We start from the raw sequence: 57671 nt of genomic DNA on the forward strand, positions 1-57671 counted from the left end.
AATCGGTTACTGACCATTTTCGTGTGATTACGTAATTAGCACTACAGTTGTCGTTTTGACCGGCAAATGTTTCAGTGTAAACCACTTGTACATTTTGGTCACAGTTATCAGTCGCAGTAATCACAGCCGGAGCCGGAACACTGCTACATTGAACCGTTACATCGGCAGGCAACTGACCGTTGAAGGTTGGCGCTGTTGTATCCTGAACGGTAACGATTTGTGTGTGAGTTGTGTTATTGCCTGCACAATCGGTTACTGACCATTTGCGTGTGATTACGTAATTAGCACTACAGTTGTCGTTTTGACCGGCAAATGTTTCAGTGTAAACCACTTGTACATTTTGGTCACAGTTATCAGTCGCAGTTATCACAGCCGGAGCCGGAACACTGCTACATTGAACCGTTACATCGGCAGGCAACTGACCGTTGAAGGTTGGCGCTGTTGTATCCTGAACGGTAACGATTTGTGTGTGAGTTGTGTTATTGCCTGCACAATCGGTTACTGACCATTTGCGTGTGATTACGTAATTAGCACTACAGTTGTCGTTTTGACCGGCAAATGTTTCAGTGTAAACCACTTGTACATTTTGGTCACAGTTATCAGTCGCAGTTATCACAGCCGGAGCCGGAACACTGCTACATTGAACCGTTACATCGGCAGGCAACTGACCGTTGAAGGTTGGCGCTGTTGTATCCTGAACGGTAACGATTTGAGTGTGGGTTCTATTGTTACCTGCACAATCGGTTACTGACCATTTTCGTGTGATTACGTAATTAGCACTACAGTTGTCGTTTTGACCGGAAAATGTTTCAGTGTAAACCACTTGTACATTTTGGTCACAGTTATCAGTCGCAGTAATCACAGCCGGAGCCGGAACACTGCTACATTGAACCGTTACATCGGCAGGCAACTGACCGTTGAAGGTTGGCGCTGTTGTATCGCGTACAGTTATTGTTTGTGATTTTGTAGAAGTATTTCCACAAGCATCTTTGGCAGTCCATGTTCTGATAAGGGTATAACTACTTAAACAATTGCCATTATTTCTGGTCTCAGCAAAAGTCACAACCGGATTTGGATCGCAAGTATCTGTTGCAGTCAGCACGGCTGCTGTCGGGATTGTACTACATTCAACTGTAATGTCTTGTGGAGCATTGCTGAGTACTGGTGCAGTAACATCCTGTACATTTATAACTTGAGTTGCGGTTGAAGTGTTATTACAAGCATCTTTAGCAGTCCAAGTCCGTGTAATTGAATAGGACCCAACGCAATTGCCTTCAGTTCTAACATCATTGTATGTCAAAGTGAATGAACTTCCACAAGCATCTGAAGCAGTGGCTTGTGCAAAAGATGGAGTAGCTGGACAGTTAATGGTTGATGGGCCAGGTAAAGGATTGATTACCGGAGCAGTGATATCCTGAACATTAATGACCTGAGTTGCAGTTGATGTATTGTTACAGGCGTCTTTAGCAGTCCAAGTCCGTGTTATCGAATAGGAACCGGCACAATTTCCGTTAGTTCTTACATCATTGAATGTTAAGGTAAAAGCACTGCCACAGGCATCAGTCGCCGTTGCTTGCGCAAAAACAGGTGTTGCCGGACAATTAATGGTTGATGGTCCTGGTAAGGGATCAATCACCGGTGCTGTTACATCCTGAACATTGATGGTTTGCGAAGCAGTTGCTGTAAAACAGGCATTGCTGGCAGTCCAAGTACGGGTTACTGAATAAGAACCTGCACAATTGCCATTAGTTCTTACATCATTGAATGTTAAACTTGATCCCACACAGCCATTAATAACTGTTGGTGTCGTAAAATTAGGTGTTGCCGGACAATTTATAGTTGACGGTCCCGGTAAGGTAGACAATACCGGAGCACAAGGCACACAGTAGATTGGAGTTGATGGGTCTTGTGATGAGTTTGTACATTGTGAATTTCTATAATCCAATCTGGATGTACTGACTGTCTGATTACCGCATATGTTCGCTTTAGGCGTGACTTGATATTTTAAAGTTATTGTTTCAACATTTAAGAAATCGACATTCCAGTTAATGACCTGACCAGCTTGAGTAAAAGTACCTTTTGAGACACTTATTGAACCTCCAACGATATTAAAATCATTACTGACAGTTTCTTTTTCGAATGGGGTACCGGTTATTTGTGCAGCTACCCAAGATAATTGGGTAAAAATTTGTGTATAAATTCCGGATAAATTAGCACCGCTTTCGGTAAAGTAAGCTCCTCCTGATTGAATGTTGTTTAAACAATATTCTGAATTGCTTTGATCAGTTCCAGAAATACCTCCGAAAAGCCCCACTGAAAATATTTGTGTATTGTAAACTACACTTGAAACTGTGTGGGTTTTAGCATTTGTTGCAGCAGTGATTGCACTTTGGATACAGGTTCCACCAGTTCCACTCGTACATGAAGATCCTCCAGTACCGGTTCTGTTTGCAACACCATCTGTTAGAAGTACAATGCTTCTTGCTGTCGTACAATTGTAAGTACCATTTGCAATTAATTCATTATCAGCTTTAACAATACCATCCTGAATGTTAGTGTTTCCGTTAGCATTTAAACCATCGATAATGGTTAGTAATCCTGCTTTTCCCGATGAAAGGGTTAATCCTTGTCTTAAAGTACCGGTAGTTGCATAGGTTACAATTGCTAACCGGTTAAGGTTAGTAGGGTTATTAGCGGGAAGGAAGAAAGTGTTTACAAAATCGGTAGCAGCATCTTTGGCATAATCCATAGGTGTATTGGTATCTCCACTGATGGTATTACCCATACTTCCGGATACGTCAATTACCAAGACTACTTCCAAAGGCCGTGATACAGGGTTTGCTCCCTGAATTTTCAATTCAACATCAATAATGCTACAAGAATTTGGGTTTTTGATAACCGTTTTTGTAGGCGTTATTGTTTGACCCATTACAAGACAGGGTAACAAAATCAATGCAAAAAGCAAATATGATTTAATTCTGTTTTGTAAATGTATATTGAGAAATAGTAAATATTTTTTCATAGTTCTGTATTTAGAAGATTAAGATCGTTATGAAGTTTACTCTTCAGAAGAATTGATGACCAGTGTATGCAGAACAGTATTTACCTTATAATTAATGCAATTGTTTGATTTAGCGGTAAGCTGTGTGCAAGCCCATTTATTTATTGCCGTACCCTGAGGAACAGTTATATGTGCCAAAAATTTAACAGTTTGCCCTTTTTTTACATCAATTTTACTAATCGGATTTTTGTTTACATCCATGAATTGAGTGGTGACTGTTACATTAGAATTAGTACTTGTGCCATCGACATTTGAGCAATTCGAATTGTAATTTTCGGCAGTGAGAATAAATGAGGTGTCTGTTTTTCCTTTGTTGTTTAAAGTCAGTGTGTAGTAAGTGCCATCTAATGGTGCACTTCTGACGTTTCGGCCTTTAAGAACATCAAATTCTGCTTGACAGAAATTTTGTCCTGATACGCTCCAAGAATTCAGAGCAAGGAGTAAAACCGTAATTAATGTAAACAGCATTTTAACATTAATCAATTCTAACGAATCGTTCAATCTGTAATTAACTGTCATACCTGAATTAACAGTTCTTCCACATGGTTTGTGTTTTGTTTCCATACGCATTTTTTTAGAAGATATCATGCAGTTTGGATTTCACATATAAGAACAGGTATTTAATGTCATGACCATAAGGCAGACATTTTCTCTTGTGAGTTCAATTGCAATGATTTAATTAGTGAGAAATAAGATGATAAGTTTTTGCTGTGGTGTTTAAACTTACCATTATGGAAATTGTTAAATGATTTTAACATTACTAAATTACAATTTAAAATTTACTGCCGATATTTTGTAAGGCATTTATCGATAAAATCATTAATATATTCTATGAATTGACCTATTTATTGTAATTTTAAGAAGATAATTGAAAATAAAAAATAAAAATAATCAGAAGATGAGAGTACTAATCTTGGTCAGACATGCAAAATCAAGTTGGGAATTTGGTTTTGAAGATAAGAAACGGCCTTTGGCTGAAAGAGGAATTTCCGATATTAAAAAAATTGGAAAACAAGTTAAAAAACACCTTCCGGAGCAGTTGACTATTTGGTCAAGTATGGCGGTAAGAGCATCACATACAGCCCGTCTTTTTTGTGAAAACGCCGGTTTGGAAGTTCAAAATATAGTATTCAGGGAGAACTTATATACTTTTAGTGAATCCGAATTGGAGAAAGAGATAAAGAAATGCGAAAATACAGTTCAAAACCTAATTCTTTTTGGACATAATGAGGCTATTACAAATTTTGTCAATAAATTTGGTGATGAATACATTGAGAATGTTCCTACGGCCGGTTTTGTATACCTGCAATTTGAAGAAGATTCCTGGGAAAATATTAACAGAGGAAGAATTATTAAAGCCGTTTTTCCGAAAGACATATAAGTTAAATGCAAGCCATTGAGAATAGATACATTGACCGCGAGAAGAGCTGGTTAGCTTTCAATTTTAGAGTATTACAGGAAGCTGCCGATGAAAGAGTACCGTTATTGGACCGGTTACGTTTCTTAGGTATTTTTTCAAATAATCTGGATGAATTTTTCAGGGTGCGTTATGCGGCGATCCGTAGATTAAGTATTTCAGGTGAAAAAAGCGATAAGATTATTGGTGATATTACACCACAGGATTTAATCAAAGAAATTACCGAGACTGTTATTGAACAGCAATCGGAGAGTTTGCGTATTCTGAGTGTCATTGAGAAGGAGTTGGAAAAAGAAGGGATTTTTATCATCAATGAAACTGAATTAAATAAGGAGCAGAAAAATTTTATCCGTGATTTTTTCATTCAGAAAGTCAGCCCCGAATTAGTTACGATTATCTTAAATGATCTTGAAGAATTTCCATTATTGAAAGATACATCAGGATATCTGGCAATTAAATTGGTTATGAAACCAAAAGAATCATCTTCGATTCTGGAGAAAATTAAATTGAAAAAAGATGTCCGTTATGCGGTTATCGAAATTCCGAAAACCATTAACCGTTTTGTGGTTCTACCCTCTAATTCAGATAAACAGCACATCATATTATTAGATGATGTGATCCGTTATAATTTACATTCGATTTTTAATATTTTCGAATACGAAAGCATCTCGGCACATATGATTAAAATTACACGTGATGCCCAGTTGGAATTGGATAGTGAATTGCACAAAAGTTTTATTGAAAAGATTTCCTCGAGTGTGAAAGACAGACGTTTGGGTGAACCGGTTCGTTTCGTTTATGATCAGTCGATTGATAAAGACACTCTTAAATTTTTCCTCCGGAATATGGGGATTGATTCTAAAGACAGTATCATTCCCGGAGGCCGTTACCACAACCGCCGTGACTATATGGATTTTCCAAATCTTGGACGTTATGATTTATTGTACAAGGTCAATACACCTTTACCGGTTGTAGGTTTAGGAATGGAAGGGAGTATTTTAAAAATGATTGATAAGAAAGATTTTTTAATCAATACGCCGTATCAATCCTATGCTTATATTATTAAATTTTTGCGTGAAGCCGCATTGGATCCACATGTAACAGCTATTAAAATTACGCTTTACCGATTATCTAAAAATTCACAGATCATCAGTTCACTGATTAATGCTGCTAAAAACGGAAAAAAAGTAACCGTTCAAATAGAATTACAGGCACGTTTTGACGAAGCCAGTAATATTTCTTATGCTGAAATGATGCAGACAGAAGGCATTGAATTGATTTTTGGGGTGAAAGGATTGAAAGTACATTGTAAATTGTGTTACATTGACCGGATTGACGATCACGGAAAATTAAAACGTTACGGATTTATTTCAACAGGGAATTTTAATGAAGCTACTGCAAAAGTGTATACCGATGTAACTTTACTGACATCACATCAGCAGATTTTAAAGGATGCTGCCAAAGTTTTTGAATTCTTTCAAATCAATTACAGAGTACACCGATACAAACATTTGATTGTTTCCCCACATTATACCCGTTCCAAATTCATAAAACTGATTGACAGGGAAATTTTGAATGCTTCTTTAGGCAGGCAAGCTTTTATAAAATTGAAAATGAATAGTTTGTCGGATACGAAAATGATCGATAAATTATATGATGCGAGTAGAGCCGGTGTGAAAATACAATTGGTGGTAAGAGGGATTTGTTCTTTAATTCCCGGAGTAAAGGGAATGAGTGAGAATATTGAAGCCATTTCAATTGTGGATGCATATCTTGAACATTCAAGAGTTTATATATTCGGAAATGACGGGAATCCGGAGGTGTTTATATCTTCGGCAGATTTTATGACCCGAAACCTGGATGCAAGGGTAGAAGTTACCTGTCCGATTTATGATGAAAATATTCGGAAGGAAATGATTCAGACTTTTGAAATTGGATGGAAAGGAAACGTAAAAGCAAGATTCCATTCCGAAAAACTGGATAATAAATACAGAATGAGAGGAGATAACCCTATTTTCAGGGCTCAGATGGAAACCTACAATTACTACAGGGATAAAATTGAGGTGGTGACCGAAAACGTATAATCATGGCTATGCCATACAATGTTGCCTTTTAAGGATGATTACGATTAAAAAATATGCCGCAATCGATATTGGTTCCAATGCCATGCGGTTGCTTGTGATGAATATTGTTGAACAGGAAGGAAAAGAACCGCAGTTTAATAAGAGTGCTTTGTTCCGTGTGCCAATCCGTTTAGGACAGGATGCTTTTACGGTTGGTGAAATTTCAGAAGAAAATATCAGTCGCATGGTGGATGCCATGAAAGCTTATAAATTATTGATGGGAGTATATAAAGTTGAACGCTATATGGCGTGCGCAACTTCTGCAATGCGAGAAGCTTACAACGGGAAAGAAGTTGTTGATATCATCAAAAAGAAAGCCGATATCAAGATTGATATTATTGACGGAAAAAAAGAAGCAGCCATTATTGCTGCATCCGATTTACACCATTTTATACGGACCGATGCTACTTATTTATACGTTGATGTAGGTGGCGGCAGTACTGAATTTTCGTTATTCTCTGAAGGAAAAATGATTGCCTCCAAATCGTTTAAAAACGGTACAGTCCGTTTGTTGAATGATATGGTAAACGATGTGGTTTGGGTTGAAATTGAAAAATGGATTAAAAGCAATACAGCCGATTTTGACGATGTGACCATAATAGGTTCCGGTGGAAATATTAATAAGATTTTTAAATTATCAGGTAAAATGCAGGATAAGCCTCTTTCTTATATTTATCTGAATACCCAATATCAATACCTTAATTCACTGACTTATGAGCAACGTATCGCTGAATTGGCTTTGAATACTGACCGCGCCGACGTAATTATCCATGCGTTGCGTATTTACCTGAATGCGATGAAATGGAGTGGTGCCAATAAAATTTATGTTCCGAAGATTGGATTGTCAGACGGAATCGTAAAAGCAATGTATAGCGGAAAAATATAAAGCAGAAAATTTTTTCTGCTTTTTTTATATATCCAAATCGAATGTTTTTCTCAATAAATCCAAGGCCGGATTAATATTTTTCATGTGTTCGTATTTCTCTTCGGCGGTAAAAGCCTTTTTGAGTTCGATGCTTTCGTTGATTTTGATTTCAATCGTGATGTTGTGATTGTGGAGTTTACCACGTAAGTAACCTAATAAGTCATGTTTTTCACCTTCAAAATCAATTTTCGAACTTTCATTTGGTAATTCATGGATGATGGTTTCGCCTTCAAGTTTAGGATCGTTGATCAATAATAAGGATTCAACGATTTTATAACCTTTATTTCCAATACGTTGCGCATATTTAATCCATTGTTCCTGCATTTGTGTTTCGGTGAAAGACTCAGTAGGAAGGTCGTCAAGATTTCTTCTCTGTACAGTATTCAGTTGGGATTCCAATTCCTTTTTAGCACGGATGCTCGATAAGGAAAGTGCGGAAATTCTTTGGCCCGGAACTGATGGCTGTTGATTATCGATTTCAGGTTTTGTATCTGAAACAGCATTCTCGCTAACTGCAGCTTGTACAACGGCTTCGGTTTGTTGTGGACTATTCTCTTTTGGAGTTTCGGTAATTTCTACAGCTTTCGGAGCTTCAGTTTTGGGTTGGGCAACCTCTGTAATTGAATAACCGGAATTTCTGTAGTATGTGGGCGGAATTATAAAGGACTTAGCTTTTTTTTTTCTCCATCAAAAGTGATAGAGGCTAATTGCATCAGACATAATTCGACTAAAAGTCTTTGGTTTTGTGAAACTTTATATTTTAAATCACAGTCATTGGCTAAATCAATTCCCTGTAGTAAGAAATCCTGCGCCGCTTTTTGTGACTGTTCGCTGTATAACTTCTGCGCATGTTCGCCAGCTTCGAGAAGTGTTAAGGTTGCGGGATTTTTACACACCAATAAGTCTCTGAAATACGATGCCAGTCCTGCAATAAAATGATGTCCGTCAAAACCTTTGGCTAAAATATCATTATAGGCCAGAAGTAAATCCGGGATTTTATTTTCAAGGATTAAGTCGGTTACTCTTATATAGTATTCGAAATCAAGTACGTTCAGGTTTTCGGTTACTGCGGCACGTGTTAAGTTGTTCCCGCAATACGAAACCACACGGTCGAAGATCGATAAGGCATCACGCATGGCACCATCGGCTTTTTGGGCAATGATGTGCAAAGCATCATCTTCAAATTGAACTCCTTGGCTTTGTGCAACTTCGGCTAAATGTTCTTTGGCATCTTTAACCGTAATTCTTTTGAAATCAAATATCTGGCAACGTGATAAAATCGTCGGGATGATTTTATGTTTTTCTGTGGTTGCCAAAATGAATATGGCATGACGCGGCGGTTCTTCAAGAGTTTTCAGGAATGCGTTGAAAGCAGCCTGTGACAACATGTGAACCTCGTCGATGATATATACTTTGTATTTTCCTGTTTGCGGTGGTATTCTTACCTGGTCAATCAAGTTACGGATGTCATCAACCGAGTTGTTTGAAGCGGCATCCAACTCAAATACGTTGAATGCGAAGTCTTCATTTGGATCGTCGTAACCTTCCTGATTGATTTTGCGGGCCAAAATACGCGCACAGGTTGTTTTACCGACACCTCTTGGTCCAGTAAATAATAGAGCCTGTGCCAAATGGTTGTTTTCAATTGCATTCAGTAATGTATTGGTAATAGCTTGTTGCCCAACAACATCTTTAAATGTCTGGGGACGGTATTTACGGGCTGATACAATGAATTGTTCCATAGTTTATATTGGATAGCAAATATAGATTTTATATTTATATTTCGGAAAAAGTTATAACGTTAAATGTTATAATGTTTGAAAGTCTTTACTAAGTGTAAAATTATAGCGGCCGTTTTTTTGCAGTAAGGTGCGTACAGATTGCAGTAAGGAGTGTACAGAAAGCAGTAAGGAGTGTACAGAAAGCAGTAAGGAGTGTACAGAAAGCAGTAAGGAGTGTACACAAAGCAGTAAGGAGTGAACACAAAGCAGTAAGGAGTGCACATAAAGCAGTAAGGAGTGAACACAAAGCAGTAAGGAGTGAACACAAAGCAGTAAGGAGTGAACACAAAGCAGTGAGGAGTGTACACAAAGCAGTAAGGAGTGTACACAAAACAGTAAGGAATGTACACAGAGAATTAACAAGATTTTATCGAATAGCAGTCAGATATTTTTTTGTTGAACCATACGGAAACTTTAGAAACCACTTCTTTTACCGTAACAGGATTTAGGCTTTTTGCTCCGGGCATGTGAAATACAGCCTTCTTCAGGAATTATTTTTTATCCTTAATGCTCAGGTCACTCAGGATACGGGCCGCATCATTTTCTGAATTTGCCGCGAAACCGCTAACAAAGACTCCCATCTGTTTATTTTTAAGTGATTTTATACCATATACAGTTGCTTCATCACCAGGATCTGATTCGCCTTCGTAGCGGTAAATATGCACAATTTCGTAATTTTCAGGATGCGCAACTATATCTTTTTCATGAAGGTTAAAGTCGAAGGTAAAACCTTTTGCTTTTAATTCTTCCAATGCTTTGGACACAGTAGCATAATGATACATCTTACTCATAATTATATGTTTTAGGTTACAACATTAGTAAGCATGAATTTACGATAAATAAGCAACTGCGCCGTTACGCTATTTTGTGATTACTTTATAGAATTACAATCCGCCTTTTCTGGCTTTGATGGAAAGTCCTCTCAGGAACCGTGCTGATTCACATTCGGAGTTTGCCGAATATCCGGAAACGAAGACACCTTTTCTTCCGTTTTTAGACCTGATACCGTATACAACAGCTTCATCATCGGCGCTTGAATCTCCTTCATGGCGGTAGATATGGACAATTTCGAAGTTATGGGGTTCAGTTTTAAATTCGCTGTTATCAAGATTAAAATCATCACTGAAGCCTAATTCCTTCAGTTCCTGCAGCGCAACCATTACGCTTCCATAATTATAAGTGTGTGCCATGACCTTTTTTAAAAAACTAAAAGTATAAAGTTACGCTTTTCTATTTTTTTCTGACGAAAATTGTTGTTAAAAATGTTAACAATAAAATGTTTATAATCAACAGAATAAGGGTAAAACTTTTGTTTGATAACAAAGAAGTGTTTTTATCGTTTTTGACTACATTTTCTTCTTTGTACTTTCTTAGAGTTTCCAGGTCTTCAAACCAATTCTTAATATTTTCTGTTTTACGATTCAATATCGCAATTTCAATTCGCAATGAATCCGTTACAGATCGTTTGGTTTTATTAGGTGATAGTACATGATACATAATTGGAATAGGCGGCATGTTTATATTTTCTCCGAAGGTATAGGACGGATTGCAAATGTCCATATCAAGTTTGTTGTTGTTCAGTCTTGAAAATAATATCCAAAGTCCTTTTGTGCTAGGGACTCTGCTGCAATTGTTATCTTCTGAAAAACCTTCAATATATCTCGCTTTGTAGTTTCCTTTGAAAAGCTCAATGATTCTAAACTTGAATTTGCGAGTGATGGAATCCGTTTCGATTAATTCGCCATAAAAGACAATATCAGATGCTTCCAGAGCTTCTCTGAAATTTTCTTTTCTTGTCGACGGAGGACAATCACAACAATACGATATGTTTTGTACTAACAATAAAAGGATTATGACTAGTTTAGTTTTCATAAAATTGCTTTTTACAATATTACATCAAATAAAATCAATTTTTTCCGTTATTAATATCAGTGCAAAAATGTAGGTGATTGCTTTCAATTGTGTATTTTTGCCACGCAGACTGCCTTATCGTCGTCTCGTTGCCAGCAATGAGAGGGAGGAAAGTCCGGACACCACAGAGTAGCATAGCGGGTAATGCCCGCCCGTCGAGAGGCGAGGACAAGTGCAACAGAAAGCAGGTACAGGTAATGCTGTAGTGAAACCAGGTAAACTCTATGCGGTGAAATGCCAAGTATATCAGTATTTAAGGGCTACTCGTCCGTTGCTGAAGGGTAGGCAGCTTGAGTCATGCAGTAATGCATGATCTAGATAAATGATAAGGGCTTCATTTTTTAATGAGGTACAGAATCCGGCTTATAAGTCTGCATTTTTTTTGTATATTCGAGTTTATTGTATTTAATATGAAATTGAATTTAGTTGAGATTCCAAGAGTTAAAACCATTTCGAAAGAAGATTTTTATAAGAATTACGTAAAGAAACAGAAACCCGTTGTGGTAGAGCAGCTTACAGAAGATTGGCCTGCTTACCAAAAGTGGAACTTAGAATATATTAAAGAAGTAGCGGGCGATAAAATTGTTCCCTTGTATGATGACCGTCCGGTATCACACAAAGATGGTTTTAATGAAGCCCATGCCAAAATGAAAATGGCCGACTACATTGATTTATTAAAAAAGGAACCCACAAACTACAGAATATTTCTATATAATTTAATGAACGAGGTACCGGTTTTGAGAGAAGATTTCAAATGGCCGGATATTGGTTTAAGGTTGATCAGGCAATTGCCGATGCTTTTTTTTGGAGGTGAAAATGCCAAAGTCTTCATTCATTATGATATAGATTATTCGAACATTTTACACTTCCATTTTCATGGAGAAAAGCAGTGTATTCTTTTTGATCCTGAGCAAACACCTTATTTATATAAAGTACCCCATTCATTAATTTCAAGGGAGGATATTGATTATGACAACCCTGATTTTGAGAAATTCCCGGCTTTGAAAAAAGCACAGGGTTTAGTATGCAACCTGAAACACGGTGAGATGTTGTATATGCCCGAAGGATATTGGCATTATATGCGTTATGTTACACCAGGTTTTTCAATGAGTTTACGGGCTTTTCCGATGCGAATCAGTAGTTTGGCGAAAGCAGGTTACAATTTATTGATTATGCGCCATTTTGATGTCTTGATGCGAAAATGGAAAGGGCAGGCCTGGATTGATTATAAGAACAGGAAAGCTGTTGAAAACACTAATAAAAGGTTGAAATTAAGCAGTCGGGAATACTAAACAATCCTTATTCCTTAACTTTAAATTCTAAGCCGATATTCCGGATACTTTCTATGGTTATTTTATCATCGTTTGAAAAATATTTCCGTAGACGGCTTATGAAGACATCCATACTTCTGCCTGAAAAAAAATCATCGTTACCCCATATTTCTTCTAAAATTACATTTCTTTTGACAAGTTGGTTTTTGTTTTTAAGTAAGAATAAAATTAATGTAACTTCTTTTTGGGTAAGCCGTTGTATATGATTACTTAGCTTAAGTTCCAGCCGGTTTGGATTGAAAATATATTTACCGATTGTAACTTCATCAGTGGTATTTTGATTTAAGGTTTTTTGGGTACCTCTTTTCAAAATATTGGATAACCTCAATACCAGTTCGTCAGCTTCGAATGGTTTTACCACATAATCATCCGCTCCAAGTTGCAATCCCTTTATTTTGTCTTCTTTCAATTGTCTGGCCGTTAAGAATACAAAAGGGATTTCAGGATTGTAATCAATTATTTTTTCGGCTAATGTGAATCCGTCAATTTTAGGCATCATCACATCAAGGACACAAATATCAAATGTTGATTTTTTGAATGTTTCCAATGCTTCTTCACCGTCTTTGGTCCAAGTGACATTATAATTATAAAGCTCAAGGTATTGCTTTAAAACCGCTGCAAAATCATGATCATCTTCGGCTAATAGTATTTTTTTCATTCTAAAGAGAGTATACAATTATTAATTGAAAGGTATGCTTAAGTTGAAAACAGTTCCTTTTCCTAAATCACCGGCAACAGAAATTTTCCCCTGATGCGCCTTGATTATCTGGTCAACGTAATATAATCCCAGTCCAAGACCTTTCGTGTTGTGTAAATTGCCTTGTTCGACACGGTAAAATTTATCAAAAAGCAAAGAATGTTTATTTACAGGAATCCCAATTCCGTTGTCCTGTATCGTAATATTAAAAAGGTTATCGGCTAGTGCTGTTTCAACAGTTATCGTATTGCATCCGTATTTAACAGCATTTTCAAGTACATTCAAAATAGCAGTGGTTAAATGGAATTTGTCTAATGGCAAAACAGCTTCATTGGTTTTGAAATTGCAAATGACAGTAGTATTGTTATGAGCTAATTTAAAGTCGGAAATTATTGTATTTAAGAATGCATTAACTTCTATTTTTTCTTTTTTTAATTCTAATTCACTAACCCCAAGTGCGCTGGTCATTACCTGGTCGATTAATTGTTGCAACCGGTTGTTTTGGCGTGAAATTGTAGATACAAGATTATCAAAATGTTCTTCATTATCTCGAATCTCTTTCCTTTCCAGAATCTTAGTTGAAATAGATAGGGTAGAAAGAGGTGTTTTTAATTCATGGGTAATATTGTTGATGAAATCAGTTTTAATATCGTTTACCTTTTTTTGTTTGATTAATGCTTTTATCGCAATTATAAAAAGAGTGATCAAGGTAAGTATTGAAAATATGGCAATAAGCAAAATCAGTATCATTCGCTTCAAAATGATAATTTCCCAATCGATTACCGAAACATATAAAGTATCTTCTGTTAGTAGTTTGTAGTCTGAATTTACAGTTGTTCCGCTGGTTGTTCCCACGTAACTTCTAACTAAAAAAGCATTGTCAAGGCTTGCCAGATTTCCATACAATTTATTGTTAATCGATGGTCTTTCAGAATATACAGTGTCTGTTTTTTGTGAATTTCTGAAAATAACAAACTTATTTAAAACAATTGCAAAATCAAGTTTCAGGTTAGGTAATTCGTTTTCGAATTCCTGTTGCAGTTTTCGGGTTAATTCAGCCTTAAAGTTATTTTGCAAAAGTTCCCCTTTAATTTTATGCTGATGCTTTTTGTTTGAAATATAATTTGTCGCCAACTGTTTGTATAACAGGTCTTTTTTATTGAATATGGTAGAATCAATGTCACTGTAATCATTCGTTACTTTGGCAATTTTATTTCTTATTTCCGTATGGAATTGCGCAACTTTATAGTCATAAGCAGTTTTGACCAAATAAAATTGAATCGCTGAAAGTACAACAAGTACTATTACTGAGAATGTTATTAATAGGTTGATTTTTCTTTTCATCATGTCAAAAATAGTGGTTTTCATCATTAAAATAAGACATTAACCCAGCATTAACCCGGCATTAACTTTCAGAATGGAATTTTGAATTCAAATTTGCAGCAATAATTTCAGCTTAAATGAAAAAACTTATTACTGCCATTATGCTTTTAGTTTCTAAAAATTATGCGATTTCCCAGAAAACACCTGAGGACTTTGGTTATAAACAGCTGTCATACAAATATCAAAATGATAAAGTAGACCTAATTATTATTACAAAACCCGAAGACCAAAAGAAAGCAAAGCCATTGTTCCTTTTTTGCCAGGGAAGCTTACCCAGACCAATAGTTATTTATGATGAAAAGGGATTATACGGTACATTACCTTTTAATGAAGTTCATCTTCTGGAAAAATACCACATCGTAATTATTGGTAAACCGGGTATCCCAATTATAGCCAACACCTCTTCATTAGGTAAAAATTTTATGTATTTGAGAGATAAACAAAAAGAGATTCCTCTGAAAGACTATACCGATAAAAACCATTTGGATTATTATGTGTCGAGGAATAACTTCATAGTTAAACAGCTATTTAAAGAGCGTTGGGTTAGTAAATCTGAATTAGTTGTGGCAGGACATTCCGAAGGGAGTACAGTTGCAGCAAAAATGGCATCATTAAATCCTAAAATATCAAGATTGATCTATTCCGGGGGAAATCCATTTGGCAGAATTGCAACTATTTTGAATGAATCGGCCAATAAAAAGGAAGTATTGGATTATTGGGAAACTATAGTTGAAAATTCGAATGTGATCAATTATGATGGAGGCGATACCTATAAAGCAACTTACAGTTTTTCATTACCTCAAAAAGATAACCTGCTTAAATTAAAAATCCCCATTCTGATCACTTATGGTTCTGAAGATGCAGCAGCAATCTACAATGACTTATTTCAGGTTGAAGTAATCCGTGAGCAAAAGAAAAATATTGAATTCATTGCTTATCCTGGTTTAGAGCATAATTTTTTTCCGTTAAATGAAAAATCGGAGCCAATTTATGAAATAGAAAAATGGGACAACATAGCAAACGATTGGTTAATCTGGTTGAATAAAAATTCGAATTAAAACATGAAAAATACATTTGCATTACTGGTTACTCTTTTGATTAGCGCATTTTGTGCTGCACAGAATGAAATTGAACAAGATACCGTCACAAAGAAATTAGAAGAAATTGAAATTAAAGGAAAAGAGAAAGTATTTAAAAATAAGAGCGGGATTACTAAGATAGATGTGGCCAATTCGGTTTTTAAATCGGCGAACAACGTAGTTGATTTACTTTCCAGGTTACCCAATGTTCAGATTAGTCCCGATAAAGAATCTGTTACTGTTGTCGGAAAAGGCAATCCTTTGTTGTATATAGATAATCAAAAAGCATCGATGAATGATTTTAATGCTTTATCTGTTGACGATATAAAAAGTATTGAAATCTTAAAAAATCCGGATTCAAAATACGAAGCCGAAGGAAAAGTTGTAATTCGCATTATACGGAAATGGAGTAAAACTGATCAGTTTAAAGTCGGCGTTTCTGAAACAATGTCTTTTAAAAAACGATTTAATAATTATTTTGGAATTAGTTCAAGTTTCAAAAAAAAGCGATTGGAACTGAAAACCAATTTTAATTATAATGCACTCAACATTTGGGAAAGACATGATATGAGCTATCAGATACCGGAGGCAACCATCAGTTCCAATTATGATGTTGAAGCCTATACCAAAAGGCCTCAGTTTATTATAGGAGGCGGATTGTTTTATAAGATCAATGATGACGATTATTTCTCGTTTAATGCAAATGCCAAACTTCAAAAAGATATTTTTGGAATAAATACGAAGACTTTAAATATTGAAAATCAATCAGAAACAAAGAATGTAACTGCCAGTGATAACGATGATACCAGAAATTTTATTAACTCATATGTGAATTATTCAAAGAAAATAAAATTTATTGATGCACATTTTTTTACAGGGATTCAATATTCTAATTTTTCAAAAAACATGAATACAATAGTTCAGAACAATGAAAATAATTCACAATTCATAGTAACACAAAATAGAAGACAAGAATTTGATGTTTCTGTTTTTTCCGCGAGAACGGACTTTGAGAAAGTATTTAAAAATGAAATGAAATTAGAAATGGGAACTGTTTTTTTGGATGCAGATGCAGAAACCCGTCTGAACGTAATTGATTATGTTAATTCAGAACAAAACAGTTCAGATTATTCTTTTAATGAAATGAACATCTCAGGTTATTCCCAATTATCCGGAAAGGCTAAAAAAATAGAGTATTATGTAGGTTTGAGAATTGAAAATACTGATATAAAAGGTAAATACGATGACAGTACTTTAGCAGTTAAAAAAAACTACACTCATTTCTTTCCAAAATTAGAGATAAGTGTGTCAATTGACAGTTCGAAGTCGTTAATATTGAACTATTCAAAGAGTATTGCAAGACCGAATTATTCTAAAACAAATCAGGGAACGACTTATATCAATCCGTATTTTATTTATAGTAGTAATATCAATTTAAATCCGGCTATTAGTAATGAAATAGGAGCCGGATTTCAATGGAAGGATAAATCAGTTAATGTGATTTATTATAACATCTCAGATCCTGTTTATGCGAATTTCAGTTATAATGATCAAAGTAATATTCTAACATACAATGAGAAGAATTTTAATCAGGCTTCTGGTGTAAATGTAGATTTTACATTGCCTTTTACTTACAAAATATGGACAATGAATAATAATTTAAGTTTTGTTTTGAATAAAATTAAAGATGAGCAGGCGGTTCAAAATGAATCTAAACCCTATCTTTATTATTATTCCAATAATATGTTTACGTTACCAAAAAAATACACAATTTCTATAACAGCATGGGGGATGACCAATCAAAAAGAAGGAGTCTTCAGAATCAACCAACCCAGATTTTTGATGGATGTAGCGATTTCCAAAACTTTTTCTGAAAACTGGGAATGTACTTTAAATTTTAATGATATTTTCAGAAGTAGTATTTACCAGCAAAATTTCACAATAAACAATATTAGCTCAAGAGCTAATTATTTTATGGATGCACGTGAAATTGCATTTGGTGTTAAGTATTCATTTGGAAAGATTACCAAATCTGAATTCAGGGAAAAAGTAATTGATGAAAATGCAAACAGAATTAAGTAGATTAATTCTCATTGAATTCTTCATCATCAATTTCTTCTTCGTCATATTCTTCATCAGATTCGATATCGAGCTCAAAGAAAGAGAAGACAGAACCACCATAATTCTTGGAGAAAGAGAAATTAGGTGAGTTTTCAAGTTTGGTATATTTTGAATGCTCCATGATCAGCATTCCTTCATCTTCCAGTAACTCATTGTCAAAAATCAATTCAACAATTTTTTCAAATTCTTTCTGTTCCATGCCGTAAGGAGGATCAGCAAAAATAATGTCGTAACTGCCTTTGTGTTTTTCCAGAAACTTAAAAACATCACTTTTGATTGCCGTAATGTCCATGTCAAATTCCTTTGCAGTTTTTTTAATGAAAGTTACACAACCCATATCGCCATCAACACTGGTGATGGGTTCGGCACCGCGGGACGCAAATTCGTAACTGATACTTCCGGTTCCTGAAAACAAATCCAAAACCTTTAATTCGGTAAAGTTAAAGTTGTTATTCAGGATATTGAACAATGCTTCCTTACACATATCGGTTGTGGGTCTAACCGGTAAGTTTTTAGGAGGATTGACTCTTCTTCCTTTATATTTTCCTGAGATTATTCGCATCCGTGAATCAGTATAAAATGTTGTAAATAATTTTGTTGTGAAATTTTACGTTCCAAGTCGTTATGTTCAAAAAACAAAGAAACATTGCGTACATATTTATAGGCAATTTTATACACTTCACTTTCTTTTGAAATATTTCCGAAAAGCTTTAGCTGGAACGTTTCCGGATTTAATTGTAACTGTTCAACCGTGAAAAGCAAATAATAAATAAAGTCTTCTTTGGTTTTGTATTCAAACGTATTGAAAAGTACCAATCGTTGATTTTTTATGGCAACCAACTGGAAATTATCGTTTTGGCAATGAATGTAAACCTGTGGTTCATCATTGTTTTTATTTAAATCCAATAGTTTTTTGACCAATATGGAAAATGAATGTTTGTAACTGAAATTTCCGTAAATATCAATCAATGCATTGTTAATGTTCACATATGGAATATAAACATTATTCATTTCGTAATTGGTAATTTCATCATAAGTGATAAAATCGTTTTCAAAAACTTTCACATTGTACTGAAGGTAACTTCCCAAATACTCTTCATCAAACAAAACCTGTGGAACAAAGGTATTCAGGTTGTTGTTGTATAGCACGGTAACATTGTCAAAATCAGCTTGTAAGACGGGAGTGTTTTTAATGAAATCGATAATTAATTTTTCAGTTTCCATCAAATTAACCGATTTACCCAGAGGATAATCACCAAAAGTCTCGATTTTATCTGTCAGTGTATCAACAATGCAAAAAGATATTTCCGATAATGAAATCTGGAGTATTAACCGGCTGTATTTTTTATCGAGAATATTCGTGCTTGACGTGTGCATTTCGGGATTTTGACGTTTGTAGGCAAATCTACAATATTTTTTGGGTTATACGCAAGCGAGTCGGTTTTACTCTGTATCTTTGGAAAATAATATTTCAAGATTACCCAATGAGTTCGCAGCTGTTTTACACTATTTTACGAAAAAGTTTTCCCTTCCAACCCACCTTAAAACAGGATGTCTTTTTCTCAAAAATTGCTGAATTCATTTCCAGTCCGAATAAAAATGAAATTTTCGTATTGAAAGGATATGCAGGAACCGGAAAAACAACGGTAATTTCAACTATTGTCAACAATCTGGGTGAAGTCAAAAAAAAGTATGTATTGCTGGCACCAACCGGAAGAGCAGCGAAAGTAATTGCCAATTATTCCAACAAACCGGCACATACCATCCATAAGAAAATATATTTTCCAAAGAAAGGGAAGGGTGGAGGTGTGAGTTTTACGATGCAAACCAACAAACATACTAATACCATATTCATAGTCGATGAGTCTTCGATGATTTCAGATGCAGATTCCGATTCAAAAATGTATGCTAACGGTTCGTTATTGGATGATTTGATTTCCTATGTGTATTCGGGACAGAATTGCAAGATGATTTTGTTGGGAGACACAGCACAGTTGCCTCCGGTACATTTAGACATTTCGCCTGCTTTGAATACTGATACATTAAGTCTGAATTACGATAAGGAAGTAATTTCCATTGAGCTGGATGAAGTCATGCGTCAGGAAGAAAATTCGGGAATTTTATACAATGCCACCGAATTAAGGGAATTACTGAAAGATTCTTTCATCACTGATTTTCAGTTTAAATTAAAAGGTTTCAAGGATATTGTCCGTTTAACTGACGGCTATGATATCCAGGATGCCATCAATCAGGCGTATAGTAATTATTCGATTGAGGACACTACATTTATTGTCCGTTCCAATAAAAGAGCGAATCAGTATAATCAACAAATCAGGGCTAAAATCTTGGGCAAGGAAAGTGAACTTTCGGCTGGTGATTTTTTAATGGTCGTGAAAAATAATTATTTTTGGCTGAAAGAAACAGACGAGGCCGGATTTATTGCCAATGGTGATATCATTGAGGTTTTGGAAATAAGGAGTATTAAGGAATTATACGGATTTAAGTTTGCAGTAGTAAAAATCCGAATGATCGATTATCCTGATCAGAAACCGTTCGATACCATATTATTGCTGGATACGATTATGAGTGAATCACCTTCATTGACGTATGAAGAATCCAATCAGCTGTATCAGGAAGTGATGAAGGATTATGAGAATGAGACTGCCGCTTACCGAAAGTTTTTAAAGATAAAAGAAAACGAATATTTTAATGCATTACAGGTCAAGTTTTCTTATGCCATTACCTGTCACAAATCGCAGGGAGGCCAATGGAATACGGTATTTATTGAGCAGCCTTATTTACCCAATGGTATTGACCGGGATTATGTGAGGTGGTTGTATACGGCAATTACAAGAGCAAAGGATAAGTTATACTTAATAGGTTTTAAAGACGAGTATTTTACTTAACAGTAATTATAAAAGAAAATTAAAAATAGAGTTTTAAGGAATGAAATTCAAATATATTGTAACAGTAATCATAGTAGTTATTGGCATTCTATCAGTAATACTGTATTCCAGTATTAAAGATGCTGATATTGAATACCGTTATGGAGATTTTGCCAAAATGTACCATCAATTTGATGATTCAAAGAGTTACTTTGTCATTATTGATAAGAACAAAACCGGTTTTCTATTGAAATACGGAGATGTTTTATTGGTAGAAGATCAAAAATGTCTGACACATTTAACCGATTACAGCCCAAGTCAAACCGAAGTTTATCAGTTTGTTCCGGAAGAAACTTTTGATAAGTTTACTCTAAAAGAAGCTGAAGAATTAACGAAAAAGAAAACAACACAGTTAGTTTTTGAGCCAATTAAATTATCTAAATAATAAAATAGAAAAAATGAAAATCATTGCAGTAATTCCAGCCCGCTATGCTTCAACCCGTTTTCCGGCAAAACTGATGCAGGATTTAGGAGGAAAAACAGTTATTTTAAGGACATACGAAGCAGCAATTGCTACCCAATTGTTTGATGATGTTTTTGTGGTAACCGATTCTGATTTGATTTTCAATGAAATAACTTTAAATGGCGGAAAAGCCATTATGAGCATAAAGGAACACGAAAGCGGGAGTGACCGTATTGCCGAAGCCGTTCAAAATATGGATGTTGATGTAGTAATCAATGTGCAGGGAGATGAGCCTTTTATCAATAAAGAGCCTCTGGAAAAAGTAATTGAGGTTTTTAAAAATGATACAGATAAAAAGGTGGATCTGGCTTCCCTGATGTTTGAAATAAAAGACAAGACCGAAATTGAAAACCCTAATAATGTGAAAGTTATTGTGGACCAACAAGATTTTGCATTATATTTTTCGCGTTCGGTAATTCCGTATCCAAGAGAAGAAAATGCAGGAGTGCGTTATATGAAACACATTGGTATTTATGCTTTCAGAAAAGAAGCTTTGATGGATTTTTATACTTTACCGATGTTATCATTGGAAGCTTCGGAGAAACTGGAACAACTCCGTTACCTTGAATATGGAAAACGTATCAGAATGGTTGAAACATCGCATGCAAGTATTGGTATTGATACACCTGAAGATCTTGAAAAAGCCAGAAAATTAGTCTGATTTTTTTGTCTGGAAGTAAAAACTACGGACGAATGTAATATCTGATAACTCATCAAAATTTGTCATTTCGATACCATTTTGGATGATAACATAGTTGACATTCAATTTTGAAAGTTGACTATTTAGAAAATCAATAAATTCCTGATCATTAAAATACTCGTAATCAAATGGCGGTATTCCTCTCAATTCTTCCGGGGCTGATAGTCTTTTGATGCCTATATTACCTTTTACAAAATAAAATTTTCCTTCGGATGAAATTTTAAAATTCAGGTTGCAATTTTTTGGATTAAGACTAAAAGTCTGGTTTTTTTTGAATTTTTCCAGATCTTTTTCTTCCAGAACAATAAGTGACATTGGGCTACGTCTTCTTAAATATCCTGTTTTAGTTTCTTTATTTATCAGAAAGTCTTCAAATTGGATTTGCATTGGTTTCTTTTGGTTTTCCTGTCCAAAAGAAATTGTAGTTAATAATAAAGTATAAAGAGTTACGATTAATTTCATTTTTGCTTTAAAATAAGGAAGGCAAATATATTCAGAGTGACACAAAATGCCAAAATAATGTTATAGTACCTTGTGGTTTTTGATAAAAAAATGATTTTTTGTATTTTTATGGTAAACCAAATAAAAATATGAAGCCAATTTTTTCCAGTATTATTTTACGGTTCATTTCAAAAAACGGAGATAAAGATTTAACCCGATATCAGGTAGCCAAAAAACGCCGGGATTTTGTTGTAAATCTCAAGCGTGGATTGAAGGATTTTATTTTAATAGGAGTAGGGATTTTTTCAGCATCCTTCGGATTTAAAGGTTTTTTGTTAACCAATGATTTTATCGACGGAGGTGCTACCGGTATATCCCTTTTAATTTCGGCTATAACTAAAACACCTTTATATATATTAATTATCTGTGTCAACATTCCATTTGTATTATTGGGATTTCGGGTAATTGGGAAGCAGTTTGCCATAAAAACAGCTTTGGCTATTGCCGGATTATCACTTTGTCTGGCTACAGTAACTTTTCCGAATGTGACCAATGATAATTTACTGGTTGCAGTTTTTGGAGGTTTTTTTCTTGGTGCCGGTATTGGATTTTCGGTAAGAGGAGGTGCGGTTATTGACGGGACAGAAGTATTGGCAATTTATCTGAGTCGGAAATTCGGAACAACAATAGGTGATATTATCATAGTTATCAATATATTTATATTTTCATCCGCTGCTTATTTCTTAGGAATTGACATCGCTTTGTATTCAATGATTACTTATTTATCAGCATCAAAAACACTCGACTTTATTGTTGAAGGTATTGATGAATATATTGGTGTGACCATTGTTTCCTCGAACAGTGATGCAATCCGCCAAATGATTATTGATGTAATGGGAAGAGGCGTGACGGTTTACAGTGGCCAACGTGGTTTCGGAAAAAGAGGAGAAACTAAAGAAACTGAAATTATCTACACTGTTATCACCCGTTTGGAACTTAATAAACTGAATACGGAAATCGAAAAAATCGATCCACATTGCTTTATTGTCATGAATAGTGTTAAGGATACAAAAGGAGGGATGATCAAAAAAAGAGCATTAAAACATTAAGCCTTAATCATTTGAAAGGATAAACAGTTCGTTATCGCCTTCAACTCTCGATAATTTGATGACCGAGGTAAATTTTGTCCGGATCATTTTTTCAAAATTATGATTTCTCTCGTGTTCACTGCTTAAAACTACAATCGAATTGAATAATACAACGCCTTCTTTATTCAATAAACGTCTGATGTTTTCCATGAAATCAATGGTAAATAGAAAGTCGGGCATTATGTTGTCCTGAAATATATCAATGATGACCAAATCATATTTTACGGAATTATTTTTGACAAATTCAGAGGCATCATCAATGATGATTTCAAGATTGGTAATTTGATTTAATCCAAAATAGTTATTGGCCAATTCAATTGATTTTTCATCTAATTCAACACCGGTTATTTTTCCTGAATTAAGGTATTCATCCCTTAATGTCTTAATGACACTTCCGCCGGCAACTCCTAATATCAGCGTGTTTTCGATATTTTTAATTTTGGTTTTTCCAATTTGATTCAAACCAATTCGCATTACCCTTTGCAAGCTTCCAAACGAAAAATTTGTGTTTTTTGAATCCAGGACCAAACGGCCATTATTCCATGTGACTTCCAGATTTTTATTGATTTCAGAATGAGTATTGTGGATGGTAACCGGAAAAATATAGCTTAAAAGTCGCTTGAAATTCATGGATCAAATTTTCTATTCGTAAATATAATGCTATTTTTGAGCAAACTTAAGTTATGAAGAAGAAACTCTACGAATATATTTTTTTCAAATTGATGGGATGGAAGATTGTTGGGGAATTTGATACCTCAATAAAAAAATGTGTACTTCCGGTTGTGCCGCATACGAGTTGGCATGATTTTTACCTTGGCCTGCTCACCCGCGGCTGCATGAATATGGAAATTAACTTCGTAGCAAAGAAAGAGTTGTTTGCATTTCCTTTCGGTTATTACTTCAGATGGGTAGGAGGTACACCTTTGAATCGTTTTACCAATGAAAATAAAGTTGATGCAATAGCTAAAATTTTTCAGGAAAAAGAAGTATTCAGATTAGCGATTTCACCTGAAGGAACACGAAAAAAAGTAACCGAATGGAGAACCGGGTTTTATTATATAGCTTTAAAAGGAGGCGTTCCGATTGTCCCGATTGGGTTCGATTGGAAAAACAAGCAGGTTATTGTTTTTCCAACAATTCATCCGACGGGAGATAAAGAAGTTGATTTTAAAATTTTGGAAGGCTATCTAAAAGGTATTGAAGGAAAAATTCCGGAGAATAGTTATTTATAAAAAAAAGTAAATTCACTTAAAACCAATGTATTACATTTTTCGTACATGTAGTTAAAAAACTATAAAACTATATGCTATGAAAAATTTTTTTCTTCCAATTTTAGTACTTGGGTGCTTTTTTGTATCCTGCGAAAACGATGACGACTCATCAAATGACGAATTAAAATTAATCACGGCCAGTAATACTTCGGCCAAGGTGTCTTACACAAATTTATTGTCATCTTCTCCAACAGCCCAATTTTTTACAGTTGGTGGTGTTGATGCTGACGGTGCCTATTTTGACAGTGAAAATGATGAATTGATTATTGCATCACGCACCAATAACCGTTTGGAATTATACAAAGGTTTAAATGCTTCAGCAAAAAACAATACTGATAATTTAAGTCTTGGTTTTTACAGTACTTCTGATTTTAGCAATCCACGTGAAATAGCTGTAGCTGGAGATAAAGTAGTTGTTACCCAGGATCAAAATGCCGGAAATGGGAATGTAAATAAACTGGTTGTTTATCAAAAAACTACTGCGGGCTTTACATTGCTGAATTCTTATACAGTGAATTTTAAAACTTGGGGAATTCATATTGACGGTACAACACTTTATGCTGTAGCCGATTTAACAAGTGATTTGGTTGTTTTTAATGATTTCTTTTCAAACCCAAGCGGTACTATTAGCCCTTCAAAAAGAGTTACAATCCAAGGATTGGTCAGAACACACGGAATTACATTTTCTAAAAAAGATAATAGAATGATTTTGACTGATGTAGGAAGTGCAGCATCAAGTACTGATGGAGGTTTAATCGTGATAAATAATTTTTCAAATGTAATGGCTGCAACTTCTGATTTGGGAACTATTTCGTCCGATAATCAAATCAGGGTTTACGGGACTTTTTCAAAATTAGGAAATCCGGTAGATGTGGCTTACGATGATAAAACCGAATATATATATGTTGCAGAAAGATTAAATGGCGGTGGTCAGGTATTGGTTTTTACAAATCCAACCATCAACGGCGATGTTTTACCGATAAGTTCAAGAGTTGAAGCAGGAGTTTCATCAGTATATCTGATTAGGAAATAGTTAATTAGTTTAGTTAGTTATTATTTTTTGTGAAAAGCCTTAGTCTATGAAAACCGATTAAGGCTTTTGGTTTTTATATTCTTTAAATGTTCCGTCTTTATAAAAAAACACAATTCTTTCAACTTCAATATCATTAACAGGAGAGGGGCTCAAAATTCGCGTATTTGAAAAAATTTCTTCGGGAATTTCATTTACACGATTTTTTTGGAAGCTTGGCTGTTCTCCGGAAAATAAATCCGCTTGTAGATTTTCCTTAATAATTTCATTGGGTTTTACCTGATTGGAAGATAGAGGAGATATTGGTTGATTATAATTGGACCCTTCAAATGAATCAGATTTTGGAAAATCACCTTTTCCATTTAAAATCCAATACAAATCAACATCCGGAAATTCACTGACAATTTTCAGTATTAAATCCAGACTTGGTTTGTTTCTTCCTGAGAGTAGGTGAGACAAACTGGATCGTTGTACTCCAATTTTATCGGCAAAGGAAGAAGCAGATAAATTGTAATATTCCAGGATTATTTCTAATCTTCTTATAAAATCATCTATGTTTACCATTGTAAAGAAGTACTTATTAGGTGGTAACAAATGTAAACAAATAATATTTAATATTTCGTTTTACAATTGTAAACATCGGTAATAGAAGCAAAGTGATAATTTATATAAAAATGTTTAAGATATTGTAAATTAAATAATTAAAAACATAATAAGGTATTTATTGTTTATGTGTAAATAATTGTTTACTAATGTTAACTCACGTACCAAGTTATTGTTTACAGAATTGAACAAATTAATAATTTGCTTAATTTACAATTGTAAATAATAAGATGTTTACATTTGTAAAAATATAGCACACATGAATTTTATATCGCTTTTTACTCAATTTAAAGAGGAATCAATTTCAGGCAGGTATTTAACAAATAGTCATATTGAGCCCGTATTAGAAAATTTAAAACAAGACTTTGAAATTTCAGTAATAGGAAGATCTGTCGGAAATAAACCAATACATGCTGTAAAAATCGGTACGGGTAAAACCAAGATTTTCATGTGGTCCCAGATGCATGGTAATGAATCTACAACAACAAAAGCTTTGTTTGACTTATTTAAGTTCTTAAAATCTGATTTTGAAGAAGCTTCTGATTACAAAAATGCTTTTACCATATTATGTATTCCTATTTTAAATCCTGACGGTGCAGAAGCTTATACGCGTGTGAATGCTAATGAAGTTGATTTAAACCGTGATTCTGTAGATTTATCCCAACCCGAAAGTCAACTTTTAAGAAAGACATTTGAATCTTTTCAACCTGATTTCTGTTATAATTTACACGATCAACGCACAATCTTTGCGGCCGGAGACACTTCTAATCCGGCAACTGTTTCTTTTTTGGCACCAGCATATGACGAAGAAAGAAATTATAATGATAGCCGGTTAAAAGCTGTTTCGGTTATAGTGGCTATGAATGAAGAACTTCAGAAGCATATTCCTGATCAAGTTGGCCGATTTGACGACTCTTTTAATATAAATTGTATCGGTGATATGTTTCAATCATTGAATGTTCCTACTATTTTATTCGAAGCAGGGCATTTTCAGGAAGATTACCAAAGAGAAGAAACAAGAAAGTATATTTTCACAGCCTTAATGAAGAGTTTACAATTTATTAACGAAAACGATGTAGTTTGCAAAAACATTAACGAATATTTAAGAATTCCTCAAAATAAGATTAAATTCGTCGATATTGTTTGTAAAAAGTTTAGTTTTTTGGTTGATTCTTTAAAAAGAATCACTAATTTTGCCATTCAATATAAAGAAGTTCTTAAAAATAATAAAATAGAGTTTGAGGCGTTTATTGTTGAAGTTGGCGAAGAGCTGAATTCTATAGGGCATGTGGAGTATGACGGAGACGGAGGAATGTATACAGATGATTCCAATAGCATCCCAGAAGTGAATAAAAAAGCTGATTTCTATCTTAATGATAAAATTAAGTTTGTCAACGGTATTATTAATGAATAGTAAGTTTTGCTATAAAATTCAATAGTAAGTAACAAACATAAATAGATAATAAAGTTAAATCAAAAGAAGTCGTTATGAGTAAATTTCGTTTAGATGAAGTAGATCACCAAATCCTGGATATGTTAATTGATAACACAAGAATCCCATTTACTGACATTGCTAAAAAACTTTTAATTTCTGCAGGAACTGTCCACGTTCGTGTAAAAAAGTTAGAAGATGCAGGAATCATCCAAGGTTCATCATTAACATTGGACTATGAAAAATTAGGTTATTCATTTATTGCTTACGTTGGTGTTTTCTTAAATAATACTTCTCAAACTAAATTTGTTTTGGAGAGAATTAACGAAATCCCTTATGTTACAGTAGCACACGTTACTACCGGTAAATTCAATATCTTTTGTAAAATTAGAGCAAGAGATACAAAACATGCTAAAGATGTAATCTATATGATTGATGATATTGAAGGTGTGTACAGAACAGAAACCATGATTTCTCTTGATGAGAGTATCAATGATAAAAAAAGATTGATGCATACAATTTTCAGAGAAATGTAAAATATGAAAGACCTTTTTTAAGGTCTTTTTTTTATCTTTATGTCATGAAAAACTTACAACCCGGAGAATTCCCAGATTATTACATTCCGTATATCAATGCCGTGAAATCGCTTGATATTGTTGATGGACTTGAAGATAACATGAATGATTTTATCGATTTTATCGAGAATACTGTTCATGAAAATAAATATGAATACAGATATCAGCCTGAAAAATGGACAATTAAAGATATTGTTTTACACATTATTGATGCAGAACGTATTTTCGCTTACCGTGCTTTACGAATGGCCCGTTTTGACAGAACACCGTTAGCGGGATTTGAAGAAAACGATTATGTCCCTGTAGCAGAAGCGAATAAAAGAAGCATGACTGATTTGCTTCATGAGTTTGCAATGGTTAGAAAATCAACTATTTGCCTTTTTCAAAGTATGTCAGAAGAAATGCTTTTAAACAAAGGCATTGCCAGCGGTAAGGAAATATCAGTGCGATCTATTGGTTATATTATTACCGGACACTGCATTCACCATCAAAATGTAATAAAGGAAAGGTATTTATAAAACCTTTCCTTTAATAATTACATCTTCTATTAAGTTTGATCCAAATTCATACGGCAGCTGATAATACGAAACAATTGGTTTTGTAATAATCAGGTTTGCTACTTTTCCTTTGGTTATACTTCCATGTGTATCTGCTATTCCCATGGCATAAGCACCGTTTAGGGTAGCTGCATTAATAGCCTCTTCCGGAGTCATTTTCATTTTTATACAGGCAGTGGCCACAACAAAATTCATATTGCCGGATGGTGTGGTACCTGGATTAAAGTCTGTAGCTAAAGCCAATGGTAAACCGGCTTCCATCATTTTTCGGGCAGGAGTGTAGGGAATACTGATGAAATATGAGCAACTAGGTAATGCAACCGGCATTGTTTGAGTGTTTTTCAATACTTCAACATCTTCATCGGTAACAATTTCCAAGTGGTCTACAGAAAGTGCTCCATGTTTTACACAAGCTTCAATTCCGTTAATAGCCGTGAACTGATTGACATGTATTTTAGGAGTTAATCCGAATTTTTTTCCCGCTTCCATAATTCTTTCGGTTTCTTCGACAGAAAAATAACCCGTTTCCAAAAAAGCATCGATATAATCAGCTAGATTTTCTGCTGCAATTTTCGGAAGCATTTCGTTAATAATCAAATCGATATATGCGGAATGATTCTCTTTGTATTCAATTGGAAACGCATGAGCACCCAAAAATGTAGCCTTAATCTTTACAGGATAATTTTCGGCTAATTTCTTAATGACACGAAGCATTTTTAATTCACCTTCTACCGTCAATCCGTAACCCGATTTAATTTCAACTGCTCCGGTACCTTGGTGCATAACTTCTTCGAGACGGATTTTGGATTGCTCATAAATTTCTTCTTCTGAAGTTTCATTCAGTTTTTTGGCTGAATTTAATATACCGCCTCCACGGTTTGCTATTTCTTCATAACTCAATCCGTTAATTCTGTCTACAAACTCCTGGACACGGTTTCCGGCGTAAACTATATGGGTATGGCTGTCACACCAAGTTGGTAAAACGGCACGTCCTTTAGCATTAATGATACTGTCAACTTCAATTTGCGGACAGTTATCCATAGATCCGAAATCGGCAATTAATCCATCTTCAATTAAAAGATAGGCATTGTCAATTTTAGGCAAAATTGCCATGTCTTTTCCCGAAATCATTGAAATGTCTGATTCGCGGATCTGTAGTAATTCTTTGATATTTTTTATAAGGGTTTTCATGTATTTAATTTGTGTAAAAGTACTATTGTTTTCGGTATTTTTCGAAGAATTTGGCTTTTAGATTTTAAATGTATTTTAAAAATATTTAACAAAAAATGTTAAAATACGGATGCAATTGATTAAATTTGAGTAAGATAAAATTAATACTCCAATATAAAGATGATTTGTTTAAACATAATCCATTTTACCGAATGTATTAAAAGGATTTGTTTAGGATAATATAGAGGTTAGTTATTTAATTCAAGAAAGCTGTCAGGATTTATTTTGACAGCTTTTTTTCTTTCCGAAAGTTTCGTAATATTACTACTAAATTCTTACGCAGTGCGAAAAATAAAATATAAAAAGGGTAGGAAAGTGGTTCCTACATTCTTGGAATACACTGGAATTCACAAAGATGTTCCGGTTGGAATGCAGTTATTTGTTTATGATACCAACGATTTAGTTGAATGTGCCGATAACCGCTTTAACCATTTGATTAATCAATTTGATTTGTATAAAACCAATTGGCTGAATGTCCATGGTTTAAATGATATTGCTGTTATTAAAGAAATTGGTGATTATCTCAAAGTGGATAATTTTATGTTAGGAGATATTTTAAACACCTCCAAAAGAACCAAAATTGATGAGTATCACGATATTTTCTTTTTTAATATCAAATCGATATTACCGGTTGAAAACTCTGACAACATTAATGTTGAGCAGATCAGTTTTTTACTCAAAGACGGAATTTTGGTTTCTTTTCAGGAGAAAAAAAGTGATTTTTTTACCCATATCAGGGAGAGGATCAGAACACATTCAGGAATTGTAAGGGATAAAAAAGCTGATTATTTATTATACCTGCTTTTGGATGCCGTTATGGAGAACTTCTATATTACTATAGAAACTGAAGAAGACAAAGTGGAAGAGCTCATTAATCTGACAAAAACCAGCGCAAAATGGACTATTTTGGAACAAATTGAAAGGCACAGGGATAATTTCCAGTTTTTAAAAAGAGCTATTTTACCGTTAAGGGATTCACTCCATACCATTAAAATGACAAAAGATGATGATGTTTTTAATGTCATTGCAAAAGAAAATTATAGTTTTTATGAGCGTTTGTATCAAAAAAGCCTTGAGCTTTTAGAGCAAATAGAATATGATTTGGGTAATCTGGACAGTGCTTCTTCCATATTTTTTTCAATGCAAAGCCATAAAATGAATGAAGTGATGAAAACTCTTACAGTTGTTTCGGTTTTCTTTATGCCTTTGACATTTATTGTGGGTATTTACGGAATGAATTTTGACAACATGCCCGAGTTGCATTGGAGGTATGGCTACTTTATCATTCTGGGTGTCATGTTTTTACTATTTATCGGAATGATTTATTATTTCAAATGGCGTAAATGGTACTAACTTGTTAAAATAATTTTAAGATTTATATTGCTTAACACGATAATAACATTTACATTTGTAGGGTATTCAAAATTCCGGAAAATATGTTTGAATTTCAACAGTACTTAGGTTTTCTTTTATTCTTAACCATCCTTACAATGGGATTCTGGTTAATGATTTTCTTAATTAATTTCGTATTCTACTGGGTAGGAGGTTATTTGTGGGAATCTTTCAAAGAAAAAAGAGCAGCCAAAAGACTTGCAGAAAATGGAGAATAAACTATAATTAATTTAGTTTATTTTTAGAAATAAAAAACCCCGACATGTCGGGGTTTTTTTGGTTTTGGGTTTATCCCATGAATTCATCATCTCCTCCAGTACCATTCTGACGTGGTTTTTGTTCTCTTTCTGTTTTCTTCTTATTAAATCTGTAAGTAAATGAAACAGTAAAAGATCTTCTTCTCCATTGCATCTCACTATGGGAATTCACATTCGGCAGTTCAATATCCTGAATTCTTTTGCGAGAATTGAAAACATCATTAATGTTGAATGAAATTGTTCCCATATCTTTTAAAATATCTTTACTGAATGCTAAATTAGCGGCAGCAATGCCTTTATTGGTTCCTTGTGCTGTTCTTTGCGAAGCATTATAAGTTGCATTGGTTTGCCAATCGATTTTATATGGTAATGTAATTTTTGATGTAATACGGCTTGACCAAGAAGTTGCTTTTCTGTCGAAACTTTGGGTAATTACTTCATTATTACTGTTTGTGTATGTGTAATCACCTTTGTTAACACTGTTGAAGAAATTGAAATTTCCGTTTAATTTCCACCATTTTTTGAAGTTGTAATTTAAGGTAAACTCAAAACCAATTCGGTCATTTTGACCTAAATTGAAAAATGTATTAACGATAACTGGAATTCCATCGATTTCATCACCGCGTTCTTTTCTTACCTGTTCAAAAGCATCGGTTGTGTGGTTATAATACAAAGAAGTATTCAATGTTAATTTTTCCCATCTTTTTAAGTAACCAATATCATAAGCATCTGTGAATGCAGGATTAATATCAGGATTTCCCTGGAATAAATTCACGTTACTTGTGTAAGACGCAAAAGGATTGATGAAACGGTCTCTTGGTCTTGCTATACGCTTGCTGTAGTTAAGCGCAATACTGCTTTTATCGTCGATTTCATAAGTTAAAAACACACTTGGAAACCAATTGCTGTATTTTTTTGTTTTGTAAATATCTGAAGTTAATTGGTTAACGTCAATTTTAGAATCTTCAAAACGCAATCCCACTAAGTAGGAGAATTTATTAACTTTTGATCCGAACTGAGTATAAGCAGCCGTTACATTTTCATTGTATTCAAGTGTATTTGTGAATTCATCGATGTTAGTAAAAGGACCACCTTCAAATTCCCTTTCTTCAACCTGATAATCAGCAACTGTTTTTACATAATTACCTCTGAAACCTGCTTCGAATCGAGAATCTTTACCCATTGGAAGCACATAATCCAATTGGAGTAAGTTTCGTTGTTGGGTATCATTTTTACGGGTTCTTTCCGATGAAACAAAATTCCCATTGTCAACGATGATTCCTTCTATTGATGAATTGTCTTTATCGTTATTATAGGAGATTGAAATATCAGCACTTAATTTATGTCCGTCTTTTTTGAAGTTTTTGATGAAATTTGAAGCATATTCAACATTTTCATTGCTTGAATTCAAGTCATTGAAACGCTGTCTTGTGTTCAGATATTGGTTATTTGCATCATAATTATAATATAAAACATTTTCAAGATTTCCACCTTTATTAGTTCTGAAATTCAATGAATTAGTCCATGTTGTTGATTTGTTCAACAGTAACTCTATTCCGAAATTAGTATTTAATCCTTCTCCGAAACGGTTATTTTTTCTTCTTTCTTTAAGAATAGATTTAAGATCTCCGTTTGTATCAAAATTTTCCTGGTCAATTTTAGTGTTTCCAGGATTGCTTCTGTCGTTGTAACCTATAGTTGTGAAGAAGTTAGCACTTTTTTCTTTAAAGTTTAAATTAGCCGATACACCTGTATTCTTCGGATCACCTGCAGAAACAACAAATGTTCCGTTGATTCCCTGATTTTTACCTTTTTTAAGAATGATGTTCAAAATACCGCCACCGCCTTCAGCATCATAGCGGGCAGAAGGATTTGTAACTACTTCGACTTTATCAATCGATTCAGCCGGAATTAATCGTAAAGCGTCATTGATGTTTCCCATATTGGAAGGCTTACCATCAATTAAGATACGGACACTTTCGTTACCGCGTAAAGCGACAGTTCCTTCAGCATCAACAGAAACAGAAGGAATATTATCTAACACATCACTTACTGTTCCACCACGTACAATTATATCTTTACCAACAGTATAAACTTTTTTGTCTAATTTGATATCGACTGCAGTTCTTTCGGCACGGATTACTACTTCGTCCATCATTTTTGCATCTTCCGTCAGAGCAATGGTACCAATATTAGTATCTTCTGATATAACTTTTTCTTTAATTTCATATGTTTTGAAAGACATAAATTCAACTTTGATATTGAACTTACCGGGACGTGTTTCAATTCTGAATTCACCCTTTGCATCTGTTACGCCGCCTGAAACAACCTGATTCGAATTAAATCCGATTAAAGTTACCGTGGCATAATCTAAGGGTTGTGAAGTAGATTTTTCGATTACCTTTCCTGTAAGGACAATCTTTTTTCCTTCCTGTTTTTGTTGTGCAAAAATTGAGGAAATACAAAATAAAAACACCACGATTGTGGCTTTTTGGATAAATTTCATGTGCTTAATTTTACAAAAGCAAAAATAAGCTACGATTTCTTTAATTTTCCTAAAGTAATGTTAATATGGAGTTATTATAAGATATCCTTGATTTTTTCAGTTGGGCGTGCAATTACAGCTTTATTACCGTTAACAATTATAGGTCTTTCTATTAATGTTGGAAACTTCACCATCGCTTCAATAATTTGATCATCTGTTAATTCAAGATACTTAAAATTTTCAATCCAAACCGGTTCTTTCTTTCGGACTAATTCTATTGGAGTGATTTTCAGTTTTTTCAGTAATGATTTGATTTCTCTTTTTTTAGGTGACTTTTCAAGGTAATTGATAATTTCAAATTCTTGTTTTGTTTCTTCTAAAAAACAAACGCCATCCCTTGATTTTGAGCAGCGTGCATTATGGTAAATCGTAATCATTTATTTGTGGGTGAAATTTTTAATTGTAACAAAAGTAACAGTTTTACTACTTATATTTATATAAACCGGATAATTATGTTTTTAGAAAAAGCTTTTACTTCCCAAAACCAATTTTGGAAATATATTGTAGGTACTTTTATAGTAATCATTGCATCTTCAATTGGACAGGTACCTTTGATGCTTGCTGTGATGATGGAATTAAATGATCAGGGAAAAAACATGTTTGAATTGGATGAATCGTCGCTGATGACTGTTCTTGAGCCGAATACAACGCTTTTTTTAATGATGCTTTCCTTTGCCGTGGCACTTTTAGGCTTGGTTTTAATTCTAAAGCTTTTCCACAAACAACAATTAAAAGATATTACAACCTCAAGACCTAAGATTGATTGGAGCAGGGTTGGATTTGCCTTCGGAATTTGGGCTGTTTTCCAAATTGTGATGACGTTTATTAATTACTATACTTCTCCAGAAGATTTTGTATGGAATTTTAAGTTGGAGCCTTTTTTAATACTGCTTGCTGTCGGAACAATTATGATTCCAATTCAAACAAGTACAGAAGAGTATTTCTTTAGAGGATACCTGATGCAGGGTTTTGGTTTAATTGCCAGAAACAGATGGTTACCGTTAATAATGACTTCTGTGATTTTTGGAGGATTGCATTATTTTAATCCTGAAGTTGTAAAAATGGGACCAATAATCATGATCTATTACATTGGTACAGGATTGTTTTTAGGAATTATTACCTTAATGGACGATGGATTGGAATTAGCTTTAGGTTTCCATGCAGCAAATAATTTGATAACTGCTTTATTGGTAACTTCTGAGTGGACAGCTTTTCAGACTCATTCGGTTTTAAAAGATGTTTCAGAACCGAGTGCCGGTTACGAAATTATAATGCCGGTATTGGTTATTTTCCCAGTTTTAGTGTTCATTTTTGCCAAAAAATACGGTTGGAATAATTGGAAACAAAAATTAACAGGTATAATTAGCGAACCTAATTCTGAAGCAATAGAATTCATCCAGAATGACTAAATCAATTTATCAGGCAATTCATCCGGATTTTAAATTCAATGGTTCTTACCTCAGTAGAGAAGAACTATGTAATATTGCGCTTGATTATCTTGAAGATGATTTGGAATATCTTAAGAATACAGGTTCCTTTTTGCTTAAATGGTTTGATGACAATGATTTTATAGAAGTACAGACTTCAGGTACTACCGGTACTCCTAAATTGATAACGGTGAATAAAATTGCGATGTATAATTCGGCAGTTGCTACGGGGTCTTTCTTTGGATTAAAATCCGGAAATACTGCTTTGTGTTGTCTTCCTGTGAAGTACATAGCCGGGAAAATGATGTTAATCCGGGCTTTGGTTTTAGGTTTGGAAATTGATTTGGTTGAACCAAAATCCTCACCAATGAATCGGGATAAATTTTACGATTTTGTTGCAATGGTGCCATTACAGGTTGAAAATTCAATTGATAAACTCAATTTAATTGGCCAATTGATAATTGGCGGAACTAAATTAAAACCTGAATTAGCTTCAGAAATACTAAAATCTTCATGTAAGGCTTTTGAAACTTACAGCATGACTGAAACCGTCACTCATGTTGCTGCCAAAAAAGTAGGAATGGAAGCTTTTAAAATTTTACCCAATGTTTCAATTTCATTGGATAACAGAGGTTGTCTGGTTATTGACGCACCGAAATTGAACCCTGGGATTATTGTTACAAATGATTTGGTTTCCATTATATCCGATGCAGAATTCATATGGAAAGGCAGGGCAGATAATGTGATTAATAGTGGTGGAATTAAGCTGTTTCCAGAACAAATTGAAGATAAAATTTCAGATAAAATAAACAATCGTTTTTTTATTGGCGGAATTCCGGACGATAGGCTGGGAGAGAAGTTGGCTCTGATTATTGAAGGTGAAAATTTTACAATTGAAGAAAAAATTTTCAAAGATCTTGAAAAGTATGAAAAGCCAAAAACAGTAATTTTTGTTTCGAAATTTCAGGAAACTGAAACAGGTAAAATAAAACGGAAAGAAATAATGAACTCAATCATAAAAAAAGAGCAACTTTAAATGTTGCTCTTTTTTTTTATCTATATTAATCGGCATCAGGCGTGACGATTGTTGTTGAAGGTTTATGATCTTTATGTGACAGCGTAAAATTGATACCACAAAATAAGAAATGGGTATTAGTATTTTTACTGACACTAAAATCTCTTTGCCATAAATATCCTAAAGTAACCCCAAGGGAATTTGTAACCTGGTAACCTAAGCCTCCAAATAATCTGTTTCTGCTAAAAGCAGGTTTTGGTTCTTCACTGATAAAAAAGACTTCGTCATAAGCTGAGGCAAATAATGTTTTGGCTTCAATTTTTTCTTTATTTAACGGTACAATAACATTCATACGATATCTGTAACGCTCTGCATTTACATTTAAATCAGTTACAGGATCATGAAAAAATCGTTTTTCGGCTCTGACACGTTGTTCAATTTTTACTCTTGAAATATAATTGGAGTAAACATATTGTACCCATACACGAAATTCTTCTCTTGAAATTTTATGTTCAGTATAGCTTGCATAACGACCAAGTCCAATAAATGCCTGATGTGACTTATTAAAAGTATAGCCACCGCCACCTTTTATTTCGTAATAATCGATTTCTGAAAATTTAGCGATTGAACGTGCTTGTGTTTCACCATATACATACCAATTTGGGTTAAATTTATAGGTAAGTGAAAGGGTTGCAAAACCCGATAGATGCTCTTTCTGTTGTGCATTGGCCACAAGACTTATGAGAAGGGTAGTGCAAACAAGAAATAATGGAAACTTCTTTGTCATTTTAGTAGTTAGTTGTAAGAAATTAATGTTTAGTAAAAGTTGTGTGTTTGTGATATATCTATTAAATTTTTAAAAAAAGATTTAAAAAAAAGAGACTAAGATTTAGTCTCTTTTTATGAAGTGAATTATTTTAAATAAAAATTCTCAGGAAATAATATATGATTGTTGCTAAAAGCGCTGACACTGGTATTGTTAATATCCATGCCCACAATAAGTTAACGGTAACTCCCCAACGAACTGCAGATACACGTTTTGTTACACCAACACCAATGATCGATCCGGTAATCGTGTGAGTTGTTGATACAGGGATTTTAAAATGTTCAGTAATGAATAAAGTTAATGCTCCTGCAGATTCTGCAACCACACCTTCGAAAGCAGTTACTTTAGTGATTTTAGATCCCATTGTTTTTACAATTTTCCATCCACCACTTAAAGTTCCAAGTCCGATTACCGTATAACATGCTAATGGAATCCATTCCGGCATATTCGCTTTAATTCCTTTTTCTTCATTCGGAAGAACAACCTGTAACCATTCCGGCATTGATAAAACATCTACACCACTGGTATTGATATATACAGCAACAGCAGCTGCAATAATACCCATAACTTTTTGGGAATCATTACCACCGTGACCTAAACTGAATGCTGCCGATGATAATAATTGTGTTCTTTTTAAAATAGTTTCTGCTTTACCTGCTGAAAAACTACTGAATAATAAACAAATAGTTGATAATGAAAAGATAATAAATCCTACTAATAACCATTTAATATTTTCAGGTTCACCAACCACACTCCAGAAATGTGAATCAAATCTTGGCTTCTTTATTTTATCGTAACTTTTCATTACGATTGACAGGAACCAAACGGTAGCTATCATGAACGATACAGTGAAAATTTTTGGATAGATGCTCTTTTTGGCTGAATACATAAACCATAAAGAAACTAAATAAGATATTAACATTCCCACGATTGGTGCTAATGCAATGAAAGCAATAACAACCAATACACCACTGGGTAATAACTCACCTTCTTTAGTGGCTTTGAACCAGTTTACGATTGCTAATCCCGAATGCTCCGGATCAATAACTCTTCCTGAAAAACCGTGAGCTAAAGCTGCTCCTGCAAATCCTCCGATTAATGTATGTGATGATGATGAAGGAATTCCTTTCCACCATGTGAATAAATTCCAGATAATTGCTGCTATGATACCGGCAAGAATTACAACTAAATCAATATTAGCTGTACTTGCAGTTTTTGCAACTGTGTCTGCTACACCAAATCCAAATACCCAGTAAGCAAGAAAGTTGAAAAACGCTGCCCAAACAACTGCCTGGAAAGGTGTTAAAACTTTTGTTGCCACAATGGTTGCAATGGAGTTTGCTGCATCATGAAAGCCGTTAATATAGTCAAATAGTAAGGCTAGGACTATAATGATAATAAGTAATGTCATACGATGTTAACCTGAAAAAGGTATTAAGAGTGTTTAACAGAAATTTGTTCAATTACATTCGAAACGCCTTTACATCTGTCTGAAGCCATTTCAAGAGCAGATAAAACTTCTTTGTACTTAATTACTTTGATAGCATCAGTTTCATTTTCGAAGATATCAGCAACTGCTTTATCGAAAACCACATCACCTTTGCTTTCCAATTTGTTGATTTTTTTACAAATTGCTTTAATAGAACCGTGATTTTTCAAATCTTTCAATTCTTTTACCGCAGTATTAATCAATTGACAAGCCTCTAAATTGATTTCTGTTAATTTACGGATTGACTTTGTGATTTTTTCAACTTGGTACAAACGCATTCTGCTTGCTGCTCCCTGCATGTTGTCAGCAACATTGTCCATTGATTTAATTAAAGCATTGATATCTTCTCTGTCAAAGGGAGTTATGAAATTTTTACTTAACTCTAATTGAGTTTTATGCGTAATATTTTCTATTTTATTTTCTAACTCTTCAATTTTTTTGAAGTAATTTTCTCTTTCTTCTTTCGGAGCATTTACAGCCTCGTGTAAAGTTTCTGCTAAAATTACTAATGTACCACTCGCTTGTTCAAATAAAGGGAAGAATTTTGTGTCCTTTGGTACTAAAAATTGAAAGATACTGTTTAGGTTCATGTTTTTAAGTTTTAATGCTGCAAAAGTAGATAGCCTATGTTAAGAAATCATTAAGTTAATATCAAACTCCTATTAACATTTTGATAACGTTTTATTAATATTTAAAAGGGTGAGAGTTGTGTAAAGTTAGGCTAAATTAATCCTTAAACACTTATAAAACAACAAAGAGGATTGAAAATCCAATCCTCTCCGTCAATAAAAAAACAGACAGCTACTTCTGGATTTCTTTCAGTATTTTGTTAAAATCATATACGTAAAACTCTTTGGAATCGTTCATGGCAACAAAAATTCCTTTTGGAAATTTAGAGCCTAAATTTGCGGTTGTCACATCACATCCATCGGTCTCAACAGTAGTTAAATTAATCGCTTTGATGAATTTGTTTGTTACGCGGTCAAAGACGTTAAAATAGCCTCTTTGTTGATCAGAAATCAGAATGTATCCACCTTTTTCAGAAGTTCTGGCAATCGCTATTCCTTCAATATCCGTCAAGAATTTATCCTGACCGATAACCGCCAGTTCCTGATTACCTTTTGAAGGCTCTGCATAATACTTACGTACTCCAAATTCCTCATCGGAATAATATATGAATCCGTTTTCAGCATCTACTGCTATGGCTTCAATTTCTTTTTTAGCACTGAACTTTCCGAATTTTCTGACTAAAGTTGCTTTGATTTGATTGCCGGTATTTTGTAATTCATATTGATATAAATAACCTTCCTTTGGACCTTCTTTTCTTCCTACTATTACATACATTTTCTTTGAAGTAGGCGAGTGGTAAAAAGATATGCCCATCGGCTGTCTTAAATTCGGCTTGGTTTCATCAGCAAAAACTTTTATTCCGCCATTGTCCAAAGGTTTCATATCCGGTACAGAATAAATGCGGATTTGTTGTTTTTCTCTTTCTGCAAAAGCTAAGATGGCAGTACTTACCGAATCATTAATTTTAAAATCATAAGCCAAATCAACATTGTTCGGTCTTCCTAAATTACGGATGGTTTTACTTTCAATGATTTTTCCTTTTAAATCAAAGGCATATATGCCACCGTTAGTTTCTTTGTCGGTTCCGAAGATAATACTTTGCGAAGGTTTTTCAGGATTTACCCAAATGGCCGGATCATCTGTGTCATTGATCGTTTTTTGTGTAATAAAATCAGGTTTTATTTCTGTCAGTTTGACTTCTTGATTACAACTGAATAATGTTGCTGAGGCATATATATATATGATGTATTTTTTCATTTTTTGCATTCTAAATAATTAATAAAGGTCGTATTTTAATCCTAAATTGAGTGTTTTTCCATAATATTCCAATTGGGAGACTCTTGAATTTGTTCCTTGGTAATAACGTAGCGGTTGATTTGTCAGGTTATTCAGATTTAAATAAAAACTTAAGTTTTTGCTGAATGTTACATTCGCATTGAAATCAAGGAAAAATTGCTTGTCGTAATAACGGTCTTCAAAATCACGTCCGCCCAATTCGTCCAGATAAGCGTCTGAAAAGTTACCTGATAAACGTAAGTTGAATCTTTTTGTAGAGTAATTGATTGAACTGTTAAATATATTTGGTGTGGCTTGTGGTAAATCCATATCGCCTCGTACTTCACCGTCTTCATTTCTGATTCCTTTCGCTTTTGAAGTCAGATAGGTATAATTGACATATACACTGAAGTTTTTAGCAAAACCAGGTAAAAAATCCAATCGCCTCTGAAATGAAAATTCAGCACCTAAAACTGAAGCATTGTCACCATTCATAGGTTTGAAAACATCATAACCGTCTGTGTTTTCTGATTGGAACTTATAAATAAAGTCATTAATTCTTTTATAAAATAAACCTCCAGAAACAATTCCGACCGATTTGAAATAATGTTCTGCCATAAAATCAAAATTCATTGAAGTTGTTGGTGTTAAATCAGGATTTCCTAAATAAATTTCTTCCTCTTCACGGTTAATTTCTCTATACGGAACCAAATCAATATAATTGGGACGGGCCAGTGTATTCGTCCATGCAGCTCTTAAAATTGTGTTTGGAGTTGCATTGTATTTAAAATGAACACTTGGAAGGAAATTGGTATAGGAATTTTTGTCATTAAGTTTATTAGTTCCTTCAAATTCACCGTCTTCATCAAAAACAACTTGATTTCCTTTGCTGTCTATTGTAGTATTTTCGATACGGATACCTGTTAAAACACTGAAAATCTCAGAAATTTTTTGGTTTATCATCGCGTAACCGGCAAAAACATTCTCTTTTACATTGAAATTTGCTGTTATATATTCTTCGGGTTTGTCTTCTGCTTCAAAAAGTGTACTATTGTTTAAATCCAGATTACCAATGTAATTCGGGTTGGCAAAAGAACCCACCTGGTATTGACTTCCGGCTAAGAAATCTGAATCGGAATAATTTGTAGTCGGTATATCACCCAAAGTATCCATTTCACTGCCTAACGGACTGTATTCCGTGAAACTGCCATTTCTGTTTTTATCCTTCAGACGTGTTTTAATACCAAATTTTAAATTTCCGTATTGATTGCTAACAAGTGAAGCCGGGATTTGAAGGTTTACCAATAGATTAATGTCCTTTTCTTCTGTATGTTTACTTTCATCGGTTAATTCGTCAAATTCAAAATCTCTGTAATCTGCATCTGATTCATTTACAGGAGTAAACCAAGGATTTTCTGAATCATTATTATAATTAATATTGTATTCACTTTTGTAAGCTACATACCGTTCATGTTCTTTGTCTTCTGATGCAATTGCATAGGAAGCTAACCAGTCCAATTGAAGGTTATTTATTAAATGATTTCCTCCCAAACTGTAGTTTTGCATACGTTGGTCTTCCAAACGTGTATTTTTATGACGACCTCCCGAAATGCCCTGTTTGTTTTCACGTGTTGCTTTAATAGGGAATGAAAGTAAATTTCCATTTGCCCCAACTGAAAAATCACCTGAATTAATATCTTCTCCATCTAAAATTTCCTGTCCGAATGCAAATCGTTGTTCACGATCGTCACGCCAATTGTAAATGGATTTAAAGTATAATGTATTGGCGTTATCGAGCTTATAATCCAAATTTGCCGAAAAACTTCTTCGGATACGTTGGATTCTGTATTCCCTGGCTTCAACCTGTTTCACATACGGATTTACATCCACTTCTTCTAAATTATCAGGATCTCCGTTATTGTATTCAAATTCGTCCTCCCATTCGGCCTCAATATTGTCGCTTCCAAAGGCACGGTCATTGAAAGAAGTTGAGACCAACCAACCTAATTTCCCGTTTTTAGTCCGGTTTCCCAAAAGAAATGAACCGTTTAAAATTCTTTTATCCGTTATAAAACTGATACCACTTCCCAAAGTTGTCGATAAACGGAATTTTTGAGGGGAAGTTTTGGTAATTAAATTTACTGAACCTCCAAGTGCATCGGCATCCATATCCGGAGTTACGGCTTTATTAACTTCAACCGTCTGAATCATATCTGTCGGAATTAAATCCATCTGAACATTGCGATTATCACCTTCTGCAGAAGGGATACGGCTTCCGTTTAAAGTAACCGAATTCAGCTGGGGAGAAAGTCCGCGTACAATAATATTACGGGCTTCTCCCTGATCAACCTGCATGGTAATACCAGGAACGCGTTTAACCGCATCTCCAATATTGGAATCCGGGAATTTTCCAATTTGATCTGTTGAAATTATATTGGTGATATTGTCTTTGTTCTTTTGGTTATTCAATGCTTTGGCCTGACCATCATTGCGATAACCCTCGATTTCAACTTCATTTAAAATCAATTTTTCAGGATTTAACTGTATAGTTAGGTTTAAAGTTTTACTTTCTTCAATTATTACAGAAGCTTCATAATCCTGGTATCCTAAATAGGTTACTTTAAGCACATAATTTCCTTTAGGGAGTGAAATAATGGAAAAGCTTCCGTCAAAATCACTGGAAACTTCTTTCCGTAATGATTCGATCATCACTTTGGCTCCTGGCAAAGAAAAGTTATGTTCATCGATAACTTTACCTTTTAAAGAACCATTTTGGGCGACTGTTCCGTGTGTTGCAAACAGTAAAATTACCGTTACAGCCAGCCAATTTAAAATAGTTTGTTTTTTCATCTGATAAGTTTTAATTTTTTTTGGCAAAGCTATATATCATAGAGTTTTACAAAAAATAAGCATAGGCAACAAAGAAGAAACATAAAAGAAAATGTGTGTAATAATAAGGCAACATTAATATTGATTTTACATTCCAATAACTTTATAAAAAGAAATGCCTCGAAAGCTAGAGTTCCAACAGGAAATTAACTAACTCTTTCTTGGAATCAATTGGTAATTTCTTTCTGAAACGATGACGTGCGACGCGAACACTGTCCGGTGTTACTCTTAAAATAGAAGCAATTTCTTTTGAAGACATATTAAGACGCAGTAAAATTCCAAGTTTTAATTCGGTAGGTGAGAGATCTTCAATGGCTGCGGATGATAGATTCTTGATGTAATTTGGATGGATTTCTTCAAAAAATATATTGAAATCCTGCCATTCATTTTCTTGTTGAAGTGTAAAATCAATTTCACTATAAAGATCTTTAATCAAGCTTTCATGATTGATTGTTTTTCTACTGGCAATGCTTTTTAATTTAAAAGACAAATCGGCCAGGATTTTATTTTTTTGGGCAATATGAAGACTGTAATTAGACAAAGTTGCAGTTTTAAGTTCTAAATTCTTCTGCATATTTTTTTCTTCTATCCATTTTTGATTCAGTTCAGCCTGTAATTGTTGTTGTTCATAATTACGGATTTTGAGATTGGCAATTCTTTTTTTCCGGATTGACCAATAAACCAAAAGCATGATAATAATTGTTGACCCTGCCAGGATAAATAATAAAAGAAATTGTGTTTTTCCTGATTTAGCCTGTTCTTCCAATATTTTGATTTGTGATTCTTTTCGGTCAATTTCAAAATCGGTGAGTAATAGATTAATTTGGTTTTTATTCTCGTTGATGAGGGCTTTTTCTTTGAATTTTTCAGCTTCTATCCTAAATACATATGCCTTTTTATAATCTTCCTTTAGAGCATAAACTTTAGCAAAATCTTTATATGCACTTTCCTGTAAATGATTATCGTTTATTTTTTTAGCCAAATTCAAGGATTGCCCGGTTATTTGAATAGCTGTATTTAGTTCATTTTTTTTTCGGTGTATATCTGCCAAATTATTTAAAATATTAGCTTCTTCTTTTGTCTCTGTACCTTTAAAAAATGAATAAGCTTTTTGATAATATGATGAAGCCTTGTCAAATTGAAGTAAGTCTTCATAAATACTTCCGATATTTTCATAAACATTGGCGGTCTCGAACTTATGAAGTTTAGGAGACAGGTAACCAAGACTTTTGTTTTCAAATTGTAATGCTTTCAGATAATCTCCCTGTTTTTCATAATTGGCTCCCATTAAATTCAAAGCATTGGCCAGTCCGATCTTATAGTTTAACTTTTCAGAAATTATACTTGCTTCGGTTAGAAAGCTAAGCGCATTTTTGTATTGCTTCGTAGTATTATAAATACTGCCAATTTTATTATTTACGATTACATACAAAGAATCTTTTTCTTTACTCTTATAACAATTCAGAATCTGGTTGTAATACATTAATGCATTGGAATAAAATCCATTAGATTCATATATAGTACCAATTTGGATTTTGGTTAAGATATTTTTTTGGGGAGATCTATTGGGCACCTCAGTTTCAAGTTTTTCTTTAAGTCCTTTTAAATCAATTAGTTTTTGTGAAAAAGATGGTTGTATAATTAAAAGTATTGATGCTAAAATTAATCGTTTCATTCTGTGGTTGGTTTAACTTACAAAAGAGTTTCTTTACATTGAACAGAATGTTAAACAGACTTTAACTTATGGTTATTAATAGCAGAATAATTATTCTACAAATAAAATTTTAATGTTAAAAACTTTAAATAATTTAAAAAAACGTTTTCGTACTTTAGCGTCGCAAAAAAAAACACACAACTACAACAACAATAAACTTATTATGGACTTAAACTTCAATAAAAACGAAGATCACAACAAACTTTTGCTATCCGACTTAAAGCAGCGTTTTGCTAAAGTTAAGTTAGGTGGTGGTGAAAAAAGAATTCAAAAACTACATTCAGAAGGGAAAATGACTGCGCGTGAGCGTATTGATTACCTATTGGATGAAAATGAAAACGCAATCGAAATCGGAGCCTTTGTTGGAGATGGAATGTATGCTGAACACGGAGGTTGCCCAAGTGGTGGAGTAGTGGTTAAGCTAGGTTACATCAAAGGGAAACAATGCGTAGTTGTTGCTAATGATGCAACTGTAAAAGCCGGAGCGTGGTTTCCTATCACCGCAAAAAAGAATTTAAGAGCACAGGAAATTGCTATTGAAAACAGACTACCGATTATCTATTTAGTAGATTCTGCGGGTGTTTATTTGCCAATGCAGGACGAAATCTTCCCTGATAAAGAACATTTTGGCCGGATTTTCAGGAATAATGCCATTATGAGCAGCATGGGAATAACACAGATCTCTGCCGTAATGGGAAGTTGCGTAGCCGGTGGTGCTTATTTGCCTATTATGAGTGACGAAGCATTGATTGTAGATAAAACCGGAAGTATTTTCCTTGCCGGAAGTTACTTGGTCAAAGCTGCAATTGGAGAAACAATTGACAATGAAACATTAGGCGGCGCCACAACACACTGTGAAATTTCAGGAGTGACCGATTATAAAGCCAAAGATGATAAAGATGCTTTGGATACCATTAAAAATATTGTCAGCAAAATAGGCGATTATGATAAGGCTGGTTTCAACAGGATTAAACCTGAAAAACCGGCTTTGAATGAAAATGAAATTTTTGGAATTTTGCCAAAATCAAGAGCTGAACAGTACGATATGCATGAAATTATCAAACGTTTGGTTGATAATTCTGAGTTAGACGAATATAAAGCAGGTTACGGACAGTCCATTATCACTGCTTACGCACGTATCGATGGTTGGGCTGTTGGAATTGTTGCTAATCAAAGAAAAGTGGTTAAATCCAAAAAGGGAGAGATGCAGTTTGGTGGTGTAATTTATTCTGACTCAGCGGATAAAGCGACCCGTTTTATTGCCAACTGTAACCAGAAGAAAATTCCTTTGGTATTTGTTCATGATGTTACTGGTTTTATGGTGGGTTCTAAATCAGAGCATGGCGGAATTATTAAGGACGGAGCTAAAATGGTAAATGCTGTTTCTAATTCAGTTGTTCCAAAATTCACTGTAGTAGTTGGTAATTCCTATGGTGCCGGAAATTACGCCATGTGCGGAAAAGCTTATGATCCAAGATTGATTTTCGCCTGGCCAAGTGCAGAATTAGCAGTAATGGGTGGCGCTCAGGCTGCAAAAGTGTTATTACAGATTGAGGAATCATCGATGAAAGCTAGGGGAGAAGAGATTACTCCTGAAAAAGAAGAAGAATTATTCAATAAAATCAAAGCGCGTTACGACGAGCAGGTTTCTCCGTATTATGCAGCTTCCCGTTTGTGGACAGATGCAATCATTGATCCGTTGGAAACCCGTACATGGATTTCAATGGGAATCGAAGCGGCAAACCATGCGCCAATAGAGAAGCAGTTTAATTTAGGAGTTATTCAGGTTTAATTCCGTTAAATAAAACTTAAATTAATCAACAAAATAAAATCTACCATTAACTTTACGTGGTAGATTTTTTATTTTATACCTATGAAAAAATTATTACTTGCTTTGGTTGTATTAGGCAGTTTCCAATTGGCCTCAGCCCAACTTACGGTTGCAAAGGAAACGTTCACCCGAAGAGATACTTTACAGGGAGGTTTACGTCCGGAACGTACCAATTTTGATGTTCAGCGTTATGATTTGAATATTAAGATTAATCCAACCGAAAAATCGATTGTCGGATACAATGACATCGCTTTCAAAGTAGTTGAAAATACAAACAAAATCCAGATTGATTTGTTTGAGAACATGAATGTGGACAGTATTGTTTACAATAATAAAAAACTACAATTCAAAAGAGAGCTTTTGGCTACATTTATTCAATTTCCGGAAGTGTTAACTAAAGGGAGTTTACAAAAAATACGTTTTTACTATTCCGGAAATCCGGTTATTGCAAAAAGAGCGCCATGGGATGGAGGCTTTGTTTTTAGTCGGGATACAGCCGGAAAACCATGGATTGGAGTTGCTTGTCAGGGTTTTGGTGCAAGCTGCTGGTTCCCGGTTAAAGATTCCCAAAGCGATGAACCTGACAATGGAACTTCAGTTAAAGTGGCTGTCCCTAGCGGTTTGATGAATGTTTCAAACGGAAGATTCTTAGGTAGTGAAGATTTAAAAAACGGATATACAAGATGGGATTGGGAAGTTAAAAACCCGATTAATACATACGACATTACAGTAAACATTGCTGATTATGTGCATATCCATGACAACCACAAAGGACTGGATCTGGATTATTATGTACTGAGAGCCAATGAAGAAAAAGCCCGTAAACATTTTGAAGAAGTAAAACCAATGATGGACTGTTTTCAGTCAAAATTTGGAAAATACCCTTTTACCGATGATGGTTATAAATTGGTTGAAACTCCTTATTTGGGAATGGAACACCAAAGTGCTGTTGCTTATGGGAATAAATATATGCAAGGTTATATGGGTGGTGATTTATCACAAACCGGAATTGGTTTACTTTTTGATTATATCACAATACATGAAAGTGGCCACGAATGGTTTGGTAACAGTATAACCAGTAAGGATATTGCTGACATGTGGATTCACGAAGGATTTACTATGTATTCTGAAATTGTTTTTATTGAATGTCAATTCGGATATGATAAAGCAATGCAATATGCGCTTGGGTTACATGATAATGTCAGCGGTGATCGACCGATAATAGGACACTACGGTGTTAATAAAGAGGGAAGTGGTGATATGTATCCAAAAGGAGCCTTGATGTTGAACACAATGCGTCATATTATTAATGATGATGCTAAATGGTGGTCATTAATTTTGAAATATTCAGAAACTTTTAAAAGACAGATAGTTACACATGATCAAGTAGTTGATTTCTTTAATAAAGAATCAGGTTTGAACCTGACATCGGTTTTTAATCAATATTTAAAATATACCGAAATACCTAAATTGGAATTAAAGAAAGATAAAAATGGAATTGCTTACCGCTGGGTAACTAATGAAAAGAATTTTTCAATGCCGGTAGATGTGTTAATTAAAGGAAAAAAGATACGTTTAAATGCTACGAATGATTGGCAAACCTTAAATGAAAAAGTAAAAGTGGTAACAGATGTGCAGCCAATAAAAGAGAAATTTTTTATAAAATACTGATAACAAGTAGGTTATTTCTATAGTATTTAGTAACTTTAGTTAACTAATTAAAAAACTAAACTAGTATGGAAACCGTAAAAAGCTTGAACAAATGGGCAAATGCCCATACATCGTATCCTTTAGATGTTTTAAGAATTATTGTGGGTGTTTTTCTCTTCTGGAAAGGAGTTTCATTCATGACCAATACAGAATATTATAATCAGTTGGTCGAACCCATAAAAGATTTAGGAGGCGGAATGCTTATTGTTCATTATGTAATGGCAGCTCATATGGTTGGCGGTGTAATGATTGTTTTCGGACTACTTACACGTTGGTCAATTATGGCACAGCTTCCTATACTTTTAGGAGCTTTTTTGGTTAATTTTATAGGAGAAATGCATGTTGGCAATTTGATCCTTTCATTTTTATTATTGTGTGTTTGTGTTTTCTTTCTGTTTTTTGGAAGCGGAAAACATTCAGCAGACTATTATTTTAAAATGGAATCATAATAAAAAAAGGGCTGATTTATTTCAGCCCTTTTTTTATGTAATTTATAATTGAACTCGAATGAGTTCTTTTTTAGTTTAATTTTAATTTAGACTTCATTTTCAAATACACCATAGCAATACTGAAAGCATAATTTGCAGAGGTTGTAATATCTGGGGAAACAACTTTATAGGCATTGAAAATTTCCAACAAAGAATATTGCTTGTTGGTTTGATCAATAATTTTTCCATGCATTACTTCTACATCCAAGAGATCATTTTTTAGTCGGCCACTATGCAATTTATGGAGATATTCATTCAAAATTTCAATATCATAATGAATACGATGCCCAACCAATGTAGCATTCCCAATAAAATTAATCAAGGTTTCAATAGCTTGAATTTCCTCATAAATAAGATCCTTCTCATTTTGAACGGCTTCTTTGTTTAATTCAATTTCCAGACTTTTTTCAAGCAAAATTTGTCCATGATCAATAGTCACGGCACCAATGGAAATAATACGGTCCTTTGATGGATTTATACCTGTAGTTTCAAGGTATATAACCACTTTTCTGTTTGTTGTTTGTTCAAATTGAGCAATATAATTCTTCCAAAAATCAGGATAATCTTTCCCGATATTTTTTATCCAATCGAGCATGTTATGAGAATTGAGTTAATTGAAAAGTATCTTTCACGATTTCTTCTAAATCTTTCAAAACGTGTAAAGATTCTTTAAGTTTTTCCTTATCAGCTTTTGATAAATGTTCTACATCAATAAAAATGCCGGTATTATCATTTTTAAGACCTTCCAAAGTCCGTAATCTGGAAATTAATAAAAATACATCAGCAGCATTAAGGTATATTTCTGCATTATCTTTGTCCTTAATCGCTAATTCCTTATACCTTGAAAAAGTATTGTTTATTCCTTTTAATCCATGGTGGAAGGCTAATAAACGGGCAATATCAACCATTTGGTCAATTGCTTTTCCTTTAATATTAAATTTTCCATCTTCCTCTTCATTGAATTTTTTGAAGAAATTGAGTGGAGCAGGTTTATTTATTGCATCGTTCCCCAAATAATCAAAAAACAGGACTTTATTTTTAACTTCAAATATGGCATCCGTTATTTCACTCTCCATATTTTGGTCCCCATAAACAAATTCAAAATCAAAGAAGATAGAGCAGTGTTCATTTGTATATTCTCCGGGAGTGTTAATCCAGTTTTCATATTGTTTTACCCATTCGGTAAGTGATTTACACCAATGATGGTTATTCGCATTATGTCCAAACGGACAATGTTTGAAACCAACTTTTTCCAGAATTTCGTTTATTCTTTTAGTCAATTGACTGAAATAATCCTTCACATAACGAACTTGTTGAATTTCAGTATCATAATAAATCAAAAAATTATCATGATCCGTTAATAATAATTGTTCCTTACGTCCCTGGCTTCCAATACTGAAATAAGCAAATGGAACAGGAGCAGAGCCTAATTCCAAAGTTGCAATTTCTATTGCACGTCTTATGATCGCAAGTGTGATTTCTCCTGAAACGTTGAAAATATGCTGCAATGGAATATTTTTCGTTATCGCTTGCTGAATAATATCTGCAAGAGCCAAACGAACTGATTTTAATTGTTGCGGGGTTGCCGAACGTTTAATCTCCCTGATCAAAACACCAGGTGAATTGGCTTGAGCCTGAACCAAATCATTTTGAGTAATCACACCTTTCACATCTGTATGTGGTGTGCCGTCAATAGTCACACATAAATGATGTACTTTATGTGAAAGCATTACTAATTGTGCTTCTGCCAAAGAAATATTTTCAGTAACAGTAATCACAGGGTGTGTCATGATTTTGTCAACATGCGCATGAATGGCATTTCTTCCTGTGGCTACTTTCATCCTGAAATCAGCGTCTGTAACAATACCGACTAACTTTTTATCTTCAATAACAAATGCATTATCAACCAGATTATCAGTCATTAATATAGCGGCCTCACGGATGGTTTGGTCAGATGAAATAATAATTGGTTTTCTATTGTAATTTAATGATTGGAAAAATGATAAATCATTTTGAAAATCAGTTAATATTATTGAATCAGAAATTAATTTATTATTGATTTTATCAGCAGGATTATTTGAATTATGGGCAAAACTTTCAAGTAAGAAATTTAAAACATCAGAATTCTGGACAACAAAAGGTCTGAAAATATCAATAGGAATAGCATATAAAATACTTTCTTCATTTGCCTTGGCTGTCATTTGATAGTTATTTTTGGCAAAAAACGGACGTAATCCAAAAATATCGCCAACATAGCATTTGTTCAAAAGTGTTTCTTCAGCATCAGAAATTACAGTTAAATGTACAACACCGGAATGAACTACATAAAAGGCATCATGCAGATTATCATTGATTTGAAATAAATTTTTATTTTTTGGTAAATGATGAACGCGGATTTTTTTTGCTATAACTTTTAGTTCTTCAAAACTTAAAAAATTAAACGGCTTAAAATCTCTTAGAAAATTAGCTACATTTTCTGATATCGAATCCTTCATTATTACTGTATTTGTCATAGAAGGTAAAAGTAAGCACAAAATCTGTAAGAAAGAAGTGTAATTAAAATTTTTCTATTTTACATAATATAAATTATAGTTCAAAAATATAACCGATTATTAATCGGCCATACTAAACAATCTTTCCCTGAATTTTTTACCAATACTCAATTGGAGATTCTTTTTATATTCTTCGATAAGCCAGTCTCTGTAGTTTTTTGTGGAATTTGACAAACAACGGCAAAATATTTTGACTCTGTATGCGGCAGATTCTTCTAAATGTTTTGCTAATCTTTTTGCTTCGTTTAAATCATCTGAATTTTCAACACACATTAATGCATGCTGATCAATTGAATCATCAATAACTGTTTTTGGTCGTAGATTTTTTTTGATAGCCTGTTTAAAAGCTTCTTCGATATCAAATTCTTCAATTACGGAATTTTTGAATAAAGCTCTGATTTCTGCAGGCATTTCATATTTGAAGTGCATTTCAATTTCAGCATCTTCACGAAGATTTTCCAAATAATATTCCGGAGATTTAAAAATATGCTGCCAGTCTACCGGTGCGTCCCAAAGTCCAAATCTAGCTGCATTATTACCTAAATCAATAATATTGAATTCTTTCTTATTTGGCAATAAACGTGAACCACGGCCAATCATCTGAAAATACAGCGTTAAGGATTTCGTTGCTCTGTTTATGATAATGGTTTCAACTGTTGGTTCATCAAAACCAGTAGTTAAAATTCCAACCGATGTCAAAATAGCATCCGGTGTATGTTTGAACCATCTCAAAATTTCTTTTCTTTCCTCCGCAGATGTGGTGTTATCAAGATGTCTTATGGTGTAACCCGCTTCAGTAAAAGTATCCAGGACATATAATGATGTATGGATTCCATTATTGAAAATAAGCGTTTTTTTGCCTTTGGAAACTTCCTCATATGCATGAAGCAATTTACTCTGCATATCCAGTTGTGAGTATAATTCATCAGAAGATTTTACTGTGTAATCACCATTAATACCAATTTTAAGACTTTGTAAACCAACATCATAACTCATGGTGTTAGCTTTTGCCAAATAGCCGTTTTCAATCAGTTTATTAATTGGATCACCAACAATCAGTTCTTTGTAATTTTCATACATCGGTAACTTGATATTGGAGCTCAAAGGTGTTGCTGTAACCCCTAAAATAAAAGAGTTTTTGAAAAAAGAGAATAATTTGCGAAACGAATTATAATGCGCCTCATCGATGATAACCAAACCAATATCTTCGATTTCAAGTTTCTCATCATTTAAACGGTTTTTCAGGGTTTCAACCATCGCAACAAAACATGAATATTCTCCCTGATCCGGTAAATCTTTGATTTTGGAATTGATGATTTTATTTTTAACACCAAATCCGTCTAACATTTTGGAAGTCTGTTTGCAAAGCTCAATTCTGTGGGTCAGAACCATCACTTTTTTATTGTGGTATTCAAGATACCTGCGGACAATTTCAGAGAAAATTACCGTCTTCCCTCCTCCTGTTGGTAATTGATAAAGCAGATGACAGTTGGGCTCTACTTCGTCCATCCGGTCGAAAATAGCGCTGATGTCACGTTTCTGGTAGCTGTAAAGCTCTTTACGTTCTAATGGTTTGGTTTCCAAATCTGGATTAGACATCTGTTTTTATCGATTTTTGCAAAAGTACGTCTAAAAAACTGTTATCTAGTACTTTTTCGAATAAAAATTTACTTTAATTTTTTTTTAACTAATTTGTTCCTATCTGTGAATTCCTACTTAATAAAAGATTTCTTTTCTTTGCATAATAATTACAGCTTAATTGTGTTTGTAATTTTCACTTTCAATCCATTTATCCATGATTACAGTTAAAAATTTTAAATTTCTTGCCTTAATTGAAGGAATTTCGGCCCTATTACTTTTCTTTTTTGCAATGCCAATGAAATACGCTTTTGATATGCCGGTTTTTGTTCGCTATATAGGTATGGCACACGGTTTATTGTTTAGCGTGTATATTATAATGGCTACTATATTGAAATTTGTTGATCGTTGGAATTGGAAGAAATATGCTGTAATATGTTTAGCGTCTATTCCTCCGTTTGGTACTTTTTACATTGAAAAGAAATATTTAAGAAATGCTTAAATTCTCCGAAAAAATATTTGGCTGGTGCTATAAATTGTTAATGAAACTGGATTTTAATGAGACAATTGCGTCTTATTTCAGTCTGGCTGTCAATATCGTTGTATTAAGTTGTATTGCTTATGTGATGTATATGGTTTTCCGTTTTGTTTTGGTAACCATAATGGCAATCGTAGCAAAACGATCACGTACTAAATTTGATGATTTATTGGTCTCAAATGAAACAGCTAAATATATTTCACACTTAATTCCGCTGATTTATATTTATAAATCGGTACCCATTATTTTAGAGGATTTCACTTCCTGGGAAACTATATTCGGCCGTCTTGTTGCTGTTTATATCGTTCTTTTGGTTATTTGGATTGTACAATCGATACTTCGTGCATTCCGTGATCATCTAAAAAGTAAAACAGAATACAGTGATAAACCGATTGACAGTTATGTTCAGGTTATCATGATATTGCTTTGGATTTTAGGCGCCATTATTATTGTCGCTAAAATCATGGACATTGGTACCGATACTTTAGTAAAAACGCTAGGGGCGGTTTCTGCTGTTGTCATATTGATTTTCAGAGATACTATTTTAGGTTTCGTCGCCAGTGTACAGGTTTCCATTAATGACATGATCCGTATTGGTGATTGGATTACAATGGATAAATTTGGTGCCGACGGTGATGTAATTGAAATCAATCTTGCCACAGTGAAAGTCCGAAACTTTGACAATACAACGACTACAATTCCAACATACAGTCTTATTTCTGATAGTTTCAGAAACTGGCGGGGAATGATTAATTCAGACGGAAGACGCATCAAAAGGCACGTATTGATCAAAACAAATTCAATCCGTTTTGTCCGCGAAGAGGAATTGGAAGATTTCAAAAAAATCCAATTGATCAGTTCATATATAGAGAAAAAACAAGTTGACATCCGTAAGCATAACGAATTGCATGAGGTTGACAAAACCTTGTCAATCAATGGACGAAATCTTACTAATTTTGGGTTATTCCGTAAGTATTTGACTAAATACCTTGAAAATTATCCGGGATTAAACAAAGATATGTTGCTGTTATGCCGTCATCTCCAGCCAACATCACAGGGAATTCCTTTGGAAGTTTATGCTTTTTCAAAAGATAAACGATTTGAAAACTACGAGTATATCATGAGTGATATTTTTGATCATATCCTGGCTTCTGTCGTTTATTTTGATTTGGAAGTTTTTGAAATGCCATCCAGCAAAAACGCTATCAGTGAAGCTTAATTGAATAATATTATGGGGTTTATCATCAGAAATGTCAAACCGGAAGAATTTCAGAAATTGGGCCAACTCTTGGTTGATGTTTATTCACAGCTTGAAGGTTTTCCAAAACCGGAAGAGCAACCGGCTTATTATAATTTACTGCTGAATGTTGGAGATTTTACCCAAAAAGATAAAACCGAATTAATTGGAGCCTTTAATGAAATTGATGAATTATTGGCAGGAGTTGTTTTCCTCGGAGATATGCAATATTATGGTTCTGGCGGAACTGCAACTTCAGAAAAGAATTCAGCTGGTTTCAGATTATTAGCGGTCAGAGATTCAGCCAGAGGCTTGGGATTAGGTAAATTGCTGACACTGAAATGTATTGAAAAAGCCAAAGAAATGAATCTGGATCAGGTAATCATACATACCACCATGGCCATGAAACCGGCCTGGGGCATGTATGAAAAAATTGGTTTTAAAAGATCCGAAGATTTAGATTTTATGCAAGGGAATCTGGAAGTATTCGGATTCAGATACCGCTTCTAATTTAATCCTCTACACTTTTTATTCTGTTACGAACGTACTCAACCTGTGTTTTACCGTGTGCTTTCGGTTTTCCATCTTCGCCCAAGCTTACCATTGTGATGGTATCAATAGTAATAATGGTTTCACGCGTCATCATATTCCGTACTTCACATTTTAATACTAATGAAGAGTTTCCGAATTTAACCACATCCAGACCAATTTCAACAATATCTCCCTGCTTGGCGGAACTGATAAAATTAATTTCCGACATGTGTTTTGTAACCACTCTCGGGTTTTCCAGTTGAACAATGGAATACAAAGCTGCTTCTTCGTCAATCCAGGCTAATAATTTCCCCCCGAAAAGAGAATGATTAGGATTTAAGTCTTCGGGTTTAACCCATTTTCTTGTGTGAAATCTCATAGTAAATTATGTTTTTGAATGGCATCTTTGATGATGTCCAGATGATCAAATGCTAAATTTGGTAAATCATTAATTTCAAACCAATTACAATCTTCAGCATCATCAGATGCTTTAGCTTCAGTATTCTCGTTTGCTATTCCAAAATAAGCGATTGAAACGACATGGTTCCGGGGATCACGGAAGGGTTTCCCATAAGCTTTCAATTGTTCCAAATTGCTAACTTTAATTTGTGTTTCTTCTTCCAATTCCCGTTTTGCCGCCACTACCAAATCTTCGTTTTCATCAACAAAACCTCCGGGTAAAGCCCAACAATTCTGAAATGGATCATTCTTCCGTTTAATCAATAAAATCTGTTTGGGATTGGTTTCTTTGATAAGGACAACATCAACAGTAACAAAAATTTTGGAAGTATACATATAATAGGTTTTCAACACTAAATTACTAATAACTTTCGAATGTATTTTCCTATGAAGGCTACATTTTTCGTAAATTTAAGAAAAACAAAGATCATGGAATCCCGAGACACACAACTCCTGGAATGGAGAGGCGAAACTTTAGGAACAGTCAACACTCAGTCATCCAGTGAAGAAGCTTTCCAAAATCAAACCATTAGACCTATATTAAAACTTCAGAATGATTTATTTGTTCAGGTTTTTATCAATTATGCCATTAAGCAGAAGAATGTTTTTTTTGCGCTATCACCCGAAAAGAAAATGACTTACATTGAGAATGTGATCCAAAAGGATATTAAGTTCAGAAATTCACTGAAAGGAATGGTTATCGCTCTTTTTACGGTCAATGAATATTTGGAATACATAAAAAATTCATCAAACCTCAATAAAAGAATGATGAATTTATTAATTGAAAGGCTTAAAAGTCACGTACAATTGTTCGAAGAATGCAATCAATAAATGCTTTCTCCGTTTAGATTTGTTCCGAGTACATCACTCATGTAATCAAAAAACGGTCGCATTGCTTGAAAAGTATCCAAAACTTCGTTTTTGAAATTAGCCGCAGTTACTTCTTTGTCTGAAAAACGGCGGTAAACCAAATATTGCTTTTTCCTAATCAAATCAATTGCGTGGTGTTCTTTGTCAAAATCTTTCGGTGCAGTTTTCAATTCTGCGCCTTGCAACGTACCGAAATATTTAATGAAATTTTCCTCAGAAACTATAGAACGGATGATGCTGTCATCCAATTCAAA

At 34.1% G+C, this 57671-nt stretch carries 55 protein-coding genes and 1 other RNA gene (1 of these 56 running past the window's edge); 27 read left to right on the forward strand and 29 right to left on the reverse strand.

Translation table 11 applies throughout. The features are described 5' to 3' along the window. The coding region (locus NAT51_RS01800; protein ID WP_250594509.1) for an HYR-like domain-containing protein at positions 1 to 3022 on the reverse strand (3022 nt) is incomplete at its 3' end. Positions 3023 to 3058: 36 nt separating this feature from the next. Then, positions 3059 to 3625 carry a hypothetical protein gene (locus NAT51_RS01805; protein WP_250594511.1) on the reverse strand — a complete coding sequence of 189 codons (567 nt, stop codon included), beginning with the start codon at positions 3623 to 3625 and terminating at the stop codon, positions 3059 to 3061. A 334-nt stretch (positions 3626 to 3959) separates the two neighbouring features. Between NAT51_RS01805 and NAT51_RS01810 the strand changes: the two genes are divergently transcribed. The 3 genes from NAT51_RS01810 to NAT51_RS01820 are packed head-to-tail and all read left to right on the forward strand — an operon-like array spanning position 3960 to position 7487. After that, a complete protein-coding gene (locus NAT51_RS01810; RefSeq protein WP_250594513.1) occupies positions 3960 to 4442 on the forward strand; it encodes a SixA phosphatase family protein in 483 nt (160 codons plus the stop codon). A 5-nt stretch (positions 4443 to 4447) separates the two neighbouring features. Continuing rightward, complete coding sequence (gene ppk1, locus NAT51_RS01815; RefSeq protein WP_250594515.1) at positions 4448 to 6562, forward strand: polyphosphate kinase 1; 2115 nt, start codon at positions 4448 to 4450, stop codon at positions 6560 to 6562. Between the two features lie 34 nt (positions 6563 to 6596). Beyond that, entirely contained in the window at positions 6597 to 7487 is an 891-nt protein-coding gene (locus NAT51_RS01820) for a Ppx/GppA phosphatase family protein (RefSeq protein WP_250594517.1), read from the forward strand. Between the two features lie 24 nt (positions 7488 to 7511). Here the strand turns inward: NAT51_RS01820 and NAT51_RS01825 are convergent, their stop codons facing one another. The 5 genes from NAT51_RS01825 to NAT51_RS01845 all read right to left on the reverse strand — a co-directional run bounded on the left by NAT51_RS01825 (position 7512) and on the right by NAT51_RS01845 (position 11179). Next, positions 7512 to 7925, reverse strand: a complete 414-nt coding sequence (locus NAT51_RS01825; protein WP_250594519.1) for a DNA polymerase III subunit gamma/tau — start codon at positions 7923 to 7925, stop codon at positions 7512 to 7514. Between the two features lie 257 nt (positions 7926 to 8182). Further along, positions 8183 to 9268 (reverse strand): DNA polymerase III subunit gamma/tau, encoded by a 1086-nt coding sequence (gene dnaX, locus NAT51_RS01830; protein ID WP_250594521.1) that lies wholly within the window; start codon positions 9266 to 9268, stop codon positions 8183 to 8185. A gap of 530 nt (positions 9269 to 9798) precedes the next feature. After that, positions 9799 to 10098, reverse strand: a complete 300-nt coding sequence (locus NAT51_RS01835) for a hypothetical protein (RefSeq protein WP_250594523.1) — start codon at positions 10096 to 10098, stop codon at positions 9799 to 9801. Between the two features lie 93 nt (positions 10099 to 10191). After that, positions 10192 to 10497, reverse strand: a complete 306-nt coding sequence (locus NAT51_RS01840) for a hypothetical protein (protein ID WP_250594525.1) — start codon at positions 10495 to 10497, stop codon at positions 10192 to 10194. 40 nt (positions 10498 to 10537) lie between these two features. Next, positions 10538 to 11179 carry a hypothetical protein gene (locus tag NAT51_RS01845; protein ID WP_250594527.1) on the reverse strand — a complete coding sequence of 214 codons (642 nt, stop codon included), beginning with the start codon at positions 11177 to 11179 and terminating at the stop codon, positions 10538 to 10540. Positions 11180 to 11280: 101 nt separating this feature from the next. Between NAT51_RS01845 and rnpB the strand changes: the two genes are divergently transcribed. Continuing rightward, an RNA gene (rnpB, locus tag NAT51_RS01850) (RNase P RNA component class A) lies at positions 11281 to 11600 on the forward strand. 28 nt (positions 11601 to 11628) lie between these two features. Beyond that, positions 11629 to 12510, forward strand: a complete 882-nt coding sequence (locus NAT51_RS01855; RefSeq protein ID WP_250594529.1) for a cupin-like domain-containing protein — start codon at positions 11629 to 11631, stop codon at positions 12508 to 12510. Positions 12511 to 12517: 7 nt separating this feature from the next. Here NAT51_RS01855 and NAT51_RS01860 read toward each other — a convergent pair whose 3' ends face one another. Together NAT51_RS01860 and NAT51_RS01865 are read right to left on the reverse strand one after the other, a co-directional pair. Next, a complete protein-coding gene (locus NAT51_RS01860; protein WP_250594531.1) occupies positions 12518 to 13207 on the reverse strand; it encodes a response regulator transcription factor in 690 nt (229 codons plus the stop codon). Between the two features lie 21 nt (positions 13208 to 13228). Then, positions 13229 to 14617, reverse strand: coding sequence for a sensor histidine kinase (locus tag NAT51_RS01865; RefSeq protein ID WP_250594533.1), 1389 nt, complete (start codon positions 14615 to 14617; stop codon positions 13229 to 13231). 89 nt (positions 14618 to 14706) lie between these two features. On the opposite strand from NAT51_RS01865, the gene NAT51_RS01870 reads away from it, so the two are divergent. Together NAT51_RS01870 and NAT51_RS01875 are read left to right on the forward strand one after the other, a co-directional pair. After that, on the forward strand, positions 14707 to 15687 hold the full coding sequence (locus NAT51_RS01870; protein WP_250594535.1) for a dienelactone hydrolase family protein: 981 nt from the start codon (positions 14707 to 14709) through the stop codon (positions 15685 to 15687). A gap of 3 nt (positions 15688 to 15690) precedes the next feature. Beyond that, on the forward strand, positions 15691 to 17790 hold the full coding sequence (locus NAT51_RS01875) for an outer membrane beta-barrel family protein (RefSeq protein WP_250594537.1): 2100 nt from the start codon (positions 15691 to 15693) through the stop codon (positions 17788 to 17790). 1 nt (position 17791) lies between these two features. Here NAT51_RS01875 and rsmD read toward each other — a convergent pair whose 3' ends face one another. Beyond that, complete coding sequence (rsmD, locus tag NAT51_RS01880; RefSeq protein WP_250594539.1) at positions 17792 to 18391, reverse strand: 16S rRNA (guanine(966)-N(2))-methyltransferase RsmD; 600 nt, start codon at positions 18389 to 18391, stop codon at positions 17792 to 17794. Continuing rightward, positions 18382 to 19206, reverse strand: coding sequence for a DUF3822 family protein (locus tag NAT51_RS01885; RefSeq protein ID WP_250594541.1), 825 nt, complete (start codon positions 19204 to 19206; stop codon positions 18382 to 18384). The genes rsmD and NAT51_RS01885 overlap by 10 nt, the downstream gene beginning before the upstream one ends. Positions 19207 to 19313: 107 nt before the next feature. Between NAT51_RS01885 and NAT51_RS01890 the strand changes: the two genes are divergently transcribed. Genes NAT51_RS01890 through kdsB form a run of 3 tightly spaced genes read left to right on the forward strand, consistent with a single transcriptional unit; the run spans position 19314 to position 21898 of the window. Then, the gene (locus tag NAT51_RS01890) at positions 19314 to 20735 is read left to right on the forward strand and encodes an ATP-dependent DNA helicase (RefSeq protein ID WP_250594543.1); all 1422 of its coding nucleotides are present in this window, start codon (positions 19314 to 19316) and stop codon (positions 20733 to 20735) included. A gap of 40 nt (positions 20736 to 20775) precedes the next feature. After that, complete coding sequence (locus NAT51_RS01895; protein WP_250594545.1) at positions 20776 to 21159, forward strand: hypothetical protein; 384 nt, start codon at positions 20776 to 20778, stop codon at positions 21157 to 21159. A gap of 13 nt (positions 21160 to 21172) precedes the next feature. Further along, positions 21173 to 21898, forward strand: a complete 726-nt coding sequence (gene kdsB, locus NAT51_RS01900) for a 3-deoxy-manno-octulosonate cytidylyltransferase (protein WP_250594547.1) — start codon at positions 21173 to 21175, stop codon at positions 21896 to 21898. On the opposite strand, the gene NAT51_RS01905 is transcribed toward kdsB, so the two are convergent. Further along, entirely contained in the window at positions 21890 to 22399 is a 510-nt protein-coding gene (locus tag NAT51_RS01905; RefSeq protein WP_250594549.1) for a hypothetical protein, read from the reverse strand. The genes kdsB and NAT51_RS01905 overlap by 9 nt on opposite strands. A gap of 128 nt (positions 22400 to 22527) precedes the next feature. On the opposite strand from NAT51_RS01905, the gene NAT51_RS01910 reads away from it, so the two are divergent. Then, the gene (locus NAT51_RS01910) at positions 22528 to 23487 is read left to right on the forward strand and encodes a YitT family protein (RefSeq protein WP_250594551.1); all 960 of its coding nucleotides are present in this window, start codon (positions 22528 to 22530) and stop codon (positions 23485 to 23487) included. A 3-nt stretch (positions 23488 to 23490) separates the two neighbouring features. On the opposite strand, the gene NAT51_RS01915 is transcribed toward NAT51_RS01910, so the two are convergent. Next, on the reverse strand, positions 23491 to 24156 hold the full coding sequence (locus NAT51_RS01915) for a spermidine synthase (RefSeq protein WP_250594553.1): 666 nt from the start codon (positions 24154 to 24156) through the stop codon (positions 23491 to 23493). A 53-nt stretch (positions 24157 to 24209) separates the two neighbouring features. Between NAT51_RS01915 and NAT51_RS01920 the strand changes: the two genes are divergently transcribed. Together NAT51_RS01920 and NAT51_RS01925 are read left to right on the forward strand one after the other, a co-directional pair. Further along, on the forward strand, positions 24210 to 24758 hold the full coding sequence (locus NAT51_RS01920) for a 1-acyl-sn-glycerol-3-phosphate acyltransferase (protein ID WP_250594555.1): 549 nt from the start codon (positions 24210 to 24212) through the stop codon (positions 24756 to 24758). Positions 24759 to 24834: 76 nt separating this feature from the next. Beyond that, positions 24835 to 25830: a hypothetical protein gene (locus tag NAT51_RS01925; RefSeq protein WP_250594557.1), complete on the forward strand. Its 996-nt coding sequence runs from the start codon at positions 24835 to 24837 to the stop codon at positions 25828 to 25830. 57 nt (positions 25831 to 25887) lie between these two features. Here NAT51_RS01925 and NAT51_RS01930 read toward each other — a convergent pair whose 3' ends face one another. Beyond that, on the reverse strand, positions 25888 to 26391 hold the full coding sequence (locus NAT51_RS01930) for a helix-turn-helix transcriptional regulator (protein WP_250594559.1): 504 nt from the start codon (positions 26389 to 26391) through the stop codon (positions 25888 to 25890). 298 nt (positions 26392 to 26689) lie between these two features. Here NAT51_RS01930 and NAT51_RS01935 point away from each other — a divergent pair, with 298 nt between their 5' ends. The 3 genes from NAT51_RS01935 to NAT51_RS01945 all read left to right on the forward strand — a co-directional run bounded on the left by NAT51_RS01935 (position 26690) and on the right by NAT51_RS01945 (position 28955). Then, on the forward strand, positions 26690 to 27844 hold the full coding sequence (locus NAT51_RS01935; RefSeq protein ID WP_250594561.1) for a M14 family metallopeptidase: 1155 nt from the start codon (positions 26690 to 26692) through the stop codon (positions 27842 to 27844). A gap of 74 nt (positions 27845 to 27918) precedes the next feature. Next, positions 27919 to 28398 carry an Lrp/AsnC family transcriptional regulator gene (locus NAT51_RS01940; protein WP_129435333.1) on the forward strand — a complete coding sequence of 160 codons (480 nt, stop codon included), beginning with the start codon at positions 27919 to 27921 and terminating at the stop codon, positions 28396 to 28398. A gap of 44 nt (positions 28399 to 28442) precedes the next feature. Beyond that, positions 28443 to 28955 (forward strand): DinB family protein, encoded by a 513-nt coding sequence (locus NAT51_RS01945; RefSeq protein ID WP_250594563.1) that lies wholly within the window; start codon positions 28443 to 28445, stop codon positions 28953 to 28955. Here NAT51_RS01945 and hutI read toward each other — a convergent pair. Next, entirely contained in the window at positions 28950 to 30185 is a 1236-nt protein-coding gene (gene hutI, locus NAT51_RS01950) for an imidazolonepropionase (protein WP_250594565.1), read from the reverse strand. The genes NAT51_RS01945 and hutI overlap by 6 nt on opposite strands. 321 nt (positions 30186 to 30506) lie before the next feature. On the opposite strand from hutI, the gene corA reads away from it, so the two are divergent. Beyond that, complete coding sequence (gene corA, locus NAT51_RS01955; RefSeq protein ID WP_250594567.1) at positions 30507 to 31577, forward strand: magnesium/cobalt transporter CorA; 1071 nt, start codon at positions 30507 to 30509, stop codon at positions 31575 to 31577. A gap of 83 nt (positions 31578 to 31660) precedes the next feature. Next, entirely contained in the window at positions 31661 to 31834 is a 174-nt protein-coding gene (locus NAT51_RS01960; RefSeq protein WP_250594569.1) for a hypothetical protein, read from the forward strand. A 70-nt stretch (positions 31835 to 31904) separates the two neighbouring features. On the opposite strand, the gene NAT51_RS01965 is transcribed toward NAT51_RS01960, so the two are convergent. After that, complete coding sequence (locus NAT51_RS01965; protein ID WP_250594571.1) at positions 31905 to 34379, reverse strand: outer membrane beta-barrel family protein; 2475 nt, start codon at positions 34377 to 34379, stop codon at positions 31905 to 31907. A gap of 74 nt (positions 34380 to 34453) precedes the next feature. Then, entirely contained in the window at positions 34454 to 34795 is a 342-nt protein-coding gene (arsC, locus tag NAT51_RS01970; protein ID WP_250594573.1) for an arsenate reductase (glutaredoxin), read from the reverse strand. Positions 34796 to 34870: 75 nt separating this feature from the next. On the opposite strand from arsC, the gene NAT51_RS01975 reads away from it, so the two are divergent. Further along, complete coding sequence (locus tag NAT51_RS01975; protein ID WP_250594575.1) at positions 34871 to 35827, forward strand: CPBP family intramembrane glutamic endopeptidase; 957 nt, start codon at positions 34871 to 34873, stop codon at positions 35825 to 35827. Continuing rightward, positions 35820 to 36881, forward strand: a complete 1062-nt coding sequence (locus NAT51_RS01980) for an AMP-binding protein (RefSeq protein ID WP_250594577.1) — start codon at positions 35820 to 35822, stop codon at positions 36879 to 36881. Before NAT51_RS01975 ends, NAT51_RS01980 begins: the two co-directional genes overlap by 8 nt. A 25-nt stretch (positions 36882 to 36906) precedes the next feature. Here NAT51_RS01980 and NAT51_RS01985 read toward each other — a convergent pair whose 3' ends face one another. From NAT51_RS01985 to NAT51_RS02010, 6 genes are all read right to left on the reverse strand, one after another. Continuing rightward, positions 36907 to 37647, reverse strand: a complete 741-nt coding sequence (locus tag NAT51_RS01985; RefSeq protein WP_250594579.1) for a DUF2490 domain-containing protein — start codon at positions 37645 to 37647, stop codon at positions 36907 to 36909. A 130-nt stretch (positions 37648 to 37777) separates the two neighbouring features. Further along, a complete protein-coding gene (locus tag NAT51_RS01990) occupies positions 37778 to 39097 on the reverse strand; it encodes an inorganic phosphate transporter (protein WP_250594581.1) in 1320 nt (439 codons plus the stop codon). A gap of 23 nt (positions 39098 to 39120) precedes the next feature. Next, positions 39121 to 39765 (reverse strand): DUF47 domain-containing protein, encoded by a 645-nt coding sequence (locus tag NAT51_RS01995; RefSeq protein ID WP_250594583.1) that lies wholly within the window; start codon positions 39763 to 39765, stop codon positions 39121 to 39123. Positions 39766 to 39976: 211 nt separating this feature from the next. Then, entirely contained in the window at positions 39977 to 41002 is a 1026-nt protein-coding gene (locus tag NAT51_RS02000) for a phytase (RefSeq protein ID WP_250594585.1), read from the reverse strand. Between the two features lie 18 nt (positions 41003 to 41020). Further along, the gene (locus NAT51_RS02005; RefSeq protein WP_250594588.1) at positions 41021 to 43870 is read right to left on the reverse strand and encodes a TonB-dependent receptor; all 2850 of its coding nucleotides are present in this window, start codon (positions 43868 to 43870) and stop codon (positions 41021 to 41023) included. 166 nt (positions 43871 to 44036) lie between these two features. Beyond that, positions 44037 to 45584, reverse strand: a complete 1548-nt coding sequence (locus tag NAT51_RS02010) for a tetratricopeptide repeat protein (RefSeq protein ID WP_250594590.1) — start codon at positions 45582 to 45584, stop codon at positions 44037 to 44039. Between the two features lie 202 nt (positions 45585 to 45786). Here NAT51_RS02010 and NAT51_RS02015 point away from each other — a divergent pair, with 202 nt between their 5' ends. From NAT51_RS02015 to NAT51_RS02025, 3 genes are all read left to right on the forward strand, one after another. After that, a complete protein-coding gene (locus tag NAT51_RS02015; protein WP_250594592.1) occupies positions 45787 to 47415 on the forward strand; it encodes an acyl-CoA carboxylase subunit beta in 1629 nt (542 codons plus the stop codon). Positions 47416 to 47496: 81 nt separating this feature from the next. After that, complete coding sequence (locus tag NAT51_RS02020; protein WP_250594594.1) at positions 47497 to 49125, forward strand: M1 family metallopeptidase; 1629 nt, start codon at positions 47497 to 47499, stop codon at positions 49123 to 49125. A 65-nt stretch (positions 49126 to 49190) separates the two neighbouring features. After that, the gene (locus NAT51_RS02025; RefSeq protein ID WP_250594597.1) at positions 49191 to 49613 is read left to right on the forward strand and encodes a DoxX family protein; all 423 of its coding nucleotides are present in this window, start codon (positions 49191 to 49193) and stop codon (positions 49611 to 49613) included. A 70-nt stretch (positions 49614 to 49683) separates the two neighbouring features. Here NAT51_RS02025 and NAT51_RS02030 read toward each other — a convergent pair whose 3' ends face one another. From NAT51_RS02030 to NAT51_RS02040, 3 genes are all read right to left on the reverse strand, one after another. Beyond that, positions 49684 to 50247: an exonuclease domain-containing protein gene (locus NAT51_RS02030; protein WP_250594599.1), complete on the reverse strand. Its 564-nt coding sequence runs from the start codon at positions 50245 to 50247 to the stop codon at positions 49684 to 49686. Between the two features lies 1 nt (position 50248). After that, positions 50249 to 52165, reverse strand: a complete 1917-nt coding sequence (locus NAT51_RS02035) for a DUF294 nucleotidyltransferase-like domain-containing protein (RefSeq protein ID WP_250594601.1) — start codon at positions 52163 to 52165, stop codon at positions 50249 to 50251. Positions 52166 to 52264: 99 nt separating this feature from the next. After that, positions 52265 to 53803 carry a DEAD/DEAH box helicase gene (locus tag NAT51_RS02040; protein ID WP_250594603.1) on the reverse strand — a complete coding sequence of 513 codons (1539 nt, stop codon included), beginning with the start codon at positions 53801 to 53803 and terminating at the stop codon, positions 52265 to 52267. A gap of 196 nt (positions 53804 to 53999) precedes the next feature. Between NAT51_RS02040 and NAT51_RS02045 the strand changes: the two genes are divergently transcribed. The 3 genes from NAT51_RS02045 to NAT51_RS02055 are packed head-to-tail and all read left to right on the forward strand — an operon-like array spanning position 54000 to position 56067. Further along, on the forward strand, positions 54000 to 54284 hold the full coding sequence (locus tag NAT51_RS02045) for a DUF3817 domain-containing protein (protein ID WP_250594605.1): 285 nt from the start codon (positions 54000 to 54002) through the stop codon (positions 54282 to 54284). Then, positions 54277 to 55539, forward strand: a complete 1263-nt coding sequence (locus tag NAT51_RS02050; protein WP_250594607.1) for a mechanosensitive ion channel family protein — start codon at positions 54277 to 54279, stop codon at positions 55537 to 55539. The genes NAT51_RS02045 and NAT51_RS02050 overlap by 8 nt, the downstream gene beginning before the upstream one ends. A gap of 12 nt (positions 55540 to 55551) precedes the next feature. After that, positions 55552 to 56067: a GNAT family N-acetyltransferase gene (locus NAT51_RS02055; RefSeq protein WP_250594609.1), complete on the forward strand. Its 516-nt coding sequence runs from the start codon at positions 55552 to 55554 to the stop codon at positions 56065 to 56067. Between the two features lies 1 nt (position 56068). Here the strand turns inward: NAT51_RS02055 and NAT51_RS02060 are convergent, their stop codons facing one another. Continuing rightward, entirely contained in the window at positions 56069 to 56467 is a 399-nt protein-coding gene (locus tag NAT51_RS02060; protein ID WP_250594611.1) for an acyl-CoA thioesterase, read from the reverse strand. Next, the gene (locus NAT51_RS02065) at positions 56464 to 56883 is read right to left on the reverse strand and encodes an NUDIX domain-containing protein (protein WP_250594613.1); all 420 of its coding nucleotides are present in this window, start codon (positions 56881 to 56883) and stop codon (positions 56464 to 56466) included. Before NAT51_RS02065 ends, NAT51_RS02060 begins: the two co-directional genes overlap by 4 nt. A gap of 93 nt (positions 56884 to 56976) precedes the next feature. On the opposite strand from NAT51_RS02065, the gene NAT51_RS02070 reads away from it, so the two are divergent. Beyond that, complete coding sequence (locus NAT51_RS02070) at positions 56977 to 57378, forward strand: glyoxalase (protein WP_250594615.1); 402 nt, start codon at positions 56977 to 56979, stop codon at positions 57376 to 57378. Here NAT51_RS02070 and NAT51_RS02075 read toward each other — a convergent pair. Beyond that, positions 57372 to 57671 carry the 3' portion of a DUF2461 domain-containing protein gene (locus tag NAT51_RS02075; protein ID WP_250594617.1) on the reverse strand. 366 nt of this gene lie beyond the right edge of the window, so 300 of the gene's 666 nt are visible here — the last part of the coding sequence; the start codon falls outside the window, past its right edge; its stop codon occupies positions 57372 to 57374. The genes NAT51_RS02070 and NAT51_RS02075 overlap by 7 nt on opposite strands.

The organism is Flavobacterium amniphilum, from assembly GCF_023634845.1.
Classification (GTDB): Bacteria; Bacteroidota; Bacteroidia; order Flavobacteriales; family Flavobacteriaceae; genus Flavobacterium; species Flavobacterium amniphilum.

Excerpts from the sequence above, each read along its gene's own strand:
- NAT51_RS01805 (WP_250594511.1), bottom strand. The coding sequence starts at position 3,625 with ATGGAAACAAAACACAAACCATGTGGAAGAACTGTTAATTCAGGTATG.
- NAT51_RS01810 (WP_250594513.1), top strand. The coding sequence starts at position 3,960 with ATGAGAGTACTAATCTTGGTCAGACATGCAAAATCAAGTTGGGAATTT.
- ppk1 (WP_250594515.1), top strand. The coding sequence starts at position 4,448 with ATGCAAGCCATTGAGAATAGATACATTGACCGCGAGAAGAGCTGGTTA.
- NAT51_RS01820 (WP_250594517.1), top strand. The coding sequence starts at position 6,597 with ATGATTACGATTAAAAAATATGCCGCAATCGATATTGGTTCCAATGCC.
- dnaX (WP_250594521.1), bottom strand. The coding sequence starts at position 9,268 with ATGGAACAATTCATTGTATCAGCCCGTAAATACCGTCCCCAGACATTT.
- NAT51_RS01835 (WP_250594523.1), bottom strand. The coding sequence starts at position 10,098 with ATGAGTAAGATGTATCATTATGCTACTGTGTCCAAAGCATTGGAAGAA.
- NAT51_RS01840 (WP_250594525.1), bottom strand. The coding sequence starts at position 10,497 with ATGGCACACACTTATAATTATGGAAGCGTAATGGTTGCGCTGCAGGAA.
- NAT51_RS01845 (WP_250594527.1), bottom strand. The coding sequence starts at position 11,179 with ATGAAAACTAAACTAGTCATAATCCTTTTATTGTTAGTACAAAACATA.
- NAT51_RS01855 (WP_250594529.1), top strand. The coding sequence starts at position 11,629 with ATGAAATTGAATTTAGTTGAGATTCCAAGAGTTAAAACCATTTCGAAA.
- NAT51_RS01860 (WP_250594531.1), bottom strand. The coding sequence starts at position 13,207 with ATGAAAAAAATACTATTAGCCGAAGATGATCATGATTTTGCAGCGGTT.
- NAT51_RS01865 (WP_250594533.1), bottom strand. The coding sequence starts at position 14,617 with ATGATGAAAACCACTATTTTTGACATGATGAAAAGAAAAATCAACCTA.
- NAT51_RS01870 (WP_250594535.1), top strand. The coding sequence starts at position 14,707 with ATGAAAAAACTTATTACTGCCATTATGCTTTTAGTTTCTAAAAATTAT.
- NAT51_RS01875 (WP_250594537.1), top strand. The coding sequence starts at position 15,691 with ATGAAAAATACATTTGCATTACTGGTTACTCTTTTGATTAGCGCATTT.
- rsmD (WP_250594539.1), bottom strand. The coding sequence starts at position 18,391 with ATGCGAATAATCTCAGGAAAATATAAAGGAAGAAGAGTCAATCCTCCT.
- NAT51_RS01885 (WP_250594541.1), bottom strand. The coding sequence starts at position 19,206 with ATGCACACGTCAAGCACGAATATTCTCGATAAAAAATACAGCCGGTTA.
- NAT51_RS01890 (WP_250594543.1), top strand. The coding sequence starts at position 19,314 with ATGAGTTCGCAGCTGTTTTACACTATTTTACGAAAAAGTTTTCCCTTC.
- NAT51_RS01895 (WP_250594545.1), top strand. The coding sequence starts at position 20,776 with ATGAAATTCAAATATATTGTAACAGTAATCATAGTAGTTATTGGCATT.
- kdsB (WP_250594547.1), top strand. The coding sequence starts at position 21,173 with ATGAAAATCATTGCAGTAATTCCAGCCCGCTATGCTTCAACCCGTTTT.
- NAT51_RS01905 (WP_250594549.1), bottom strand. The coding sequence starts at position 22,399 with ATGAAATTAATCGTAACTCTTTATACTTTATTATTAACTACAATTTCT.
- NAT51_RS01910 (WP_250594551.1), top strand. The coding sequence starts at position 22,528 with ATGAAGCCAATTTTTTCCAGTATTATTTTACGGTTCATTTCAAAAAAC.
- NAT51_RS01915 (WP_250594553.1), bottom strand. The coding sequence starts at position 24,156 with ATGAATTTCAAGCGACTTTTAAGCTATATTTTTCCGGTTACCATCCAC.
- NAT51_RS01920 (WP_250594555.1), top strand. The coding sequence starts at position 24,210 with ATGAAGAAGAAACTCTACGAATATATTTTTTTCAAATTGATGGGATGG.
- NAT51_RS01925 (WP_250594557.1), top strand. The coding sequence starts at position 24,835 with ATGAAAAATTTTTTTCTTCCAATTTTAGTACTTGGGTGCTTTTTTGTA.
- NAT51_RS01930 (WP_250594559.1), bottom strand. The coding sequence starts at position 26,391 with ATGGTAAACATAGATGATTTTATAAGAAGATTAGAAATAATCCTGGAA.
- NAT51_RS01935 (WP_250594561.1), top strand. The coding sequence starts at position 26,690 with ATGAATTTTATATCGCTTTTTACTCAATTTAAAGAGGAATCAATTTCA.
- NAT51_RS01940 (WP_129435333.1), top strand. The coding sequence starts at position 27,919 with ATGAGTAAATTTCGTTTAGATGAAGTAGATCACCAAATCCTGGATATG.
- NAT51_RS01945 (WP_250594563.1), top strand. The coding sequence starts at position 28,443 with ATGAAAAACTTACAACCCGGAGAATTCCCAGATTATTACATTCCGTAT.
- hutI (WP_250594565.1), bottom strand. The coding sequence starts at position 30,185 with ATGAAAACCCTTATAAAAAATATCAAAGAATTACTACAGATCCGCGAA.
- NAT51_RS01960 (WP_250594569.1), top strand. The coding sequence starts at position 31,661 with ATGTTTGAATTTCAACAGTACTTAGGTTTTCTTTTATTCTTAACCATC.
- NAT51_RS01965 (WP_250594571.1), bottom strand. The coding sequence starts at position 34,379 with ATGAAATTTATCCAAAAAGCCACAATCGTGGTGTTTTTATTTTGTATT.
- arsC (WP_250594573.1), bottom strand. The coding sequence starts at position 34,795 with ATGATTACGATTTACCATAATGCACGCTGCTCAAAATCAAGGGATGGC.
- NAT51_RS01975 (WP_250594575.1), top strand. The coding sequence starts at position 34,871 with ATGTTTTTAGAAAAAGCTTTTACTTCCCAAAACCAATTTTGGAAATAT.
- NAT51_RS01980 (WP_250594577.1), top strand. The coding sequence starts at position 35,820 with ATGACTAAATCAATTTATCAGGCAATTCATCCGGATTTTAAATTCAAT.
- NAT51_RS01985 (WP_250594579.1), bottom strand. The coding sequence starts at position 37,647 with ATGACAAAGAAGTTTCCATTATTTCTTGTTTGCACTACCCTTCTCATA.
- NAT51_RS01990 (WP_250594581.1), bottom strand. The coding sequence starts at position 39,097 with ATGACATTACTTATTATCATTATAGTCCTAGCCTTACTATTTGACTAT.
- NAT51_RS01995 (WP_250594583.1), bottom strand. The coding sequence starts at position 39,765 with ATGAACCTAAACAGTATCTTTCAATTTTTAGTACCAAAGGACACAAAA.
- NAT51_RS02000 (WP_250594585.1), bottom strand. The coding sequence starts at position 41,002 with ATGAAAAAATACATCATATATATATATGCCTCAGCAACATTATTCAGT.
- NAT51_RS02005 (WP_250594588.1), bottom strand. The coding sequence starts at position 43,870 with ATGAAAAAACAAACTATTTTAAATTGGCTGGCTGTAACGGTAATTTTA.
- NAT51_RS02010 (WP_250594590.1), bottom strand. The coding sequence starts at position 45,584 with ATGAAACGATTAATTTTAGCATCAATACTTTTAATTATACAACCATCT.
- NAT51_RS02015 (WP_250594592.1), top strand. The coding sequence starts at position 45,787 with ATGGACTTAAACTTCAATAAAAACGAAGATCACAACAAACTTTTGCTA.
- NAT51_RS02020 (WP_250594594.1), top strand. The coding sequence starts at position 47,497 with ATGAAAAAATTATTACTTGCTTTGGTTGTATTAGGCAGTTTCCAATTG.
- NAT51_RS02025 (WP_250594597.1), top strand. The coding sequence starts at position 49,191 with ATGGAAACCGTAAAAAGCTTGAACAAATGGGCAAATGCCCATACATCG.
- NAT51_RS02030 (WP_250594599.1), bottom strand. The coding sequence starts at position 50,247 with ATGCTCGATTGGATAAAAAATATCGGGAAAGATTATCCTGATTTTTGG.
- NAT51_RS02035 (WP_250594601.1), bottom strand. The coding sequence starts at position 52,165 with ATGACAAATACAGTAATAATGAAGGATTCGATATCAGAAAATGTAGCT.
- NAT51_RS02040 (WP_250594603.1), bottom strand. The coding sequence starts at position 53,803 with ATGTCTAATCCAGATTTGGAAACCAAACCATTAGAACGTAAAGAGCTT.
- NAT51_RS02045 (WP_250594605.1), top strand. The coding sequence starts at position 54,000 with ATGATTACAGTTAAAAATTTTAAATTTCTTGCCTTAATTGAAGGAATT.
- NAT51_RS02050 (WP_250594607.1), top strand. The coding sequence starts at position 54,277 with ATGCTTAAATTCTCCGAAAAAATATTTGGCTGGTGCTATAAATTGTTA.
- NAT51_RS02055 (WP_250594609.1), top strand. The coding sequence starts at position 55,552 with ATGGGGTTTATCATCAGAAATGTCAAACCGGAAGAATTTCAGAAATTG.
- NAT51_RS02060 (WP_250594611.1), bottom strand. The coding sequence starts at position 56,467 with ATGAGATTTCACACAAGAAAATGGGTTAAACCCGAAGACTTAAATCCT.
- NAT51_RS02065 (WP_250594613.1), bottom strand. The coding sequence starts at position 56,883 with ATGTATACTTCCAAAATTTTTGTTACTGTTGATGTTGTCCTTATCAAA.
- NAT51_RS02070 (WP_250594615.1), top strand. The coding sequence starts at position 56,977 with ATGGAATCCCGAGACACACAACTCCTGGAATGGAGAGGCGAAACTTTA.